Source organism: Paenibacillus sp. Soil787 (genome assembly GCF_001429545.1).
GTDB lineage: Bacteria > Bacillota > Bacilli > Paenibacillales > NBRC-103111 > Paenibacillus_E.
The window spans coordinates 362,116-419,786 of sequence record NZ_LMSP01000034.1; the positions used below are offsets into that span (position 1 = coordinate 362,116).

General features: G+C 43.2%; 41 protein-coding genes and 1 pseudogene (2 of these 42 only partly in view). 22 read left to right on the plus strand and 20 right to left on the minus strand.

Annotated features, from left to right (window positions below; genetic code table 11):
• Positions 1-1,066 carry the 5' portion of a single-stranded-DNA-specific exonuclease RecJ gene (recJ, locus tag ASG93_RS25370; RefSeq protein WP_056836486.1) on the minus strand. Its footprint begins 605 nt before the window's first position, so 1,066 of the gene's 1,671 nt are visible here — the first part of the coding sequence; it begins with the start codon at positions 1,064-1,066; the stop codon falls past the left edge of the window.
• A gap of 200 nt (positions 1,067-1,266) precedes the next feature.
• Here recJ and ASG93_RS25375 point away from each other — a divergent pair, with 200 nt between their 5' ends.
• Genes ASG93_RS25375 through ASG93_RS25385 form a run of 3 tightly spaced genes read left to right on the plus strand, consistent with a single transcriptional unit; the run spans position 1,267 to position 4,516 of the window.
• Positions 1,267-1,461 carry a hypothetical protein gene (locus ASG93_RS25375; protein ID WP_056836488.1) on the plus strand — a complete coding sequence of 65 codons (195 nt, stop codon included), beginning with the start codon at positions 1,267-1,269 and terminating at the stop codon, positions 1,459-1,461.
• Positions 1,458-2,939 carry a recombinase family protein gene (locus ASG93_RS25380; RefSeq protein WP_056836489.1) on the plus strand — a complete coding sequence of 494 codons (1,482 nt, stop codon included), beginning with the start codon at positions 1,458-1,460 and terminating at the stop codon, positions 2,937-2,939. The genes ASG93_RS25375 and ASG93_RS25380 overlap by 4 nt, the downstream gene beginning before the upstream one ends.
• Positions 2,939-4,516 carry a recombinase family protein gene (locus tag ASG93_RS25385; protein WP_056836491.1) on the plus strand — a complete coding sequence of 526 codons (1,578 nt, stop codon included), beginning with the start codon at positions 2,939-2,941 and terminating at the stop codon, positions 4,514-4,516. Before ASG93_RS25380 ends, ASG93_RS25385 begins: the two co-directional genes overlap by 1 nt.
• 385 nt (positions 4,517-4,901) lie before the next feature.
• Here ASG93_RS25385 and ASG93_RS25390 read toward each other — a convergent pair whose 3' ends face one another.
• Entirely contained in the window at positions 4,902-8,426 is a 3,525-nt protein-coding gene (locus tag ASG93_RS25390) for a tetratricopeptide repeat protein (protein WP_056836493.1), read from the minus strand.
• 230 nt (positions 8,427-8,656) lie between these two features.
• On the opposite strand from ASG93_RS25390, the gene ASG93_RS25395 reads away from it, so the two are divergent.
• Positions 8,657-9,019 (plus strand): hypothetical protein, encoded by a 363-nt coding sequence (locus tag ASG93_RS25395; protein WP_056836495.1) that lies wholly within the window; start codon positions 8,657-8,659, stop codon positions 9,017-9,019.
• 201 nt (positions 9,020-9,220) lie between these two features.
• Here ASG93_RS25395 and ASG93_RS25400 read toward each other — a convergent pair whose 3' ends face one another.
• The 3 genes from ASG93_RS25400 to ASG93_RS25410 are packed head-to-tail and all read right to left on the minus strand — an operon-like array spanning position 9,221 to position 12,806.
• Positions 9,221-11,083 (minus strand): DUF3732 domain-containing protein, encoded by a 1,863-nt coding sequence (locus ASG93_RS25400; RefSeq protein WP_056836497.1) that lies wholly within the window; start codon positions 11,081-11,083, stop codon positions 9,221-9,223.
• The gene (locus ASG93_RS25405; RefSeq protein ID WP_056836499.1) at positions 11,080-11,538 is read right to left on the minus strand and encodes a three component ABC system middle component; all 459 of its coding nucleotides are present in this window, start codon (positions 11,536-11,538) and stop codon (positions 11,080-11,082) included. The genes ASG93_RS25400 and ASG93_RS25405 overlap by 4 nt, the downstream gene beginning before the upstream one ends.
• A complete protein-coding gene (locus ASG93_RS25410) occupies positions 11,535-12,806 on the minus strand; it encodes a hypothetical protein (protein WP_056836500.1) in 1,272 nt (423 codons plus the stop codon). Before ASG93_RS25410 ends, ASG93_RS25405 begins: the two co-directional genes overlap by 4 nt.
• A gap of 223 nt (positions 12,807-13,029) precedes the next feature.
• Between ASG93_RS25410 and ASG93_RS34475 the strand changes: the two are divergent.
• Positions 13,030-13,119, plus strand: a pseudogene (locus tag ASG93_RS34475) (DNA-binding response regulator); the annotation flags it as partial.
• A gap of 1,605 nt (positions 13,120-14,724) precedes the next feature.
• Here ASG93_RS34475 and ASG93_RS33690 read toward each other — a convergent pair.
• Entirely contained in the window at positions 14,725-16,746 is a 2,022-nt protein-coding gene (locus ASG93_RS33690; protein WP_063891961.1) for an S-layer homology domain-containing protein, read from the minus strand.
• Between the two features lie 807 nt (positions 16,747-17,553).
• On the opposite strand from ASG93_RS33690, the gene ASG93_RS25425 reads away from it, so the two are divergent.
• The 9 genes from ASG93_RS25425 (at position 17,554) to ASG93_RS25465 (ending at position 35,271) form a co-directional block, all read left to right on the plus strand.
• The gene (locus tag ASG93_RS25425; protein ID WP_056836505.1) at positions 17,554-21,915 is read left to right on the plus strand and encodes a DEAD/DEAH box helicase; all 4,362 of its coding nucleotides are present in this window, start codon (positions 17,554-17,556) and stop codon (positions 21,913-21,915) included.
• 141 nt (positions 21,916-22,056) lie between these two features.
• The gene (locus tag ASG93_RS25430; RefSeq protein WP_156411035.1) at positions 22,057-24,357 is read left to right on the plus strand and encodes an AraC family transcriptional regulator; all 2,301 of its coding nucleotides are present in this window, start codon (positions 22,057-22,059) and stop codon (positions 24,355-24,357) included.
• 183 nt (positions 24,358-24,540) lie between these two features.
• The gene (locus ASG93_RS25435; RefSeq protein ID WP_056836507.1) at positions 24,541-27,171 is read left to right on the plus strand and encodes a hypothetical protein; all 2,631 of its coding nucleotides are present in this window, start codon (positions 24,541-24,543) and stop codon (positions 27,169-27,171) included.
• Positions 27,172-27,182: 11 nt separating this feature from the next.
• Positions 27,183-28,226, plus strand: coding sequence for a glycoside hydrolase family 88 protein (locus ASG93_RS25440; protein WP_056836676.1), 1,044 nt, complete (start codon positions 27,183-27,185; stop codon positions 28,224-28,226).
• Between the two features lie 184 nt (positions 28,227-28,410).
• Positions 28,411-29,379: an ABC transporter permease gene (locus ASG93_RS25445; protein WP_056836509.1), complete on the plus strand. Its 969-nt coding sequence runs from the start codon at positions 28,411-28,413 to the stop codon at positions 29,377-29,379.
• An 877-nt stretch (positions 29,380-30,256) separates the two neighbouring features.
• Positions 30,257-31,138 carry a carbohydrate ABC transporter permease gene (locus tag ASG93_RS25450; protein ID WP_056836511.1) on the plus strand — a complete coding sequence of 294 codons (882 nt, stop codon included), beginning with the start codon at positions 30,257-30,259 and terminating at the stop codon, positions 31,136-31,138.
• A 60-nt stretch (positions 31,139-31,198) separates the two neighbouring features.
• Entirely contained in the window at positions 31,199-32,755 is a 1,557-nt protein-coding gene (locus ASG93_RS25455; RefSeq protein ID WP_056836513.1) for an extracellular solute-binding protein, read from the plus strand.
• 194 nt (positions 32,756-32,949) lie between these two features.
• The gene (locus ASG93_RS25460) at positions 32,950-34,536 is read left to right on the plus strand and encodes a sulfatase (RefSeq protein WP_056836515.1); all 1,587 of its coding nucleotides are present in this window, start codon (positions 32,950-32,952) and stop codon (positions 34,534-34,536) included.
• Positions 34,537-34,569: 33 nt separating this feature from the next.
• The gene (locus tag ASG93_RS25465; protein ID WP_056836517.1) at positions 34,570-35,271 is read left to right on the plus strand and encodes a DUF1961 family protein; all 702 of its coding nucleotides are present in this window, start codon (positions 34,570-34,572) and stop codon (positions 35,269-35,271) included.
• A gap of 79 nt (positions 35,272-35,350) precedes the next feature.
• Here ASG93_RS25465 and ASG93_RS25470 read toward each other — a convergent pair whose 3' ends face one another.
• The 4 genes from ASG93_RS25470 to ASG93_RS25485 all read right to left on the minus strand — a co-directional run bounded on the left by ASG93_RS25470 (position 35,351) and on the right by ASG93_RS25485 (position 41,851).
• Positions 35,351-37,459: a molybdopterin oxidoreductase family protein gene (locus tag ASG93_RS25470; protein ID WP_056836519.1), complete on the minus strand. Its 2,109-nt coding sequence runs from the start codon at positions 37,457-37,459 to the stop codon at positions 35,351-35,353.
• A gap of 76 nt (positions 37,460-37,535) precedes the next feature.
• Positions 37,536-37,886: a nitrite reductase small subunit NirD gene (nirD, locus tag ASG93_RS25475; RefSeq protein WP_082615089.1), complete on the minus strand. Its 351-nt coding sequence runs from the start codon at positions 37,884-37,886 to the stop codon at positions 37,536-37,538.
• A gap of 32 nt (positions 37,887-37,918) precedes the next feature.
• Positions 37,919-40,342, minus strand: coding sequence for a nitrite reductase large subunit NirB (gene nirB, locus ASG93_RS25480; protein ID WP_056836521.1), 2,424 nt, complete (start codon positions 40,340-40,342; stop codon positions 37,919-37,921).
• A 267-nt stretch (positions 40,343-40,609) separates the two neighbouring features.
• Entirely contained in the window at positions 40,610-41,851 is a 1,242-nt protein-coding gene (locus tag ASG93_RS25485) for a nitrate/nitrite transporter (protein ID WP_056836523.1), read from the minus strand.
• Between the two features lie 475 nt (positions 41,852-42,326).
• On the opposite strand from ASG93_RS25485, the gene ASG93_RS25490 reads away from it, so the two are divergent.
• Both ASG93_RS25490 and ASG93_RS25495 read left to right on the plus strand, forming a co-directional pair.
• Positions 42,327-42,977 carry an ANTAR domain-containing response regulator gene (locus tag ASG93_RS25490; RefSeq protein ID WP_056836525.1) on the plus strand — a complete coding sequence of 217 codons (651 nt, stop codon included), beginning with the start codon at positions 42,327-42,329 and terminating at the stop codon, positions 42,975-42,977.
• Complete coding sequence (locus tag ASG93_RS25495; protein ID WP_056836527.1) at positions 42,974-44,005, plus strand: anthranilate phosphoribosyltransferase; 1,032 nt, start codon at positions 42,974-42,976, stop codon at positions 44,003-44,005. Before ASG93_RS25490 ends, ASG93_RS25495 begins: the two co-directional genes overlap by 4 nt.
• Before the next feature lie 1,015 nt (positions 44,006-45,020).
• On the opposite strand, the gene ASG93_RS25500 is transcribed toward ASG93_RS25495, so the two are convergent.
• Positions 45,021-45,782 carry a peptidoglycan-binding protein gene (locus tag ASG93_RS25500; RefSeq protein ID WP_056836529.1) on the minus strand — a complete coding sequence of 254 codons (762 nt, stop codon included), beginning with the start codon at positions 45,780-45,782 and terminating at the stop codon, positions 45,021-45,023.
• 267 nt (positions 45,783-46,049) lie between these two features.
• Here ASG93_RS25500 and ASG93_RS25505 point away from each other — a divergent pair, with 267 nt between their 5' ends.
• Positions 46,050-47,039 carry a ketoacyl-ACP synthase III gene (locus ASG93_RS25505; protein ID WP_056836531.1) on the plus strand — a complete coding sequence of 330 codons (990 nt, stop codon included), beginning with the start codon at positions 46,050-46,052 and terminating at the stop codon, positions 47,037-47,039.
• Here the strand turns inward: ASG93_RS25505 and ASG93_RS25510 are convergent.
• The 6 genes from ASG93_RS25510 to ASG93_RS25535 form a co-directional block, all read right to left on the minus strand.
• A complete protein-coding gene (locus ASG93_RS25510; RefSeq protein ID WP_056836533.1) occupies positions 47,019-47,303 on the minus strand; it encodes a hypothetical protein in 285 nt (94 codons plus the stop codon). The genes ASG93_RS25505 and ASG93_RS25510 overlap by 21 nt on opposite strands.
• On the minus strand, positions 47,303-47,650 hold the full coding sequence (locus tag ASG93_RS25515; protein ID WP_056836536.1) for a hypothetical protein: 348 nt from the start codon (positions 47,648-47,650) through the stop codon (positions 47,303-47,305). Before ASG93_RS25515 ends, ASG93_RS25510 begins: the two co-directional genes overlap by 1 nt.
• Positions 47,651-47,661: 11 nt before the next feature.
• Positions 47,662-47,952, minus strand: a complete 291-nt coding sequence (locus ASG93_RS25520; RefSeq protein WP_056836538.1) for a hypothetical protein — start codon at positions 47,950-47,952, stop codon at positions 47,662-47,664.
• Between the two features lie 84 nt (positions 47,953-48,036).
• Positions 48,037-48,765 carry a glycosyltransferase family 2 protein gene (locus tag ASG93_RS25525; protein ID WP_056836540.1) on the minus strand — a complete coding sequence of 243 codons (729 nt, stop codon included), beginning with the start codon at positions 48,763-48,765 and terminating at the stop codon, positions 48,037-48,039.
• Positions 48,766-48,771: 6 nt separating this feature from the next.
• Entirely contained in the window at positions 48,772-49,869 is a 1,098-nt protein-coding gene (locus ASG93_RS34480) for a glycosyltransferase family 2 protein (protein WP_082615090.1), read from the minus strand.
• Positions 49,870-49,873: 4 nt separating this feature from the next.
• Positions 49,874-50,668, minus strand: coding sequence for a glycosyltransferase family 2 protein (locus ASG93_RS25535; protein WP_235550963.1), 795 nt, complete (start codon positions 50,666-50,668; stop codon positions 49,874-49,876).
• A gap of 214 nt (positions 50,669-50,882) precedes the next feature.
• On the opposite strand from ASG93_RS25535, the gene ASG93_RS25540 reads away from it, so the two are divergent.
• The 3 genes from ASG93_RS25540 (at position 50,883) to ASG93_RS25550 (ending at position 53,399) form a co-directional block, all read left to right on the plus strand.
• A complete protein-coding gene (locus tag ASG93_RS25540; protein ID WP_056836542.1) occupies positions 50,883-51,830 on the plus strand; it encodes an NAD-dependent epimerase/dehydratase family protein in 948 nt (315 codons plus the stop codon).
• 169 nt (positions 51,831-51,999) lie between these two features.
• On the plus strand, positions 52,000-52,311 hold the full coding sequence (locus ASG93_RS25545) for a hypothetical protein (RefSeq protein ID WP_056836543.1): 312 nt from the start codon (positions 52,000-52,002) through the stop codon (positions 52,309-52,311).
• Between the two features lie 23 nt (positions 52,312-52,334).
• The gene (locus ASG93_RS25550; RefSeq protein ID WP_056836545.1) at positions 52,335-53,399 is read left to right on the plus strand and encodes a glycosyltransferase family 4 protein; all 1,065 of its coding nucleotides are present in this window, start codon (positions 52,335-52,337) and stop codon (positions 53,397-53,399) included.
• A gap of 52 nt (positions 53,400-53,451) precedes the next feature.
• Here ASG93_RS25550 and cysC read toward each other — a convergent pair whose 3' ends face one another.
• Complete coding sequence (gene cysC / locus ASG93_RS25555; RefSeq protein WP_056836547.1) at positions 53,452-54,051, minus strand: adenylyl-sulfate kinase; 600 nt, start codon at positions 54,049-54,051, stop codon at positions 53,452-53,454.
• 190 nt (positions 54,052-54,241) lie between these two features.
• Between cysC and ASG93_RS25560 the strand changes: the two genes are divergently transcribed.
• Together ASG93_RS25560 and ASG93_RS25565 are read left to right on the plus strand one after the other, a co-directional pair.
• Positions 54,242-55,015: a sulfotransferase family 2 domain-containing protein gene (locus ASG93_RS25560; protein WP_056836549.1), complete on the plus strand. Its 774-nt coding sequence runs from the start codon at positions 54,242-54,244 to the stop codon at positions 55,013-55,015.
• A gap of 181 nt (positions 55,016-55,196) precedes the next feature.
• The gene (locus tag ASG93_RS25565) at positions 55,197-55,865 is read left to right on the plus strand and encodes a DUF1796 family putative cysteine peptidase (RefSeq protein ID WP_056836551.1); all 669 of its coding nucleotides are present in this window, start codon (positions 55,197-55,199) and stop codon (positions 55,863-55,865) included.
• 184 nt (positions 55,866-56,049) lie between these two features.
• Here the strand turns inward: ASG93_RS25565 and ASG93_RS25570 are convergent, their stop codons facing one another.
• Together ASG93_RS25570 and ASG93_RS25575 are read right to left on the minus strand one after the other, a co-directional pair.
• Positions 56,050-56,673 carry an FkbM family methyltransferase gene (locus tag ASG93_RS25570; protein WP_200984525.1) on the minus strand — a complete coding sequence of 208 codons (624 nt, stop codon included), beginning with the start codon at positions 56,671-56,673 and terminating at the stop codon, positions 56,050-56,052.
• A gap of 97 nt (positions 56,674-56,770) precedes the next feature.
• On the minus strand, positions 56,771-57,671 hold the 3' portion of the coding sequence (locus ASG93_RS25575) for a glycosyltransferase family A protein (protein WP_056836553.1). It continues 566 nt past the right edge of the window; the window shows 901 of its 1,467 coding nt (coding positions 567-1,467); the start codon falls outside the window, past its right edge — the gene reads right to left on this strand; its stop codon occupies positions 56,771-56,773.

Genomic DNA, 57,671 nt, shown 5'->3' on the forward strand with positions numbered 1-57,671 from the left:
GGAAGCTCCCATGAATTGTAATTATCTTTCCATGTTGCAAACGATTATATAAAATGGTCTCCCTGAGCGTAGCATATTCAATTTTCTGCATATCTTTTCTGAGCAAATCTATATACACCATATTCCTAAAATCTTCTTGTCTCGGTTCATCTGAAATGAATGCGTGTAATGCTTTATTGGGGTCATCAATACGTCCACATGAATTCAAAATTGGAGCGATCTGAAACCCTACAGTTGTACTATCAATTTCTTTTATTTGCAAAACAGAAAAGAAACACTTGAGGACTTCACAGGGCGTAACATTCATTTTTTGCAAACCATAATAACAAATAGCTCTATTTTCATCTGTTAACGAAACCATATCAGCAATTGTGCCAAGTGCTGCAAACTCAATGAATTCCATAAGTTGCTTAGCCCACGGACCCTTAAAAACCATAAAAAAAGCCTGTACCACTTTTAAAGCAACCCCAGCGCCGCACAATTCCTTAAATGGATACGTTTCGTCTGCTCCCTTTGGATTTATAAAAGCAAAACAATCGGGATCTTCTTCTAAAATCTCGTGATGATCTGTAACGATAACATCTATGCCCATATGCTTAGCGGTTCTTAAAGCATCATGAGCATTGGAACCGTTATCCACGGTAATTATTAATGAAGTTTTCTCAGGGAAATTTTGAACTGCTTTGGAAGTTAAACCATAGCCCTCCTCTCGTAACGGAAGACGAACTTGAACTTCTGCCCCTAATTTCTTCAATGCCCTATATATAATTGCAGATGAAGTGATTCCATCTACATCGTAATCACCGAAAACCATAATTTCTTCTTTATGTACGATTGCTTTCACAATCCGCTTCAAAGCTTTACTCATATCCTTAAACAAAAATGGATTGTGTAGCTGACCCATGGAGGGAAACAAAAAAACCTCTATTTTAGAAGGCTGGTCGTATCCATGACAAAACAAATGATACATCACCAATGGATGAATGTTGTACTGACGACTGTAATAATGAATTAAATCTTTATGAGGATGAGCCTCAAGTGGAATATCCTGATGTCTCCAATTCATCCCTTTGATTCCTCCTCTTTTCATTGAAATGCATCTTGGATTTCAATAACTTAATATTGTAAATTATACCCATTATTAGCTGAATTCATTCAAATACATAATCGATCAATTATATGTTTGAATAATTATTCGAATTATTGTCAATATTTAACATAATAATGCGAGTATAAAAATCAAGATAACGTTAAAGGAGGATTTTAATGAAAAAGGTCGTTGAAGGTAAAAAATTAAAAGTCCGTTCATTGAGTTACGTAAATGATCCTGAAGCTGCTCAGAAGTGGTTCGAGTTATACGTTGAAATTCTCGCTGACCGCCTCGTAAGACAATCAGCAATAATAAAGGCGAACGAACATATAAATGAATTAAATTCTTATTTAGAGGGTGAACCCTTATGAGCCTAACAGTTGCCTATTACCGTAGTTCGTCAGAATTACAAGAAGACTCTGTTGGGACGCAGCAATTTTATGCCATGCAATACTGTTCCAATAATATGCTTCTCATTGATGATGAATTTACAGACGAGTTTGTATCCGCTAAACTCGTACCACTTAAAAAGCGTAATTTTCACAAAGTTATTGAAGGAATTAACAAGGGAGATATAAAAACACTAATTATTTATAAACGAGATCGTTTGGCGCGTGATGTTGTCGAGTACATGGAAATTTACTCTGTATTAAGAAGACATAATGTTCAAGTTCACTTCACAGCCTCTCATGAAGCTCCAATGAGATTTGATGAGATGGGGGAATTTTATGAACTCATTATGGCAGGTCTTTGTCAGCATGAAGGGGATCAGATTAAACTTCGCATCAGCGAAGCAAGAGCTGCCACTTTTCAAAAAGGCAAACACAAAGGGAATTTACCTTATGGTTACGTAATAAATGAAGAAACTGGGAAAATAATGGCTCCGCTAGAAGCTAAAGAAAATATCAAATTAATATTCTCTGAGCTTCTAAGTGAGAAATACAATTCGACAAACGAATTAAGATGGTACTTAAAACGTAACAATATTCAAAAATTGCGATTAAAGGAAACAAAAAAATTTAACCCCGAATGGAATAGCAAGGCTATTGAAGATCTCATCTCGAACCCCATGTATATGGGAATGAGACAAATGAACTTTAAAGGTGATCCTGTTAATTACAGCCACAAAGATTATGTGATTATTGATGTTGAAAATTGGCTCAGGGCTCAAGACATTTTGCAAAATATGAAATCAGGAAAATTACGATCTAAAAGACCAAAAGGGTCTTTTTTACTTGAGGAGATTATAACTTGTGGTGTCTGTAAGAGCCCATTAAAAACAATAATGCGACAACGAATGAAGAACTGGGTAGGCGTTTACGAATGTAAGGAGCATAAAATCAAATTACTCAGTGATGAAGCTGATTCTGAAATATTTGATATTTGTAGTAGTTACTTTTTCACAATTCTTACCGACTATGGTGAAAACTTATTTAAAGTGTTTTTCACAAAAAGAACAGACGTGATGAAACAGGAAATAAAACAATTGGAGCAAACCATTGATCGCTTGACTGGGAGAATCGTCTCAAGTGTAAAACGGTTGATTGGGATTAAAAATGTGATGGAAAGAGCGGGGTTAGAAAATAAACTTGTTGCATTGGAACTGAAACTTAAAGAAGTTCGAGAAAATAAAGAACAAATAGTTTTTCAAACTGAGAAGTTAAAGGAATTGCCCGCTCAAATAAAATCCTTCAAAGATAAAACAAAGTTTATGGAGGTTTTAAAAAATTTAGAACTCCATGAACGACTCGTACTATTAAAAGACATCATCATAATCGCTAATGTAACTGAAGAAGGGATGGAACTTAAATTGAAGCATCCGTACTTAAGCTCCTATGAGGTAGAATAATGATTTCGATTCATGAGGTACTGAAACCTGGTAGAAAGGGTCTCTTTTATGGTCGCCACTCGACCGATGATCAAACACTTGAAACACAACTCTTTGTCGCAAGAAATTTGGTCCAAGAATTTGGTTGTGAAATCATTAAGGAATTCAAGGATGAAAATGTTTCAGCAGTGAAACGAAATATGGATAAACGTCAAGGACTCGCTGACCTAATGGATTATATAGAGATCAATACGGTTGATTTTGTTGTGATTTATGACCATACTCGCCTTGCAAGAAACGCAATGGAACACCAAAAGATCAGAGCTATTATGAATGCAAAAAAAATACCAGTAGTAATGAGTTCCACCCGAGACTTGTACAATACAGGTGATCTTCTAGGTCAACTTCTTAAGGATGGATACAGTAAATATGAAGCTGACGCTATCAGGCAGCGAACTGAAGATAATCATTATAAGTTTATTAGACAGGGTGTCTATCGTGGGGGCAAGCTTCCATTCGGATATTTATATTCACATGAGAAATATAAATTTGTAGTATTGGAAGATCAAAAACAAATCGTTATAGACATTTTCAATAAATACCGCGAAGGGGAGGGACTTCTATCCATAGCAGCTTCGTTACCTGAAAAAAGCTTTCATGGTCGGGATTGGAAAAAGGACGATGTCAAAATGATAATTACAAACCCATTTTACGTAGGTTATTTAACCGCGAAACGCTTTCGGCGCGATTATCACAAGCAACTTACAGAAAAAGAGCAATGGATCATGGGGTTCTGTGATCGGATTGAAACCTTTATTCGATATGAGGAATGGGAACTCTGCTACGAAATGTATCGATCAAAGAGATCTGGCACAGTATCACCCAAAAAGTATAAGACACCTTTCTTTCTTAGGGATATCCTATTTTGCATGAAATGCCATAAGGCTCTAAAATCCAAAAATCAAATGTACAAATATCACAACGGGAAAGATCACGGTAACTCCATTTATTATTGCGAGAATAAAGCTTGCAAACTTAGATTAATTAGTACGGAAGTTCACGGGAAATTTATCGAAGAAGAATTAACAGCGATACTTCTAAAGTACCTATCTACCTCACATAAAGACCTTCATTCGGAAATTATGAGCAAGCTTCAGCAAGACATTTTAGCATTAACTCAACAAATTAGATTGCTTGAAGCACAAGTCGAAGAATATATTCTTCAGATACACCGAGCTGAGGTTGAATTTCAAACCTTAAGTTCCGATGAGGATAAACCGCAAGAATTAAAAAATAGTTTTTTACGGTATCGGATTCAACTGAAAGAAAAGATTACAAACATTAAGAAACTGATCGTCGAGAGAAAGCATAAGATCCAATATATTGAAAATGTTGAATCAGATATTTTTCTCATGAAAGACGTACTTCAGAAAACAATCTCATTAGAGTACAAAGGCGATGTAGACCCTCGACTTCGAAGGATTGTACTTTATGTTTATGAACGAATTGAAATTGATGAAAATCTGAACTATACCTACCAAGCTCGTATTGATTTGGAAAATATAGGACCTGTGGTACTAAGCGGCTTAATACTTTAAGCCGCTTTTTTCTGCGTATTTACAGGATTCTAGGTAATTGGGACAAGCATTCGAAAAACCTAGGTCAGAGGGTAAGGAAAGGGATCCCTTTCCTTACCCTCTGACCTAGGCGATATCCGCAAAAGGGCTTGTACACTAATGATTTGAGGGTTTGTCCTATAATTAAAAAACAATTGAAAAGCTTGTCTCGGTAATTAGGGTACGGCATATAACTTGAATTTTAGAATTCTAGGTAATTAGGTAGGTATGTGCTTCGGAGGAATATCTCATCAATGAATGTATAGCGCAAAAGCCACCGCCCTTTTATCTGAAAGGCAATGGCTTTTGTTTTGAATTGTTTAGCTTATTCGATCTTCAATTCATTATTTACAAAGTAGTTAAAACCTTAAATAATCCGTTGACTTTGTAACCAATTGTGGATTGTCTGTTCTAATTTAATATACTGGTGCTGAACTATTGTTGGGAAAATTGATTTAGTAACCGCGAGCAGCTGTTTAATCACTTCATTTTTGTTTTTCTGAAAAGTAATGACTCCACACACCGTATCTGTAATCAGGTGCCTTTGATTTGTTGGTATGCTTTCTAACCATACCCATTTTAAAACTTTTGAACTAATGCCAATTGCATATTCATGACTAAGGTCAGCTCTTTTCAAATATCCAAACAACTTCCTTATTTTATCTGAAATGAGGTAATTATTTACATGCAAATAATGAATTAAAGTCTCTGCATTTATTGGAAGCAGCGTATAACCCATATTAAGAAGTTCTCCGAATGAATCCAGAAATTTCTCGTGACTAATTTTCCCATTAATAGTCATGAGAAATAACCACTCATAAACATTAAATGATTCTAAGCCGTAATTATCTCTGGCATATTTTCTCACCACATAACTGTCAACCATCATGTTAATCCCATTTTCACAACAGCTCTCTATTGGAGAATGAAGGAAAGACATCCTCTCATCTTTTCCCTTATTACTTATTTTGTTACCCACTTTTTCACAATTTCCATTTATCCAATTAATAAATTCTTCGTGCTGACTTATATATGCATTCATTTGCTCCATAGAATTTTCAGTATGAATAATTTTTCCATCTCTATAGGCTAATGTTGAATGCCCTTTTTCACTTATTGCTTTTTTTTGTATGAATTCCTCAAACAATTCGTTGAAACTATCTTGATGAATATAAAGTGTGTAATTAAGGGCAAGTTCGTCAAGTAGGTTAAGGTGCCTTAAAGTTAGTAATATAGAAGGGTCGCATAAAATTCCTTTGGAATCCGCGGCAACCTGTAATCCCTTTTCAATTTCTTCTTCAATGTTATCTTGAAGTACCCAAAAATCTAAATCTGCACTATTAAAAAAATGCATCCATGTTTCGTAAGGACCCTTTCCAAGAAATTCAGCCATAAAACTTGGTGGCAATTTATTTTGTTGGACAACTTGAGTTGCTCGTCCAATTGATTCGCTTTGACCTTTTAGTTGATTTAGAAACTCTTCTGAAATAATGTTATCTTCATTCATAATTTTAAACTGAATAAATAGTGGGTCTTCACTTGGAAATTTATCTGTGAAGTTTTCACATACATATTGATACGCCTGAATCCATTCATCCAAGGGTTCATTGATATTCTGAGTGATTTGTAGAAATTTCATGAAATAAAAGCGCCAAACGTCAGGCTCGTCTTTTCCGAGTTCAAACGTCTTATATGCATAATCCATCGCCTTACTGAAATTGAGTGCGTTCATATAACTTACACACATCAATTGATAATTGCCGAGGGATGGTTTCTCTAATATTCTTTTCTCAATTGAATTCAGAATTTCTAGGCATTTTTCCGTAAACCCAGATCTGTAAAGGCAGTTTGCATACCTACATAAATATTCAATATCATTTGTTTTTTGAAACAACACCATATAATTATCTTTAGCAATATCAAACCAACCGAAGTCATAATAAATTGTTGTAACCGTTTCAATCAGCATTCGATTGTCTGTAGGAGATTCATGATATAGTTGAATTATTTTTTCATACTCACCGATTTCGTAAAGCCCTCTAACGTATCGATTAATTAAAGGCTCATGATGTCGCCAATATGGGATTCTAACAATAAGCTCCGTTACTTTTACAAAATCGTTTATCGATCCTCTATTGACATATGCTTGGGATAAATTAGTTGCTGCTTCCGCAAATACCTCGCCGTCCAAATGATTAATACATGACTCCCATTCAATAACAGCTTCGTTCCAGTCATGAACAATCGTAGCATAATAAGCCTTTAAACATTTAATCCCCACTTCAAAAAAAATTTCTGCTTCTAGTGTTTGAATAAAAGTCTCAATTTGAGAATGATTCAACGATTGCATCAGGCTATCTAAATAAACAAAATAATATTTCAAGTCTGACTGAGTTTGCATATTCAGTAAAGAACGCTTTTCTTCAAGCAATGACTTGGCGAGTTCTGGCTCACCTGAATTTACATAGACCCTAGCCAAAGTGGTGATATCATCAATTTCGAATACATTCGCATCTATTTTACCAATAAGTAGCTCAATCGCTTTGCCCCAGTCTTGATCACATAAACAGCAGGAAAGAAAATTTCTAAAAGTAAACTCTCTATTTTCCTGTTTATGATTATAAACCCATTCAAAAATAACTTTGGCTTCTGCAAAATGTTGGTTTCTAAACGCAATCGCTGCCTTTAGTTCCTTGATACGCATATTGACATTGTCATTTTGCTTATCTATTCTCTCCAATTTATTCAATATAGGCATAATCGTTTTATACACTTCGTCAGTATTAACAATTTGATCATGTATCACCTGACTATCCAGCATGTGTGTCAGGATCTCGCACTTCATTAGCAACCAAGTAAAGTTATCAGGGTCCGTTATTAATTCGTTGTTGGTAAGGTCTAATGCTTGATCGTATTGTTTGTCATTTATTAATAAGAAAGCATTTAATTCTCTCAGATCCACATCGGAATGTACTTCAATTAGTTCAATTGCGATTCTATATTGACCTTGCCTACTATAGATATTAATTAAATGCTCAAGATTCCTTTGAGTATAGCCTTCTTTATCAATTGCTAAATTCACGTATCTTAGCGCTTCCTCATATTGTTGCTCAAAAAGATAAATTAAGGAGGTAATCCGATTCTTTCTCGCAATATCCTGGCAATAAACGATCGCTGCATGGAGGTAAGGTATAGCCTCTTTTTCTTGACCATTTAAAAAATAACATGAACCAATAACCGCGTTAAGTTCCATAAGTTCATTTTGACTCAAGGGCTTCTTATTCAATCTTTCTAAAGCTCGTTCACGGGCAGTCTTTACCTCACCTGATTTTATTAAATCATTCAGATCGCTAATCGATACGGGTTCAAAATAGGCGTTAATAACGTCAAATTTTTCTAGAATTTGGCTTTGTGATGTTTGTATGCTTGTAAAACCTTCTTTAATCTCTTGTTCTAACGAACTTAAGCCTGATAAAATTTGTAAAAATTCTGGGTCCCATTTTGAATCCTTGAAATCGTGAATTTTGCTATTAAATGTTATAAAAAACGCTAAGAGCATGTCTTGATGTCGAGGATACAATTCCATATAGGGCAGTAAGTTGAGTTTCTCAGGTTCAATATGTTCTGCCGTAACACCTTCGACAATCCATCGGAATATTTCTTCTCGATTAACTTTATCTTCTAATAAATCATTCAACAGCTCATCAGGAAGATCATACAAAGCTTTAGTATCATCATATGCCGCAGTAAACATTGCTTTGACTTTTGGTGAATAGTTGTCTTGGGTCCACTTAGTGTGTAAATCACGAATGAGCTTACTATTTTTTATTCGTGGTATTACAAATCCTAAAAATAATGGTGCAATTTTCGCTAGAATTGTTATTGCAGCCAAGCTTACTCACTCCAACCCTGTTGTATAATATTTACAATAAGTGTACCACTACAGACGTTATTAAGACTAGCGAATAAAGTTGATTTTGAATTAAAAGTTTATGTCATTTTGAATTAGGTAATCTTTATGAAAAAACAACAGATCCGAAATATTTTGTCCTACTAAAACGGGGATATCCTCATATGCTAATGTTGAGGACAACTCATTTGGAGAGGAGGTGGAGTAGCATTATGAAATTTATCTTGCAGATATCGGGTACAATTGCATCAATAATTCTAAGCTTCATTGCTTTACATGCATACAGCGATCAACATGATATGGGCACTACATATAGTTCAGCACATTGGTTAATATTTGCTTCCGTTATCCTTACGGTCATTACGGGTATTAGTTATTTCCAGTCAAAGGTCGAGCATGAGGGATTACATTATTTCTTATATGCCGCTCTCGGAATAACTCATGCCATTGTTGTGCCGCTGGCAATTACAATAGCTGGCTTAAAGATAGACTTTGGACAGTATTGGTGGGTTGCACTGCTTGGCATTATAGGATTAATTTGGTGGGGCAATACAAATAAAAGTGTTCGAACCTAAGTCAATACAGTCTAACAGAGAACGATAGTTCAATTAACCGCCTTATCCCTGAGGCGGTTTTTTCTTTTGGTTGAAAATCAACAATGTTGAATAACAGAGCCTATTTAATAAAACTCAAGGTAATCCTACACATCATTCTCAATAATCAAGAAAGAGACTGTATAATCTACAGTCCCTGGTTATGTAACATTAAAGTAGTGATTAACGCATTATGTCCTCATCTCTAATTAGTTTATTACCATCAAAGAATTCTTCGACAAGATGTACGTTTGTCATATCATTTTCTTCCCAGATATCCTTCGGTATGTGTTCAACAACTATAAACTGAAATTCACGTTGAAGACCTTTTTCATTATTTGCCCTCGTAATGAAATCATTTAACAATCGAATTGCAATCGTAATTTTAGCACGATCTGTATCACTCTTAGCTTCATTACGTTTGTTATCAAAGTATGGTCTACTTGGTTGATCCAAGAATAAGAACGGAGGTATATATGGCACATCTTGTCTCATAATGAGCTCATGAAGCCCTAGAAATAAGCAAAGATGTAAGAATAAATGATTTGAACTACTACCAATTAGTTCAACAATAGTTGAATACGGTCGTTGAAGACGTAGTTTTTTAGTCTTATAATCAAAAGCTGCTTTATACCCAGCGTAATTCCCAAGCGCATCTGATGCTTCGTTAAGGTAATACTGCACAAGTTCATTCAACAATCGAATTACTGCTTCCTTACGTTCATCAAGATTAACAATTTCTTTCTTTAACTTCTCAATTTGATCTTCTAATGATTTTATTTGCTTCTCATAATTTGCGTCATCCCATTTTCGCTCATAAAACTCCAACTTCGTTTTAATTTCCCCAATAAGTATATACTTTTCTTGGAAGTTTTCGAAATCTCTATGGAGAGTTGGGAACTCTTGAAGCTTTTCTTTAATTTTAGTTAATTCTTTCTCAAGTGATCTAATTTTTGCTTTAACTTCAATCTGAACAGGTGCGTTCTTACTGATCTTCCTTTTTATTTGTCCGAGTTCTTCCTTAAGTTGAAGGACAAATTGTGAGACTAATGGCGATTCAATTATCTCAGAGAAATTATCATGTATATATTCAATTGGCAATAAGCTGTCATAATTCTTTTTCAATATATTTTTATACTCGTTATATTCCCTATCAAATCGTCTAAGCTTCCTTATATTTGTTAAAACATCTAATCGTTCTTTTTCATATTTCTCATATTCATTATTTTGTGTCGAGATATTTATATATGAATGCTCATAAATAACCTCTTTTAATTCTTGGATTTCCTCGTCAAAGTTTCTCTCTCGATCATCCAGTAACAAATATTCTTTTGCTTCTAGAATTATATCCTTCATATTCTGCTCAAATAATTGCCCTTCTTTTTCGAATGCATCACTTTTACGCTGAAGTCGTTTTTTTTCGGCTTCAAGTTTATTTATTCTTTCATCAATAGCTGTAGCAGCAATAGTGCTTATCCCCGTCGATAAGTTAAAGATCCTTTCCAAAGCATCCTTATATCGTTGATTTGTTTGTTTGTCAAAGAAGACATCACTATTTGTTATCGTGTTTTCATCTTGACTATTGAATAACATAAAATATCGCAGTGATATTTTGGAACCAAGTGGAATTTGATGTCCGCCATAGGGCATTACAACTTCATCTGTTATCTGAAACTCTGCTTCCATTTGAGTTTTAATATCATCATCTTTGTTATTTGTTACGGGCACTTCTGGTATCTCACCTACACCAGAGAAAAAGTAATTACTTGAAGGTGCCATAAAATCATCTAGTCGCTGACGAGCTATTGTATACAACGATTCATTAATATTAAAATTGATACCATACCATTCTACATTTTCATTAATAAACTCATAAGGAATTTTCGGCTCGCTTGAAAAAAGACAATAATCAATAACCGCCCATATAACGGTTTTCCCCGTCTGACTGTCACCCGTTATAATGTTAACTTTATTGGGTAGAAACTCCAATTCCCGTTTACTTCCATTTCTCATCCATAGAATAAGTTTATTTATGTGGAATTTCATAATAGCACCCTCAATTGCAGATATAATTCCGACTCATCTTTCTGAAGCAAATTAGCAATTTTCTTTGAAGCTTTTACAACATCTTTAACTCTTGCACCCAATTTAATATCTGATTCATTGAATTGGCTACTTTTGTTGAATTTAATCTGCTGATCCTTAATTAAGATAACTTTCATTTCATGCAAGATATGCAACGAATTCAGGGAAATCGGTAGTAGGTTAAGAAATCGTTTATTAAAATTAGTTATTAAGTTAGCTTTTTTTGCTATTAGCTGCTCAATGCTTTTTACATCACTACGTTGCAACTTAAGGTAGTCAAGCGTTTCTTTGTGAGTGACGAATGGCAATATCAACATTGTTTTAGAATAGCTTGTATTTTCCATATGCTTAAGTACCGACGCCATTGCACTTATTCCAAAAGCTTCATTGTTATAAATATATTTAGACCCGCTCATTTTTTATATTTTCCCTTCCAATCAAAGGTCCAACCGATTCTTGGTTGATCAGATAGCCAATAAAATTCTCCATTACTAAATTTCAGGTCAAGTTCATCTTTATCAATTGTCAACTTAGTTTTCTTTATCGCAATCAAACACTTCTTTGCATTTGTTCTTAAAATTCTTTGTTGGTCTTGTGAACTTAATGATGGATCAAGATCTTCACTAGACAAATGTGATTCCTGAAAACAGGCTTCCCAATACAGAACACTCTGATCATGAAAATCTTCACGTTCATCTTCAGTAATCTCACCTGATTGAACCCACATATCCAAATGTTTGTTGATATTAATTTTGAAAGTAGTTAGATCAGCCATTTTGGGCAAGTCACCTGGTGTCACTTCACCAATTTCAATTAATTGTTTTATAAATGTTTGGTCTTCAAAGTTATCAGGCAGTACCTCATCGAAGTTCCTTCTAGGCAATTTGTCAGTCCTTCTTGCATTAAAAAAACACTTTGAGAGCTTCTTCTCAACATCATCATAGGAGATCTCGATTCTCTCATCCCTTTTAACTTGGTCATATCTCCAACAAGATAAGTTGCTAATTATACAATCAAATGCCATATCCAGCCTAAATTCATTAATTTCATATACCCTTACTTTAATATCATTTCGAATTAGCTCAAGAAGCTCGTCCTGATTGTAACGAATTTCTACCTTCTTCAGAAATGCTGAGAGCCATTGATCCTTTTGATTTATTAGTGCTTTCATATACGACTCAAGCTTAGTATCCTTTTCTTTTGGTTTACTAGCATCAATAAGACCTTGGATAATTGAACGTAACTCCACTATGCTTATTTTCTTATTTTGAAAATCACTTAATTTATCAAGGAATTTATTCTGTGCACTTTCATTCTTATTTGTAACAAGAATGAACCGTGCGTTTTTAATAAAGTCAAGTTGTTTGCCTACAGCAGTTCTCCCCAGAGCCTTATCATTAATCATCTTAGACCAAGTGAATAAAGTCTTCCATAAGTCATTATCACGCTCTGTTAAGTTTTTTGTGGAGTTGTCAGCCTTTTTCTGAAGCGAATGCTTTGCTTGGATCAATATGAGTGCTCCGTTAGGTAATTCAATATGAATGTCATCTTTAACTTCAAACCCTATAACCTCGTTAGGCTTAAGCTGAAGTAATAAATAAATAAAATAAAAGAATTGATAACCAAAACCTACTTCTTTCTTAGACGCACTCGTCTGATCCTCATACGATCTTTCTTGTTGCACTTTATTCACCTCATTGAGACAAGCATATGAAACATAGGTAAATTGTATCATATTCCCAAAATTAAACATATACTAGTGAACTACTCTGACCTTAAACTACCTAAGCAAAATAATGATTTTATACTTGGTTTTGCGAATTACTGAAGGCTAATTAACAAGTGTTATTTGACTTAAGTAACTGCATTGCTTAGTTTCAAACCATTTCATTAACTGTTATTCAAAACACATTGCGAACGTCATGCAAAAGCTGAACGTAAAGGGTCGTTCACAAGCGGTTGTAGAACTGATCAAGCTTGGGGAATTAAAGATCTGATTCCGTCAGCAGAGGGATCCATGTAAGCCTTTGAGCCTCCTTGTGGAGGATTCAAGGGCTTTTATGTGTGGCAGGCTGGTTAGAAATCATAGTTAGTACTAAATATTGAAAGTTTTGTTAACCCGATGATTCGACAACAAGTGACTTGGGGCATGTACTATGATACTTATACAATTCTTCTTCATTCTAAGGAGGTAATTATGTTAAATGGTTGACGCAACCAATGATCATAAAAACATTTTTTCACTTTCAATGCTTCTGAATATAGAACCCAAAATTCTGCTTAGACTCTGTCATTATATTGAATCTAGAGGATATTTCTTTACGAAATCAGAAGAGGGCAACATGCAATTCAATGATAGAGATATCGCTGTTATCCTAGCCCATTACTGAAGGGCTTTTTTTGTGTGTTTCCGCAAACACGAGCCGAAGCTCACCCATTAAGTCTGGGAAGTCGGAAATCGACTTCTCAGCAGCAGCATCTCGCGCATCCATACTGATTAAGCGCGAAAAACGCGCTTACAGCGAGAGCTCTGCGAGCCGAAGCTCGCCAATTGAGTCCGAGAAGTCGGAAATTGCTCTTAGCAACAGTATCTCGCGCATCCATACTGATTAAGCGCGTTTTTCGCGCTTAATCTGGAGTGCTCGAACAAATAAGCGCGAAAAACGCGCTTACAGCGAGAGCTCTCCGAGCCGAAGCTCGCCAATTGAGTCCGAGAAGTCGGAAATCGACTTCTCGGCAGCCTGTCCCGCGCATCCATACAAATTTTGCATGGAAAACGCGCTTAATCTGCAGCGGATTAAGAAAAACCGTCACCCTGACGGTCTTTTTCGTGTTAACCCATACGTTTCGAGCAGGGGGAGAGAGGGATGTGGGGTTCCAACATTTCTTGAAATCGTGTTTTTTTAAATTTATTTAGCGGTTATAACACGATTTCAAATACGGACACCACAAAGCGCCGCTTTTCCACCCCCTTTTTGTTCTACTTTGTGCTGCCTTCTACTTTTTCTACCTTGCTGCGGTGGAGCGAACTTCTCTTTGCTACCAGTCGCTCGGATTGATTCCAATTCGTCATCTTCTCGTCTGTAAAGATGAAATAGGGGCTGTCGATTAATTGTGGACAGTTTTAACGTGAACGGACACATGCAGAGAATGTATATGATTTTTCGGATACATATACAGAATCAGGGCTCAAATCACGTTTTATATATGAAATTTCGAATAGAATCGACTGATTCTTTGTGTGTGCCGCTCATTATGTATGATTCTTCGCATACATTTTGTGGTCTCCCGCAGAATTTCCGAAGTTATGAACAGTTAATCGACAGGCTCAAAAATATCGTTACAGACACGATTCCACTTCCCCTCGCATCTGTAACGATGAAAAATATCTTTACAGCTTGTGCATTGGCTGTGCGCGCTTTGCAACAATATGAATCTGATTTGGCTACATCCACTACCATTGGAAAATGTACAGTTCTAAGGGACGGTAGCTGAAAAGAAGAGTTCATCTGTACGTTTTCCAGTACTCTCATGCCTCAGAAAACTTATACTTTCAAAAAAGAAGCCCATGAATCATAAATTCACGGGCTTCTTTTCGCATATTATTTGATTGTAATGTTGGTTACGAGCCTATTAACACCATTTAGCTGTATAAGATTCCCTTCCTTAAATAAGGCCAAGTTGCCGGAAAGCGTGACACCAGAGGATACCTGATAGATCGTTGTTTGTTCCCTGCCACTAATGGTTTGCGTGATAGAAATCGTTGCAAGTTCACCTTGGGCATTGAGGGTAGTTCCTTTTAATTTTCCTAAAAGCTCAAATGGTAGATTCGCATCAATCATTTTGGTGACTTCAATATAAATGACTTTATTATCCGAAGTGCGAATATCGACTTCATCGCCTACTTTTAAATCAACAGCTCTGACCTTCACGCCATTGCGATAGACAACGACATCCGGATGAAGTGTGAATGCAGTTGTAACTCCCGACTTCGTAAGCTTCAGCTCATTATTGCTCACCACGGAACTTACTGTACCGTTGTTTGTAATAGGTTGAACCATTTTGGTCACTTCAATATAAATGACTTTATTTTCGGAAGTGCGAATATTGACCTCGTCACCAACTTTCAGATCGGAAGGATTGACTTTCAACCCATTGCGATAGACGATAACATCCGAGTGAAGTATTAATTCAAATGTAACACCTGACTTCTGAAGCTTAAGTACGTTATTACTAACGACTGCGCTGACTTTACCGCTATTCGTAATGGCTTGTGCCGTTTGTGTTACTTCAATGAAAATAACTTTATTGTCGGATGTGCGAACATTCACCTCATCGCCAACCAGCAGGGAGGAAGCATTGACTTTCACGCCATTCCGATAAATCACCACATCTGGATGCAGGGTGTATGAAGTGGTAACTCCGGATTTCGTAAGCTTCAGTATATTGTTACTAACAGTCGCGCTAACTGTCCCGCTGCTTGAAATAGGTACAATCGATTTGGTGACTTCGATGTAGATGACTTTATTATCCGAGGTGCGAATGTTAATTTCATCACCAACTTTTAGGTCATACGCACTCACTTTAATGCCGTTTCGGTAAACGACAACATCCGGATGTAGAGGTAGTGTGGAGGTAGCTCCAGCCTTCGTTAACGTTAATGTATTATTCGTAACTGCTGCACTTACAGTGCCGCTGTAGATTATCGATTGCACGGCATTGGTCACTTCGATGAATACAATTTGACTATTAAATGTGCGTACTTTCACTACGTCCCCTACCTGCAAAGCAGAAGCGTTTACTTTGGCTCCGTTCCGATAAATGAAAACGTCTGGATGCAGCGGATAGGTAGATGTTGTACCTGAACTCGTGATACTGAGTGTGTTGTTGGTAACAACCCTGCTTACCGTTCCATTCAGCGTGTTATTCCCTTGGTCTGGCAGTTGACCGCCCGTACGATCGAGCAAAGCTGCAAGCTGAGCCCGTGTTACCGGTTGATTAGGCCTAAACGTGTTATCTTCGAACCCATCAATCAAACCTTTCTCGATGGCAACAGCTACATAACCCACAGCGCCTGCAGGAATTTGTTTCGCATCTTTGAATGGCAGCGTTGTGTTCATTTTCGCTTTCGCCTGAGCATCCAGCTTCAACGCTTTGACTAAAAGTGTCGTCGCCCAGAGGCGGTCACCTTCCTTTTGAGGCTGAACCATATCGTCATTTTCCGAAAATAAATCATTTTCTAAAGCTACAGCTACATAACCGACAGCCCAAGAAGGAACTTTATCCGCATCTTTAAAATTCAAATGAGTGCTCATTTCTGCTGCTGATTCCGCTTGGCTGCGAAGTCCCATCAAACGAACGGCAGCTGTAATCGCTTCAATGCGTGAAACCGTATTGTGCGGTTTAAAGGTACCATCCTCATAGCCTTCAAACACACGCTTCGATGCTAAGCTCGCAATATAGCGTATCGCCCATTCTGCCGATTGCAAATCGTCAAAGGTGAGATGTATCTCAACCTTACTATCCTCTTTTTTGCTGCCATTCTCTTTGGCTAGGACGGCTGTGCCGCTTCCCATGATCATAACGAAAGCAAGTCCTGTCGCGATTACTTTTTTGAACGTCACGCTTAACACACTCTCCTTCTTCATTTGAATTCCACATGTATCAGAAGAATTCGTTTGATTGGTTATTTTTAGGAGGGTATCCTTTTATTTTCCATGGGTAAATTTTCTCCATGACCTAAGCAATTTGATCCATTTCCTGGTAAAACAGCCGTAATTAACGATAATATAAGATCATATACCTGTAATTGACTAGTTGCTAAGACGTTGATCATATCATCTGGAATTCTCCAGTTAATTCCGAGCAGTATTTTCTTCGGAATCACAAAAAAGGTTGTTACTGCAGTAGGTTTTCCATCAAAAAAGTGCTTTTAATGGAAAGAGCCAGATCCGGTGGCAAATTTTTTCCGTTTAAATATGTTTAACGGACACCAAAGACCTTATTTGCTGATTAACCACTGTTTCTCGATTCTTACGGACACAGTGGACCTTATTTCATGAAAATCCATCCAATTGGACGCAACTACGGGCAAATAAGCGCTACTGTGTCCGTTAGAAAGCGATTTACTCCTGAAATTCACGAATAAAGGTTTCTGTGTCCGTTAGGATGAAGCACTAAGCATCTCAAGAACTAGAATACCCATTCAGATCATGGATACCGAACTTCCAGTGGCTCCTTGCAGGGATATTTACAGAAATTCACTTCAACTGCATAGGTCATGTTTTCTCTTCATTCATCCAATAGCATGCAAGTTTGCTTTAACCAATTTAGCATATGAGCTGTAAATAAACTGTCATATTCTGTACCGCTGGCGATGACCCTCACAATATGCTATGTTGGAAGAAATTGTGAGCAAAGGAGCGAAGGTAATGACGGAAATTGCGCTGGATCTATCTCATTTTCATCCCGTTCTAAGGGCTTGGTTTGCTTCTCGTTTCGGTGAACCTACAGATGTTCAGAAGCAGGCGTGGAAACAAATACGTTCCGGCACGCACACGCTCATCTCTTCCCCAACAGGCTCAGGTAAAACTCTGGCAGCTTTATTGCCTTGTTTGGACGGAGTTATCAAAAAGAAGCAGGCTCACGAAGATTACACAGCCGGTGTTCGCGTGCTTGTCGTGACACCGCTCAAAGCGCTGAATAACGATATTCATGATCATTTGATTCATTTTATGGCAGAAATTGAGGAGACCGCTTCCTCTTTCGAAAAGGAAAAGGAAAAGGAAACCGCCTGGAGGGGACTCACGATTGGGGTTCGTACCGGCGATACCAAACAAAGCACTCGGGCATCGATGCTGAAGCAGCCGCCAGATCTGCTGGTGACCACGCCAGAATCGTTATATTTGCTGCTTACTTCCCCGCGGGCGAGAGAAATGCTAAAGAGCGTGGAACAGATCGTCGTCGACGAAATCCACGATCTGGCAGCGGACAAGCGCGGTATGCACTTATCGCTCACGCTGGAACGGCTGAACGCGTGGTGCGGGCGATCCGTCCAGCGGATCGGCGTGTCTGCCACGCAAAAGCCTATCGAGCGGGTCGCTCGTTATCTTGGCGGCTGGGAAGCTGACCAGCCGCGGCATGTAGCTATTATCGAGAGCAAAGCCGAGAAGCAGTACGCCATTCAGGTGACGATGCCGGAACCTGCGCGGGCTGGAGCTGATAAAGAGGCGATATGGACGCCTCTTGTCGAGCGCCTGCTGCAGCTCATGGAAGGCTGCAGCACCGCGCTTATCTTCGCCAATAGCCGCAGGCTTTGCGAACGCTTGACCTTGCGGCTCAATGACCATGTCGGTCATGAGATCGCGAGCAGCCACCACGGCAGCGTCGCCCGCGAGAAGCGGCTCGAGGTCGAGCGCTTGCTCAAGGCCGGCGAGCTCCGCTGCCTGATTGCCACGTCGTCGCTGGAGCTCGGCATCGACGTCGGCCATGTCGATCTGGTGATCCAGATCGACTCGCCTTTCACCGCTGCCGCAGGCATCCAGCGGATCGGCCGGGCCGGCCACGCCGTCGGCAGCGTCAGCCGCGGCGTGCTGCTTGCGCGCAGCCGCAGTCTGCTGCCGGAGCTGGCCGTGCTCAGCCGGCGGATCGCGGCGCGCGACATCGAGGCCATCCGCATCCCGCGGGGCAGCCTCGATGTCCTCGCGCAGCAGCTCGTCGCCATGATAGCCATGGGCGACGAGCTGGATGTGCCGCGCCTAGAGCGCCTGCTCTCGCAGAGCGACTCCTTCCGCGAGCTGCCGCGCGAGCGCTGGCTCGCGATGCTAGAGGTGCTCGCAGGACTGTATCCCTTCGTGCGTCCGCTCATCGCATGGGATCGTGAAACCGGCCGCTTAGAACGGTTGGCGGCCACACAGATGGCCGCAATCACCGGTGCGGGCACAATCCCTCAGAGCACGGCATATCCCGTGCATCACAATGAAACCGGACTTCACCTCGGTGAGCTGGATGAAGAATTCATCCACGAATCATCTGTCGGCGACGTGTTTCAACTGGGTACAGCTTCGTGGCGTATCGTTCGCAAGCGTCCCGAGCGTATCTATGTCCAGGAAGCCGAGAACCGTTACAGTGAAGTCCCCTTCTGGCGCGGGGAAACCGGTGGAAAGTCGTTTGAGCTCGGCGTTCAAACGGGTCAATTATGGCGTGAGCTGCGTGATCGTTTGCAGTCGCTTCCTCATACACAAGCTGATCTCGACGTTCAAGACTGGCTCATGGATCAATTTCACTTTGATTCGGAGGCGAGCCATGCTCTCATTGGAATCGTTCGCAATCAAATCGCTGTAAATACAGTTCCAACAGATACAACGGTTGTCATAGAAACCTTTGCTGATGAAAACAATCAAACACATTATATTTTGCACAGCCTATTCGGTCGCAAGCTGAACCGTACTTGGTTAATGGCTATCGATAGGCATCTCAAACAAAAAGGTCAAACCGCCCTTTATACGAATGCGAAAGATAACGGCATTGAGCTTATTTTTCCTAGCTTTCAAGAGTCGATTTTGCATGCCATCATGTCCATCTCTTCTATAGAAGCGGAACAGTTCATCATTGAAGCTGTAGCCGAATCTGGGATGTTTGGTGCAGCTTTCCAACGGCTGGCGGAAACGTCCTTGCTTCTTTCCCGCAGCTTTACACGTATCCCCGCTTGGATTAAACGAATGCGTGGACAAGAACTCATGAAGGAAGCTCTGCCCTTCAAAGAACGGTTTCCCTTGTTTCAGGAAGCTATGCGAGAATGCCTGGAAGAGCATGTCGATATTCAGCATCTTCAGGGCATCTTAGAAGCTATTCATACAGGAAATATTCAATTTGCCGTTCATCGCAACCATTTCCCGTCGCCGCTCGCTGGGCAGTTCAAGTTCGATTACGTGTCTCAGAAATTATATGAATCCGATGCATTAACGCAGGATTTACAGGTTGAATTACTTGGCTTTAGCCGTCAAATGGCAGCCGATATTTTCGGATCTGAGGCGATCCGCAGCGCCGTTAGTCCTCAAGTCATCGAGGCAGAGGAACATAAACTCGCACTGACGGATGAACCTTTAGCCTCTTCTCAAGAGGTGTTTCGTTATTTGAAAGAACGCGGCGATTCCTCTTTGGCCGAACTCATTAAGGCTAGTTCAGCATCCCATACAATCGTTATAGCATGGATCAATGTTCTTCTTGAGCAAGGCAAGACAGCAACAGCCTCCTTTACGAAAGAGACCCGCTATATCTGCAGTGATGAATTAGAGTTCTATTCTTCACTCTCGGATTCAATGGTTGCCAAATCGTTCGTGTTTCAAAGATTTGCCGACGGGAAGCTCTCTTTCACAACGGCAGAACTGGCAGCTCGGTTTGAGGTAGAACTTGCAATCGCAGCAGACTGGGTTCAGAACGCTGTTCAAAATGGTACATTATCGGTTGCACCCTTTGCCGATCCAGCAATCGAAGAGCTGTGGACGAGCAGCAAGGTAGCTTCACGATTAATTCGTTTGTCCCTTCAGTCCTATCGACGTGGCGGCGAGGCCGTATCCCCATTCACCTATATGACGCATATGCCGCTTAGGCGCAAACTCGTTGATAGAACTGACGTTCCTGGCATGGAGCATCTTCGCGAAATGATTGAAGATTTGCAAGGCTTCTTCCTGCCTGTCTCACTTTGGGAGTCTGTCTTATTTCCGACTCGCCAGCTTTCGTATCGCAAACAGGACCTAGACACCCTATGCTCTTCAGGTCAAATTGTCTGGATAGGCCGCAAAGAGCCGGACGAAAAGGAAGGCCGCATCGCCTTTTTTCTGGCAGAAAGCAGCTCTCTGTATGAGCCCTGCCTCACTGCAGCCAACCAAAGGCCAGCCTCACACCCTGAGCTCCTTAGCCTTTTGCAGGAAAAAGGGGCGATCTTTCTGAGCAAACTAGGTATTGAAACCGGGCGAGCTCCATCTTCTTTGTTGGAGGAGTTACTACAATTAGTGTGGGATGGACAGGCCGCTAACGACCAATTCGCTCCGCTGCGATTACATGCCGCAGGAGCTTCTAAGAAACCGGATAAATTCCAGTCAGGACTTGGTCGTTGGTACCCTCTCGATTCGCTGCTTAGCCCTGCCTTCGATAAACAATCGTCCGCCATGCAGTGGACGCATCATCTGCTGGAGCGTTTTGGCATCATCACCAAAGATCTCGTCGCTGCTCTGTGTCCGTTCCCATGGGAAGCCATTCAGACAGCACTCCGTCAGTTGGAAGAGTGGGGTCTTGTTGTCCGCGGGCTATTCATTACCGATTTACATGCTCTGCAATTCGCATCCAAAGAATTTATCACTCTCCTGTACCAACAAACAGATAACGCTTCTGCGGTTCAACATAAATTCACGCTATTAAGTGCTGTTGATCCGGCAAATCCCTTTGGACTCATTGTCCCATGGCCTGAGGTTTCGAACATTTCATTTTCACGCAAAAGCGGCAATTACTTAGCCCTCAAAGGCAGTGAGTGGTTATATTGGATCGAAAATAATGGCAAACGGATTTATCATATCGCACCTAAGGCGAACCAAAACGACGATCAGACGACCGTTGTCAACGAGTTAAAAAGTATGTTTCGCCAGTTCCTTAAGCAACATCAACTACGTAAAATCGTTATCGAAACCTGGAACGGTGTGCGTATCACAGAAGCGCCCGAACAGGAATATTTAAAGCTTCTAGGCGCAGAAAAAGACCGCGCCAACTTAGTTCTTTGGCCAAGCCAACTAAGCTGAGTGCGGTCTGCACGCTAACATTCTAATTCTCGATTGACTATTCACATGGTATTATATAGAGGAACCTTTTAGAGGGTGGAGTAGTTACTAATGCAATTTTCCATACAGGTTTAAAAAGAAGAAACCAGGGGGAATTAAATCGTGTTCAGAAGTAAGCGCTTCCGAGACAATTGGATTTTAATTCTGATCATCACCAGTATTCCCGGACTTATCTTCGGCGGCGTGATTTATTGGCTTGGCGGTGAGCGTCTTGAGAACGAGCTGCTTCAGATGCATAATAAACAGATTCAGCTGAGAGCAGCCAATATTGATGAGCAGTTCACTTACTTGGAGACGTCGGTCATGCATTGGTCATTCGATCCAAATCTCAGTTACCCATTGGCGAGTTTAAGTCTATCGCGCGATTTCGAGATTGCTCGTGACATCACACAAACGCTAGCCAATATGAAAGGTGCCAATCCACTGGTTAAAGAAGCAGAACTGTTCTTGGAAGGGCCTGCCCCCGTGCGATTTCATCCGCAATACGAGGCATTAACGGATGCAGCGCAGATCGATGGATACAGGAAGCTGCTCTCGCATGATAAGAACGTGTTCTGGTCGCAGCATACGTCCGAATCAGGTTCCCCGAGTGATAATTCATTATCTTTTATGATAAAAATACCTGAAACCCAAGATAACCCTTTCGGTGTCATTGCGGTTCGGATGGACACGACGAAGATCGCTAGACTGCTGCAAACATTAGCTCCTTATGACGACGGGAGTACGTTCCTGTTGGAGGAAAATGGCGATCAACTGCTGTCTAGCTCAGGGAAGGTGCCGGCATCACAGCTTGATGAAGCTATCAAAAGTGAGGTTCTTGCCGGCAAGACCAAATCAGGCTCATTCCTATTCGATTGGAACCACACCAGATACACCGTATCCTACGGCACAATGTCACGTATCGGCAGTACCGATTGGACGTACGTTTCTGCATCGCCGATCAGTGCGATTACTAAACCTGTCGTATTTATTTCTCAACTGATTTTGACGTTAAGCATCGCGATGCTGCTGCTCGCGTTCATTTTATCTTGGGTGGCTTCGCGACGTATTTATTCGCCTATTGCCCAGTTAGTCAGCTTGCTGGCGGGAAATACGTCTTTAGCGGCGCTCAGGAAAGAACAAAATGATGATTTTAAGATCATTGAGAAAGAATGGCTGCATCTGACTAGGGAGAGCATGACGCTTCAGAATAAGCTGGAGCAGCAGCTTCCACACCTTAAGGAGGGCTTCCTGCTTCAGCTTGTCCAAGGGTATCTCTATTCCTACTCCGAGCAAGCTCTCCTTGAGCGGATGCGAAATTTCGGCTGGTCTGTGGACAATCGTCAATACGCCGTATTGTACATCCAATTGAGCGGATTTGAAAACTTAAAAGGACGATTCTCGTCTGGCGATGAAGGTCTCGTTACTTTCGTTGCTGCTAATATAACGAAGGAGCTCGCATCGAGCCATTTTGAGCAAGCAGAAGTTATCAATTTCCACGATTTCACTGTCGGTCTCTTCATCATCGTTTCGGAAGAATCCGAGCAGAAGAATGCAATCAGAACCTATTGTCAAGAACTGACGCAGGGAATTCATCACGTGCTTAACATGTACGTATCGGTCACGATCGGCAGTCTTGCTTTGTCCGTCGTTCATGTGCCCTCCCGATTCGAGGAAGTAATGCAGGCATCAAGCAGACGCCGATTCGAAAGCCGGAACCAAATTATCGACTTGGAATTTCTAGATGAGTACGATAAAGAGAAGCATGAGATTCATTATCCTTTCGCGCTCGAACGAGAAATCATTCAAGCGATTCGAACGGGCCAGATCGAAGAAGCAAAACAGCTCATCCAGGCTTTCTTGGATGAACTGCTCGAACGCGGAGCCAAGGTGATTGACATTCAGCAAGGAATGCTCCAATTGCTCGGCAGCATCCTGCATGCCATTCGGCTTACGGGTATGGATCCAAACCGCATTTTCAAATCGGCAAATTTATACGAGCAATTGATGCAGTTCGGTGAGCCTCAGAAAATGATCGCTTGGTTCCACGACAAAGTAGTGAGACCCTTCATGCAGGAACTGGAGTCACGTTCCGACGTGGAAGTGAAAAGGACTGTGGAAACTGCCATGATTTACCTGCAGAACAATTACATGAAGGAAATATCTCTGGACAGCTGCGCCGACTACGCGGGCACGAATACGGTTGCGTTAAGCAAAGCGTTCAAGCAGGTTAGCGGTAAAAATTTCATTGACTATTTAACCGAGCTGCGCATTGAAAAAGCGAAGGAGCTTTTGCGAGAAACGGATATGAAAATTAATGACATTGCCGAAAAGGCTGGATATCAACCCAGCTATTTTAACCGGATCTTTAAGAAACAAGAAGGCATAACACCTAGCCAATACCGGGAATTCAATCGAAATTAATAGCATCATCTCCCGAACCGCCCTCAATGGCGGTTTATTTTTTTGCAATTGAAAAAAAGTCTTATTCCTAGAAAAAAGTGAAATCTTCCGTCCTATATGGAATTTAAAAGTGTGGTTGAAGGAAATTCCCAAAGAACCTAATCTTAAACCAAGCACGAAACAATTCGAGAGGGGTAAGGAAACATGGGAGAGAAAAAGCAGCTCCGCGTGCATTGGATGGAGGAAACTCTTCCAAACTCTTGCGGTGTTACATGGGGAGTTCCTTGGCACATAGGTGAATTGAATCGGTCGCAAGTCGGTGCTTTCACCCTTATTGATCCGTCAGGAAACCCAATCGCGCTTCAAAGCTGGCCAACCGCTTATTGGCCTGACAGCAGCGTGAAATGGACAGCGCACGCCGCATCGTTCGATAAGCCTGAAAGTGAAGGCTATTCACTACAAGCCGCCGATGAACAGTCTTTAGAGATCCATACGAGATCCCGTTTGAAGGTTACACAATCGACTGATGAAGTGACCGTCGATACCGGAGTCATCCGGTGTATTGTTGGAAAACAAGGAAAGTCATTCATCCGTGCTCTATATCACGGGGAGAAACTAATCAGCTCGAATGGTTCGCTCGTCTGTATTCGCGAAGAACGACGGACGACATCGAGCGGCCGTCTTTATCAGGAAGAACTGTTTTGTGACGAGGTCATATCCGTAACGATCGAACAGGAAGGTCCATTACGGGTCGTGCTCATGGTGGAGGGCGAGCATATTTCCAAGGAAGGCGAACGTTCTTGGATCCCCTTCCGGCTGCGCCTGTATTTCTATGCCAACCAAGCATCGATTCGGATTGTCCACACCTCATTGTTCAACGTTGATCCGCAGGAGGACTTCGTGAAAGGGCTTGGCATCTCTTTTGCTTTGCCGCTGCAAGCCCCCCTTTATAACAGGTACGTTCGTTTTGCGGGCGATACCGGCTTTTTCAGCGAATCGCCCCGGCATTTGTCGACATGGCGGACGAAAGGCGTCTACATGGACATGTTCTATCGCCAGCAATCAGGAGAAGCGATTGCATTCGATGATGAGAAGGATGCGAACTTCAAGGCCCTGCTGGATGATTCCGCTGCGTGGGACAGCTATAAGTTAACGCAGCTTTCCGCCGACTCCTATTCTGTTGTCAAGCAAACAAATGGAGAATGCAGCTGGGTTAAGGCAGTCAGCGGTAACCGTGCGAATGGACTCGTTTATGCCGGAGACACTCACGGAGGGCTTGCAGCAGGGCTGCGCAATTTCTGGCAGAAGCATCCTTCGTCTTTGGAAGTAACGGGTATGACGACAGATGAAGCCAAGCTAATACTCTGGTTCTGGTCGCCGGATGCTGCAGCTATGGATATGCGTCACTACGATACGACAACGTATGTTGAATCTGCCTATGAAGGATCGGAAGAGCTGCGAAGTACACCTTATGGAATCGGAAATACGAACGAGCTTATGCTGTGGTGCTGCGATGGGACACCCGCTGCTGCCGACCTTGCGAACATGACCAAACATGTTCAAGCCCCGCCGCAGCTCTTATGCGAACCTGAACGTTATCATGATACGAACGTATTCGGTATCTGGAGCTTGCCCGACCGCAGCACGTCTGCCAAAGTCTGGATCGAAGATCAACTCGACGCTTGTTTGAGCATCTACAAGCAAGAGGTTGAGCAGCGGCGATGGTACGGTTTCTGGGACTATGGAGATTTCATGCATACGTACGATCCCGTACGGCACGAATGGCGATACGACGTAGGCGGTTTTGCCTGGCAGAACACCGAGCTTGTGCCGAACATCTGGCTGTGGCTCTCGTTCTTGCGATCGGGACGAGCAGATTTATTCCGCATAGCTGAGGCAATGACGCGTCATACGAGTGAAGTGGATGTCTATCATCTCGGAGAATATGCAGGACTCGGTTCTCGGCATAACGTCGTTCACTGGGGTTGCGGATGCAAGGAAGCGCGTATCGCAATGGCGGGTTTGCACCGTTATTATTACTTCTTAACTGCAGATGAACGTATTGGAGATATTTTGGAGGAAGTGGCCGATGCTGATTTCGCAACCGTCGGAATTGACCCGATGCGAGCCTATTTCCCGAAGGATGAGCATCCTACACACGTGAGGAGCGGTCCAGACTGGGCAGCCTTTAGCTCGAATTGGATGTCGCAATGGGAACGCTTTGAGAATTCGAAATACCGGGAGAAGATCCTGCAAGGGATTAAGGACTTGAAGGCTGCACCGTTTCGGCTCTTATCAGGCACTACATTCGGATACGATCCGAACACCGGGATTCTTACTCATATCAGCGACGGCAATTATGGCTATCATATGGTCATATCCTTTGGCGCTCCGCAAGTGTGGATAGAGCTTTCGCAGCTGCTCTCCGATCCTGAATGGGATGACATGCTCGTAGAATTTGGGGAATTCTATTACCTGGAACCCGAGGAAAAGTTAGCCCGCACGAATGGGGTTATCCATCCTAATCAATTCAGCTGGCCAATGTTTGCAGCATCGATGGCGGCCTACGCAGCTAACCGGCGCAATAATGCCGGTTTGGCTGCGAAAACATGGCGCATTATGCTGGAGAATCGTCTGCCGGGAGGCAACGAGGACTCGACGCGAACCTATCAAGTGCCGGAGCTCGCATACGTCCGACCTATTCAAGAGCTGCCGAGCATCACGACAAACGTAACGTCACAATGGTCATTGAATGCGATTATGTGCTTGGAGCTGATCGGAAACGAGCTGCCAACCGAGCTGAATGATAAAATGCAAGGGGAGGAACTTTTTTGAAATACGTAACGATGAATGAAACGGAAATTAAACAAGCGGTCGACAGGCTCGTAACCAGAACGTTTCAGATGGATATGACATGGGATTGGCCCGCCGGAGTCGCTTTCTACGGCGTAGGCCAAGCTTATCTGGCTACCGGTGAATCTAAGTATTTGGATCAATTGCAAGCGTGGATCGATGAGCAGTTGGAGGACGGTATTCCTACGTTAACCGTCAACGCTGTATCCATCGGTCATACATTGCTTACACTGCACGAACAAACCAAATCTGAACGGTATCTGGACGCAGCCGTTCAGATGGCGGAATTTTTGAGGACGGATGCGGTTCGATTCGCTGATGGCGTATTCCAGCACACCGTATCGCAAAATTACGATTTCCCGCAGCAGGCTTGGGTAGATACGATGTTTATGGCCGGATATTTTCTCATCCGCATTGGTACTTTACTTGATAGAAACGATTGGCTGGAAGATGGCTTACTGCAGTACCATGCACACGAGCGTTTCTTGCAGGATCGTGAAACGAATCTGTATGTTCACGGTTGGGACCATATCGCCCAGAACAACATGTCCGCTGTCTATTGGGCGCGCGGCAATTCGTGGGCAGCTTATACGATGTCCGAAGCGCTTCATATCGTAGAAGTCACACATCCGTCCTATATGAAAATGTACGATTCGCTGCGTGATCAACTTAGCAGCATCGTCCGGCTCCAATCCGATCAAGGGCTCTGGCGCACCGTGCTGAACGATCCGACCGCTTATGAGGAAACATCGGGCTCTGCGGGTCTTGCTGCCGGATTGATTCGATATAACGAAGCTATCGGCGCCCCTATGTACAATAAATATATTCAGAAGGCCGTACCTGCCGTATTATCGAAAATTTCGAATAACGGTACCGTATTGGACGTATCGGCTGGAACCGCTGTTATGAAAGACGCAGACGGCTATAAAGGGGTCGCTCATGAACGGATTCAAGGCTGGGGACAGGGGCTGGCATTGGTATTCCTCTCTTCACTTCTAACGTACAAATGGGTAAAAGACATTTCACAGGACGAGTAATGGAATTGTTCAACTCATTCACAGCTTTGGGAGCTGCTGGATCTTGTTTTGCTAGTCATACTTTTTTTCTCGGTTCATACTTTTTTGGAGAAAGCGGTTTCAAAATAGTGTTATTGTCAGAAATATTTGAATCTTATAGTGTTTAACTTACAAAGCCGCAAGCTAAAAGTGAAGGAGTGAGAACATGATCAAAGCATCAGGTGCTGAACAACACACAGTGCCTGTCCCAGCAGTAGTAACTTCCAAGCGCAACACACTAATTCGCAAAGTATTAAGAGATAAATATTTGCTGCTTCTGCTGCTGCCGGGATTGGCCTATTTTATTATTTTTAAATATGTTCCCATGTGGGGGGTTCTGCTTGCCTTCAAAAATTATCAGCCTTACGTCGGTTTTTTTAAAAGCGAGTGGGTTGGATTCGATAACTTTAAGCAATTCTTTCAAGATCCCGTATTTTTCAGATTGATACGCAACACGCTTTTGCTTGGCTTATACGATATGGTGTTTTTCTTCCCGGCACCGATCATACTGGCTATCTTGTTAAACGAAGTCCGTAAATCTTTTTACAAACGCTTTATTCAATCGCTGATTTATATCCCGCATTTTATTTCGATGGTTATCGTTGCAAGTATTTCCTATCTGCTTTTGACGACAGAAGGTGGAGTCATTAATGAAGTGATGCTTAAGCTATTTGGGTATAAAATCGACTTTCTTACCAGTGAAAATTGGTTTCGTCCCATGATCATCACACAGAGTATTTGGAAAGAGATGGGTTGGGGAACGATCATCTTCCTCGCGGCGCTTGCGGGGGTGGATCAAGAGCAGTATGAAGCGGCCATCGTTGATGGAGCAAACCGATTTCGCCAACTTTGGCACATTACGCTTCCAGCCATTCAGGGAACGATCATTGTCGTACTGATTCTGCGAATGGGTCACTTTATGGACCGTGGATTTGAACAAGTTTTATTAATGATCAACCCGCTTAACAGGCCTGTGGCCGATGTGTTTGACACGTATGTTTACACGGCGGGAATTGTACAGGGCGCTTTCAGCTATAGTGCGGCAGTAGGGTTATTTAAAGCCATCATCGGTGTCATTCTCGTTTTTTCAACTAATTATTTAGCCAAAAGGGCTGGGCATTCCGGCATATTTTAACTTTAAGCTGATGCTTACCAAGTCAGTTTTGCTATCGTTGAAAACTCAGCACATTAAATAAGAGTCTCTGGAGACTCCTATTATCCATCATTAGCCACTTTTTGTTGAAATAAAAGCTTTTGGAGGCTCTTATTTCCACGGAATGCTCCGTATGCGCTATGTTCGGCATCAAATAAGAGTCTCTGGAGACTCTTATTATCCATCATTAGCACTTTTTGTTGAAATAAAAGCTTCTGGAGGCTCTAATTTCCACGGAATGCTCCCTATGCGCTGTGTTCGGCATCAAATAAGAGTCTTTGGAGACTCCTATTGCCCATCATTAGCCACTTTTTGTTGAAATAGAAGCTTTTGGAGGCTCTTATTTCCACGGAATGCTCTGTATGTGCGCTGTGTTCGGCACAAGGATAAACGACTCCGTCGTCCTTCAGGGACGAGCGCGTTTGTCAAGGTAAACCTCTACCCTCGGCCATTCAAAGATGAGCGACCGCATTTACCGAGGAGAGACTTTGGTCTACGACCAAAGATCCCTATATGCTCGCTGAGGTTGCTGGATGAATGAATCCCTATTTGCGGTAGAATAATGTTGTAAAAAATGCAACAATTGCTGCCTAAATCTCGCCTATCTCCCTTCGATGTTGCATAATGTACAACAATTTGGCCCAATATAGACCATTACGCAACAAATTTGCTCAAAATGTTGTACGAAATGCAACTTCAAGTTGCAAAATAGCCTTTTGGCGTGTGAATTGTTGTAGAAAATACAACATTGTTATCCACGAAAGCTGAATGACTCTAAAATCGCATTTTGGAGTTATGAATTCCAAATTATATGCTGAAGAAAGTTTTGCCATCGCAAAACTCTTAGGAGGAGAGCACGATGAACACGCGTCACTCGTCAGTAGGTGAAAAATTGTTTGATATCGCCAATTACCTGTTTCTTGCTATTGTTGCCCTCACTATGATCCTTCCGGTCATGTATATCGTGGCAGGGTCGTTCGCAAGCGATCTCGAAATTGGAAGCAGATCCTTTTTCCTTATTCCCAAACACATCACATTCGATGCTTACAAGTTCGTTTTTAAAGATAACACTTTACCGCGAAGTTTATTCGTATCGGTATTCATAACCGTTGGGGGAACTCTTGTCAATCTATTCTTTACCTTTACGATGGCCTATGCTTTATCGCGGAGGCACATGATCGGCCGGAATGTTGTTTTGAACATCATCATCTTCACGATGGTATTTAGCGGCGGGATTATTCCTACTTATCTAGTTGTTAAAGGCTTAGGACTGTTGAACTCCTACTGGGCCGTCATGCTGCCTGTAGCTATCAACGCCTTTAACTTGATTGTCGTGAAATCATTTTTCCAAGAAATCCCTAACGAACTGATTGAATCGGCCCGAATTGACGGGAGTAACGATATAGGCGTGCTGTGGCGAATTGTTTTACCGCTCTCCAAACCGGTTATTGCAACATTCGCTCTCTTCTACGCCGTTGCCCATTGGAACGATTTCTTTAATTCCCTGATCTATTTATCAGACGCCAAAAAGTGGCCGATGCAGGTTCTCCTGCGGCAAATTGTACTTCTAGCAACTGGCTCGCTAGAAATGGGAACGTACGATCCCACCTATGTGAAGCCACCGGATCAATCGATTAAAATGGCGATCATCGTCGTCGGTACATTACCGATATTGATGGTTTACCCGTTTATTCAAAAGTATTTTGCCAAAGGGGTTTTAATTGGTGCTGTAAAAGGGTGAATGCTTTATACCCATCATATACAGGTACATTTTCGAAATGACAAAGGGAGGAAAAAGAATATGAATTGGGATAAAAAGAAAAAATCATTGTTTGCCGCAACCAGCATCTTATTGGCAGTTACAGCAATAACGGGGTGCAGCTCGGGTACTAATGGATCTAAAGCGACAGACACCCCTAAGACGACAGCAGGAGCGACGACCGCTTCAAAAGAAAAGCCATTCCCCATCAGTGTCATGTTAAAAAGCTACAACAATGACATCGCGACAGCAGAAAGTAAAGTTTGGAAAAAAATCGAAGAATACACGAACACAAAATTGGATCTACAATTCACTCCAGATACAAGTTACAGCGATAAGCTGAATATTGCACTTGCTTCCGGATCCCTGCCTACTCTAGTATTCGTGAATAATGCCAAAATATCCGCTGTTGCCAACGCCATCAATGGAGGCGCGTTCTGGGAGATAGGTCCTTATCTCAAAGATTATCCGAATCTCAGTAAGGCGAATCCCACCGTTCTTAACAATACGTCGGTAAACGGTAAATACTATGGTCTCTACGTATCCAGACCGATCGGCCGGATGGGGATAAACTACCGTAAAGACTGGCTGGACAATTTAGGTATGCAGGAACCGAAAACTATCGGTGATTTTTACAATATGTTAAAGGCATTCGCTACTAAGGATCCCGATAAAAACGGTAAAGACGACACCTATGGCATGGTCGTAACCAAATTCGGGGGGCCATGGGATATTATGCAAACATGGTTCGGCGCTCCGAATAAATGGGGTGAGAAAGACGGTAAGCTTGTTCCCGCTCATTTGACGCCGGAGTACTTGGAAGCACTCAAATTCTTCAAAAAATTGTATGATGAGAAGTTAGTGAATCAAGATTTTGCGGTATACGATTCGGCGAAATGGAATGATCCGATTATTAACAGCCAAGCAGGTGTGGCGATTGACGTTACGGAACGTTCTTATCAAATCGATGAGAAAATGAAACAAATCAATCCGAAGGGCAGTATTGATATTATTGGTGCTGTAAGCGGCCCTACCGGTCTTCATAATTTGCCGACTGCCGGACACAACGGCATGTTCTTAGTCTCCAAATCAGCTGTTAAAACAGAGGCCGATCTCAAAAAGGTGCTTACCTTCCTAGATAAGACCAACGATAAAGAAATGCAAGCTTTAATCAATTATGGTCTCGAAGGCACTCATTATAAAGTGGAAGACGGTAAACTGGTTACGCTTATCCTTCAAACTGATCCTATGGCCCCTGATATCAATAACAAGGGTATCAACCAAATTTTATCTTCAATTCCATACATTGTGCCTGATATGTTTAAACCGTCTACACCGCTTCGCGCTAAGGCGGTCGATGTGCAAAAAGCAAATGAAAAAATCATTATTGTAAATCCAGGAGAACCCTTTACTACCGCTACCTATACACAAAAAGGGGCGCAGTTAGATCAAATTGTTGAAGACGCAAGAACGAAATTCATTGTCGGTAAAATCGATGAAGCCGGCTATAAAGCAGACATGGAATTATGGAAAAAAAGCGGTGGCGATGCCTATACCAAAGAAATGAGCGATGCCTACGCCGCCAGCAAGGCTAAGTAAGTAAGCGAACAAAAATACGCTTCGTAGATAAGGTCCAGTCGTTCAATATGACTGGACTTTATCTCGAAAGGAGCAGAAACGATGACAATGGCAATAACCAGAGGCGGCAAAGGAACGGTTTGGCCTTCGGGATACGGTAACTTGTACATGGTCGATATGCCGGCATTCGAATCATTGCCAGAGATGCCAGAGACATGAATACAAAACCGAATCTACTTCTCATCTTTACGGACCAGCAGCGATGGGATACGTTAGGGGTTTATGGAAATAAAACGATTCAAACGCCACATTTGGATCGTTTGGCGCAGGAAGGCGCAGTATTCGAAAACGCGATTACCCCCTACCCTCTCTGTGCTCCTGCTAGAGCCTGCACGATGACGGGACTTGCTGCGGGAAAGACGCGTGTGTTCAATAACGAATCCGCCCCTGCTATTGCTGCGGATGAGTCGATTGCTGCTTATTTGTCCAAAGCGGGATATCATAGTCAGGCGATCGGAAAGATGCATTTTACACCGGATGAGCAAACGTATGGCATGGATCATCTCATTTTATCGGAAGAAATGAGGGGCGTACGTACGGCTGAACGTTTACAGGATATTCGTTTTGATGATTATGACCAATACCTGATGGAGCATGGTGCCTGGGGTTGGGAGAAACCTCCGGAGATCGGTTACAACGAACTAAAGCCGCTTGTTAACGGCCTGCCGAAAGAGCTTCATATCACACAATGGTGCGGAGATCGAACGGTAAACTGGCTTAAAACTGAAAGACCCTCTAATAAACCTTTTTTCTTATGGACGTCGTTCGTCAAACCTCATGCTCCTTTCGATTGTCCTTCCCACTTGACGGATTTGTATAAGCCTGAAGACATGCCGAAGCCATGGGTGTCAATAAAGGATGGAACGTCGAAAAACCCTTATTTGGATTCGCATCGTCAAGCCATGGAAGCCGATCTGTACTCGGAGCATGCTGCGCTTACAAACAGGGCTTATTATTATGCCAATATTACGTTTATCGATGAACAAATAGGGCGGATCATGCAAACGTTGGAGGAAGAGGGGCTGGCGGATAATACGCTCGTTATTTTCACATCAGATCATGGCGAACTGCTGGGCGACCACCGATTATGGTTTAAAAACTTAGGGCACGAGGGTAGTTTGCACATTCCGATGCTAGCATGGTGGCCCAGCGTCATTCATCCGGGTACCCGCTGTGATGAATTGACTACCCTGCTTGATATTTTCCCTACTCTCGTCAATCGGACAAGTGAGAATCGCAAGTACGACGGAAGGCCCGGTTTGGATCTATTGGAGCTGCTCACAGAACCTTCCTCCGTTCGCCGGGATGCAGTCTGTTCCGAATTCTATGTGGCACCCAACTATATGCTTCATGTCCGCAGCAAAGAATGGAAATATCTCTTTTACCAGAACGGCGGATACGAAGAACTGTATCATCTCCTGAGCGATCCGCATGAGCTTGTTGATTTGGCAGATGATCCTGACTTTCAGCATGTTAAAAAAGAGCATCAAGAGGCAGCCATTCGTTGGATCATCAACTATGGAAATCCTGAAATCGCACTCGATGAAACAGGCAGCAAGCTAAAAGTGATCTCTTTTCAGCCTCAAGAAGCCAAATCTAACCCAAGGCCTTTCTCGCGAATGCCTTGGGATTCCAGAGTTCCGCCTACACTGCTCACTGAACAGCAGCGTTCTTGGTTTTGGAAGGAATTGGGCGGAGACTGGAGCAGCCTTATCACCTTGTTTGGAGCAAAAGATAAGTAATTCACCAATTAATGAGTGAGGGGGTTGTACAACATGGATTGGAATGAAATATTCCTGCTAAATGAGCTTATATATCAAAATCCTTTTGCAAATGAAAATGATGTGAGGGATTTCAAGATGGAAGGACAGGCCGCTGCCAGCTTTCCGCTGAATCGAATGCGGCTGGAAAATAAGCTTGACCCAAAGCTGGGGCAAAAGTCAAATTTCGTTTATTGGTGTCCAGTTGAATTTCCGGACAACATCGCGATCACTTGGGATTTTTGGCCGGTTCATGAGCCGGGGCTTTGCATCTTGTTTTTTGCCGTAAAAGGAATCCATGGTGAAGATTTGTTTGACAGCCGGCTTTCTGTAAGATCAGGTGCGTATGATCAATATCACCATGGAGATATCGATGCTTTCCATGTATCCTACTTCAGACGCAAGGAAGAAGAGGAGCGGAGTTTTCAAACGTGCAATCTGCGTAAAAGCTATGGCTTTCATCTAGTTTCGCAGGGCGGAGATCCAATCCCTTCCGTTATCGATGCTAAAGGTCCATACCGGATGAAATTGTTTAAATGGGGAGGTGAAATTGTATTTGTCATCAATGATCTGACTGTTTTGCACTGGACCGATGACGGAAAAACATTCGGGAAGCCCCTTACCGGAGGAAAAATCGGCTTTCGCCAGATGGCTCCTCTAATCGCCGAATACGCCAATCTTCATGTATATTCGCTTTCAAAAAAGCAATCTTTGTAATATCTCATCCAACTCTATCTACAAAAAAAAGACCTCACCAGTTTAGTTCCTTGGCTAAGCCAACTAAGCTGAGTGCGGTCTACTCGACACGTTCCACTTTAACTGCGCATATTTTAAACTCGGGCATCCGACTTGTAGGATCCAGCGCATCATTCGTTAATACATTAATCGAATGCTCATCGCCCCAATGAAAGGGCACAAAAACCGTACGAGGTTGAATACCTTCTGTCACTTTGACTTCAAAAATCAAGGAGCCACGACGGCTTGTAAGGCGGATCTTGTTATCCATACTCAGTCCGATTCTCTTAGCAAGCCACGGATGAATCTCAGCAACCGGAACGGGAGCCTTCTTGTTCAACGCTTCCGTTCGACGTGTTTGAGCGCCGCTTAAATAATGATTCGCCAGTCTCCCCGTTGTCAGCACGAAGGGATAATCCGAATCGATGGGTTCTGCCGGCATTTTCGGCTGAATACCGAACAATCTGGCTTTGCCATCGGAATGATTGAAATGATTCTCGAATAATAGCGGTGTACCCGGATGGTCAACAGCTGGACAAGGCCAGAATATGCCTTTCTCCTCCTGAAGCCGCTCATACGTAATGCCGCTGTAATCGGCTTTCCCTCCAGCCGTTGCAGCTGCTAGCTCACGAAACACATCTTCAATACCCGCATATTGAAAATAGGCTCCCCGGCCCAGCGCATCCGCTAGCTGACAAATAATGTGGAAATCAAGTCTGCTGTTTCCCGGAAGCTCCATCGCCTTCTGACGGTGAAACACGCGTCCTTCCAGATTGGTCATCGTACCTTCTGCTTCCGCAAAGGATGACCCTGGCAGCAAATAATGGGCATAACGAGCCGTTTCTGTTTCAAACATGTCAACGACAACGAGCAATTCCAGCTTCTGCAGCGCCCGTTCCACCATTCGGTTATTCGGACTGGATACAAGCGGATTAGATCCGAGGACGATTAAGGCTTTGATCTCGCCTTCATCTATCTTTTGCAGCAGCTCATAGGCTGAAACTCCTTTGCCCGGCAGTTCATTTGGATCGATTCCCCATACCTTGGCAACATGCTCACGCGCAGCTGGGTCTTCGATTAACCGATAGCCCGGCAGTTGGTCCGCCTTTTGCCCATGCTCTCGTCCGCCTTGCCCGTTCGCTTGGCCTGTTACGGCGCCATAGCCGCAGCCCTTGCGCCCTATTTTGCCCGTGATCAAGGCTAAATTAATGTAATTTAGCGTGTTCTCTACCCCATTCACTTGCTGTTCCAAGCCTCGTGCTGTGAGCACAATCCCTGTCTCCGCCTTCGCGAATCCGCGAGCAATCGTACGGGTTACAGCTTCTAGAATGCCGGTTAGCTCCTCCACTCTCGCTGGGGTGAAAGGCTTAACAGCCTCCTTCAATTGCTCAAATCCAACCGTACGTTCTTCGATGAAACGATTGTGAACGAGTTTCTCCTCCACCATGACATGTAGGAGTCCGTTTATAAATACAGAGTCGAATCCCGGTTGAAGACGAACATGGATATCCGCTACCTTCGAAGTCATGGTATTACGCGGATCAATCGTAACGATCACAGCGCCTTTCTTCTTCGCTTCAAGTAAATAAGGCATCATCGTTGGCTGGCATTCCGCAATATTCGTTCCTGCGAGAATGATATATTTCGCATTTGGAATTTCCGTTAACGGCATTGTCATCCCGCGATCGATCCCGAAAGCTTGATTACTGGCTGCTGCCGCTGAGGACATACAGTATCTACCGTTATAATCAATGTATTTGGACCTGAGTGCTACTCGGGTAAACTTACCAAGTAAATAACTAACTTCATTCGTAAGCGAGCCTCCACCATAAACGCCAATGGCATCAGGGCCATATGTCGCTTGCAGTCCTTGAATCCGCTCAGCAATGTCTGCAAACGCATGATCCCAAGAGACGGTTCGCCACCGCCGTGGCTCCCCAATCTCCTTAGAGAGTGGCTCAAGAATTCGATCGGTATGAAGCACATGATCCAGTGCATTCAACCCTTTCTGACAAAGACGGCTAGTCGCCACAGGAAAGTTCGGGCTTGGTTTAATCGTGAGACCTGACGTCTTCTCACTTGGCATAATCTCCAATCCGCACTGCATGCTGCAAAAGCAGCAATGGGAGGAGGGCTGTTCTTTAGGTAAAGTCAATAGTGCTGATTTCAACGCACCCCACCCCCGATGGTAAAGCTCTCTATGAAATCTCAATGCATCTGAATGTGCCTATGCGGTCAACAAAGCGTTAGCAGGCTAATTCTTTGTTGATCTGAAATCCAATAAACACCATTCCTTCATGAACCTTCGTTGAATACGTTTGTACACAACCCGTATCCGGAGCTTGAACAAGACCGGAAGGGAGATGAATCTTGCGGTCATGCATCGGACAGAAGACGTGGTCATCACATACAATTCCTTCTGCAAGGACACCCTCTTTATGAGGACAGCGGTTCTGAATGGCTTGAAGCTTGCCGCTTTTCAATTTGAAAAGTGCTACCTCTTCGCCTTGATAACGAATCGTTTTCCCTGTGTTTACAGCTAAATCCTCATAGGATACTGCCTGCACCCATACCATTTGCTCTTCTTGTGTTTTCATTGGTTTGCTCCTCCCGGGCTTATCTTCTTTGTCTAATTAAGCTCTACGACTTCATATAGGTCACGCTGAATTTTTTTGCTATCAATCGCTTGTTTCCAAGGGTCCTTCGTCACAGATAGTGCTTGATCCATCCGAGCACACAATTGTTTGCGCTCTTCTTCATTTTCTACGACTTCGCGAATATGCTCGATACCAAGTCGGTGTACCCACTCACTTGTGCGCTCACCATACTTGCCGGATTCACGATAGTACTGCAGATAAGCTTCCGTATATTCGATAATTTCTTGTTCCGTTTTGACAGTGGTCAAGAGGTCACCAACACGTACCTTGACACCGCCGTTTCCTCCGGCGTAAAGCTCCCAACCGCCATCAACTGAAACGACGCCTAAATCTTTGATCCCTGATTCCGCACAATTCCGAGGACATCCAGATACAGCCAGCTTCACTTTGGCAGGTGTGTTCAAGCGTTCAAAACGTTTCTCCAACTCGATACCTACGCCCATCGCGTCGCCCGTGCCGAATCGGCAGAAGGTTTCTCCCACACATGTTTTTACAGTACGCAAGGCTTTACCGTAAGCATAACCGGAAGGCATATCCAAGGCTTCCCACATCGCGGTAAGATCTTCTTTCTTCACACCTAGCAAGTCTAGACGTTGTCCGCCTGTAAACTTCACAGTAGGGACATTAAATTTCTCGGCTACTTCTGCAATCCGTTTCAATTCAGTAGGATTCGTTACACCGCCATAAATCCGTGGAACAACCGAATACGTACCATCCTTCTGAATATTAGCGTGCATACGCTCATTAACAAAACGTGAGGTACTATCATCCCTATAAGTCTCAGGGCTTACCATGCCTAAGTAATAGTTGAGTGCTGGGCGGCATTTCGAGCAGCCTTCTTCATTTTTCCAACCAAGCACGTTCATTACTTCACGTACATGGGATAACCCTTTTTCACGAATCGCTGTAACAACTTCATCCCTTGTTTGGTCTGTACATGCGCAAATCGTCTCTTTCGCAGCGTTCTTATCATAAGAAGCACCTAGAGTAAATGCCAACAAATCACTAACCAGTGGTTTACAACCGCCGCAAGAACGAGAAGCTGTCGTACAATTTTTCACTTCATCAACTGTCGTTAATCCTTGATCCTTAATCGCTGAACAAATCGTTCCTTTGGTAACACCGTTACAACCGCATATAATAGCATCGTCTTTCATATCAGCAACACCTGATGACGCTCCGCCGTTTCCACCCGAAGCATCCGTCAATATCGCCGTTTTCCCCATGCTGCTAATATCTGTTTCTTCCCGAATCATTTGCATAAGTCGCGTACCATCCGCTGTATCTCCGAAGAGAACTGCACCGATGATTTTATTGTCTTTAATCACAACTTTCTTATAAACACCAGTGAACTCATCATGAATACGGATGGCTTTCGATCCTTCCTCATCGCCAAACTGTCCGCCTGAGAATACGTCAACACCAGATACTTTAAGCTTCGTATAAAGGATCGATCCTTCATAAGGATTCGTTTCCACACCTGCCAAATGTTTAGCAAGCACAGCCCCTTGCTCGTAGAGCGGCGCTACCAATCCGTAAGCAATCCCTCGGTGCATGGCGCATTCCCCAACCGCATAAACATTCGGAACACTCGTTTGCAAATAATCATTCACGATAATACCGGGATTACACTCAACTCCGGACTTCTTCGCAAGCTCTACATTGGGACGAATACCTACAGCCATAACAATAAGATCTGCCTCAGCAACGGTACCATCTTTGAATTTCAAGCCAGTTACGCGCTTGTCGCCCACGATCTCAGCGGATTGCTTCTCGAGCAAGAAGTTGATGCCTTGTTCTTCAAGTGCCGCTTGCAGCAATTTGGAAGCCGTACGATCGAGTTGACGCTCCATAATTGTATCTAAGATGTGAACAACATCGACCTTCATCCCTAAATTGAGGAAGCCCCTAGCTGCTTCTAATCCAAGCAAACCGCCACCGATCACGATTGCTTTTTTATACTTTTTAGCGGACTCTATCATAATCTCACAATCACGAATGGTTCTGTACGCCATGACCCCTTCTTTATCAGCTCCAGGTAAAGGAATCATGAAAGGATTGGACCCTGTAGCCAAAATTAATTTATCGTAGGAAACCGTTAACCCTTTATCGCTCGTTACCGTCTGAGCGGCCGTATTGATGTCAGTAACCGTTTGGTTTGTGTGCAAGGTAATATGGTTATTCGCATACCACTCATAAGGATGAATGACGATATCCTCTACTTTGGAATCTCCGGCAAGTACATAGGACAACAAGATTCTGTTATAGTTTGGATGCGGTTCACTTCCAAAAATCGTAACCTCATATTTATCAGGTGCAAGTTTAAGCAAATGTTCAACAGCGTTAACACCCGCCATTCCATTTCCTACTAATACCAATTTTTCTTTTTGAGTCATTGCCATCTTCCTCTCTAATATATCTATCTCTATATCCCATTTTTCTTATCCATATCCGTTAAAAAAGGGCCATCCGGGAGCTACGAATAAACATGTGCCCCCAAATGACAAAATTGGGATATGGAGCTTGAGAAGTTCGATTTGAACTTCCAAAGACGGTAAGTCGTAAACGTCTTTGCTCATGCAGCCTGGACACTCAAGCTGCATGAGCAAAGGCTTTACTTATATGCCGCTGGCCATATACGACCAGCGGCTTCAGCCTATTACTTATGCGTGAACACTGTCCAAAGAGGTTGATGCTGCCTTCACTTTACCGCCTTCACCAATCCAAGATTTTTTCCATTTGCCTTGCACAACAACAATAATCAGGATACAGGCAATAGCAATGGCACTTAGAATTAGGAAACCAGGGGTAAATGATCCTGTTGAAAGCTTCAAGTTACCAAGAATTTTCGGCAAGAAGTATCCGCCTAGACCTCCGGCTGCTCCAACGATCCCTGTAATCATACCAACCTCATTCGAGAAACGTTGTGGAACAAGCTGGAACACCGCTCCATTTCCCATCCCCATGCACATCATACCGATGAAGAGAAGGCTAGTTGTTATCCATAAGCTTGGAAGTGACGATACAATGGCAAGCATGATCCCAATCACACCGTATAGGGTCATTAACATACGTATACCGCCCATTTTATCTGACAGCCATCCGCCTACTGGTCTGAAAAAACTTCCAGCAATAATACAAATCGTTGCAAAGTCAGCAGCCATAACCGGACTTAGCTTATATTGTGTGTTGAAGAAAATCGTTAAATAGTTGGCCATACCGGAAAAACCGCCGAATGTGACCATATATAGGAGACAGAACACCCAGGTATCTTTTTGTTTAAGAACACGCCCATAATCGGCAAGTTTAGCCGGTGCTGGCTGAGTTGGACTGTCTTTAGCTGTAAAAATAAAGATAAGGAATACCAGAATAAGTGGTACTAATGCTAATCCGAAGACCACATGCCAGTTCCCATAGTGCTGTGCCAAGCGGTTTGCGAATAATGTTGCAAAGATCGTTCCACTGTTCCCTGCACCAGCGATGCCAAGCGCTAATCCTTGATACTCAGGTGGATACCAGCGACTTGCCAATGGTAATGCGGCAGCGAAGCTGGCCCCAGCAATACCTAGCATGAGTGCTACGAAATACATATCACTAAGCGAGTTAGCAAATTTCCAAGCGAAAACTAGAGGAACTACCGTTAATATCATACCGATAATAGCTGTTTTTTTGGGACCAATTCGATCTGTAAGATAGCCAAGTACGAGTCTTAGAACAGCGCCCCCAAGTGCTGGCAGAGCTACCAGATTCGCCTTTTGAGCAGCATCTAAAGAGAAATCCTTCGCAATAAGCACAGACAGCGGTCCAAGCATAACCCAAATCATAAAGCTCATGTCAAAATACAAGAAAGCACTAAATAATGAACCTTTGTGACCGCTTTGCAAAAAACTCTTCCGATCGACCATGATACCCTCTCCTTTTATGAGGCTTTTAGCGCCTTCTTCTGTTTCTTTCTTCCCATCCTTTAATCGCTGATGCCTGTTCTTTGACAGAAAAAGCCGACAAACATACCCCAACATGTGCGGGATGTTTATCGGCCTCTTTGCCACTGCTGCCACATCATCGTGAACAGCATGTTAGTTGATTCTCAGTAAATAGAACATAAATAGCCTATCCAGTTACGTATTTGTAAGGGGATAGGCGCCATTGCCTTCGTTAGTGGCACATCATTGTGCCGATTTCTAACTTGATTATAGTATGACTTTCCCTTCGTGTCAATAAACATAACACAAAAACTTTTTCATGTGAGATTTTGCTGATTATATCGACAAATTTCAGAAAAATATGCTATAGTATTGCCGTATAATAAATCATACCAACGAATAAACCTCACATGAAGTTGCCACAAGAAAAAAAGTAAATCACGATGGAGGTATTCAAATGTTACAATCATTTATACTGATCGACGAGTTTAAACAAACTCGCTCAGCTACCTCCTCCTCGTCGTCGACTACCGAGCTGAATGTTACGAATAATGAAAAGGAATCCTTGCCTGAAGCGACGCTGAAGGATTTGGGATTTCGCATATATGTAGCATCTAATGAAAAAGAAATTTCATTTATGATCCCCAAGGTCGATGCAGTATTATTATCAGTAGGTCCTGATCAAGTGGAACAATGGCGCTCGCGTGTACTTGCTCATCGCAGCCTTCCCCTGTTCTGGTGGTGTGATGCTCAAACTTTCCCATCTAATGAATGTAGAATGGACGCGGGTATTGATGGCTTGATCGGTTCTGCGATGAGTCCGCTTGAAATTCACTGTGCGCTGCTCCTTGGTGTGAATCATTACTTCCAAAGAACCGAGTGGCAGCAAGAGCGCGAACAGCTTCTCTCCAAACTAGAGGAGCGCAAATGGGTTGATCAGGCTAAACGGATCTTATGTGAAATCAAGGGTATTTCCGAAGCGGAGGCTTACGATTTCTTGCGTAAACAAGCCATGAATGAACGTAAACGTATGGTAGACGTTGCTACCTCCATCGTCAAGGTGTATCAAATACTAAAGGATCAGAAACAAGGAGGCCGCAAACGATGATATCCTTATTAAAAGAAGTGGGCCGCGGAAAGCGCGGAGCAAGAGACCTTTCTTATGAAGAGGCTTCCCATGCAGCGGAGCTCATTCTAACCGGAGCCGCTACACAGGCTCAAATAGGTGCTTTTCTCGTTGCAGAACGTATCAAAATGGAATCCCCCGAAGAGTTGAAGGCCTTCATCGATGCCTTACGCCAACGCGTCCATACTTATCCAATACCCGGCAGCATGGATTGCGCCGGACCTTATGATGGACGGACCCGCTCGTTCATCGCGACTTTACCGACCGCGTTCGTTCTCGCGGCCTGCGGACTTCCTACTACGCTGCACGGCAGCCCGAGCATGCCGCCCAAGTGGGGCATCACGCTGTCCGATGTGCTAGCGGCACTTGATGTACCTGCGCTTGACGCTTCACGTGAAGCGCTCATATCAGCTGCAGCGCGAACCGGCTTCCTGTTCGCACCAACGGAGAGCTGGTGTGCACCGCTCGGCGAGCTGCGCGAGCTTCGCAAGGAACTCGGTCTGCGGACCGTGTTCAACACAGCAGAGAAACTGCTGCGCTTTACGGAAGCACCCTTCATGGCTGTCGGTGTGTTTCACGGTACTGTGTTCGAGAAAGTCACCAATTTATTAATGGAATTGGGCGTCTCTCGCGGTATTGTTGTGCAGGGCATGGAAGGCTCCGAAGACCTTTCCGTAGACAAGCGCACACGGACATACCTAATTCAAGAGGGCGCCAGTGAATTATTCATTGTTGATCCTGAGATTTACGAATTAATGGTCGAGGTGCCGGAGATGGAATGGACCGCTCAGCTGCAAGGTGAGACTGCCTTATCCGTTCTTCGTGGAGAAGCCGAGCTCCCCTACTTGAATATGGTTTTACTGAACAGTGCTGTGCGACTATGGGTTTCCCAAAAGGCAGGGTCCATTGAAGAAGGTATTTATTTGGCCCGGCATGCGATTGAACAAGGGGCTGCCTTACAAAAATTCACCGAGTGGACGGAAGCGATTAAGCCGGTATCCGCAACTTAATTTTTACTTATGAAAAAGGACCGTCAGGGAAGATCTGACGGTCCTTTTTCGTGTAAACCCATCATTTGAGCAAGGGGAGGGATGGATGTGGGGCCCACGCAAAGCGCCTTTCCACCCTCACACCCACCCCTCTTCTGTTCTACAAGATGGCTCCATTATTGGCAACTTCGATTTCGATGAGCTATCGTGATTACCAATGTTGTAGATTCTGCAACAATTCACATGCCAAAAGGCCATTTTGCTAGTAAAAGTTGTAGTTTGTACCACTTTATACAACATCATTCGACCAAGAATGCGGATTCTACAAAAATACAGCAATTCTAACCAAAAGTAGCTCTACCTCCTCTAAAAAGGCTAAATTGCTCCAAAATGAGGTATTTATGTTCGTGAGCATAGTGGATATAAGCTGCTAATCTTGGTTGACGGGGAACGAGGATCCTCTATTTCTGTGATTATGCCGTTACAGGGCCTGTAAGCGGAACGTGAGTGCGCTATTTTGACGTTTTACCAGTTTTTACTTCAGAATGCGGGAAATAGAGGATCCTCGTTCCGCCAAAACGTGAAATACGNCGGAACGTGAGTGCGCTATTTTGACGTTTTACCAGTTTTTACTTCAGAATGCGGGAAATAGAGGATCCTCGTTCCGCCAAAACGTGAAATACGAGTTTTTGAGCGATATAAGGCATCTATGTTCCGCGAGCATAGTGTAGTGCCGGGTAGAACAGATAACTACAATTGATACACCGAAATAAAGCCAGCAGCTACGTTTCCCAAAAAAATTAGAAAGGGTATAACTCTAGATCTACCTCAAAACTATACTTTCTATTATCTCAAGGATAAACGACTCCGTCATCCTTTTGGGACGAGCGCGTTTTTCAAGACTGATGACGCGAAGTATACTAATACTTATACTTTCTGCCCTGAAAATAAAAAATTTTCATCCATCAGTGGTGCCGCAACGCGGCATGGAAGTCTTTCTACTGTAAAAAGAGCCCCATGGGCTCTTTTTTCATTTTCATTTTCCAATAAACTGCTGGGTAAACATTTTACCGCACGGACCGCCGTTTACGATGCCGATCCCAATGTGGGTGTAATCTTTGCTGAGTATATTCGCTTTGTGTCCTGGAGAATTCATCAGCGCCTCATGAGCCGCTTGGACACTTTGATTGCAAGCGATATTTTCTCCTGCCGCGTTATACGTAATACCGAATTTCTCCATCATATCGAATGGCGAACCATACGTCGGTGAATCGTGGGAGAAATAATTGTTATCGACCATATCTTGGCTTTTTAGTCTAGCCGTTTTGGTAAGCGCAGGGTCGACAGCTAATGGAGAAAGCCCCACAGCAGCACGCTCCTTGTTGACCAACTCCAGCATTTGCTTCTCCTCCACCGTTAATTCCGTAGTCGAAGGAACTTGCGGTTTAGGTGTAGGCTTAGGTGCAGCTGGTGGAGGAGCTGGTGGTGTCGGCTTCTTGGCAATTTTTAAATTACCGTAAGCCCACAAGATGGATTGCAGCGTTTGATCATCTACATTCCCAGTCGCAGGAAGGCCATATCTGGTTTGAAACGCTTTAACACCCTGTTGCGTTTGATTACCATAGTAACCCGTAATAGGTCCGTTATAGTAGCCAAGTGACTTCAGCATCCCTTGCACCGCATAGACATCGGGTCCCTTAGCCCCTTTGCCATAGGCAAAAGCGGTGGTTGTGGATGAGCAGAACAATGCGATACAGATTAGAATAATCCAGACATGCTTTTTTTTACCCTGTAACATGCGTTTTCGTTCACTCCCCGTCGGCTTCAGTATCATTCGTCGCACAGTGGACGATAGCATTAGAATGACCAATTTCACGACTATTATCCATAATAATGAAATATGGGTTGAATGTCGTTTCAAGGTAGGGGAGAACCATCTCAAAGCCGGGAAATCCTACGTGGTAATGTCTTTTTATTCATTGACTTTCCCCTCAGTATCCGATAAAGTATATTTATATTTAGTACCTAGTACTAATATCAGATACTAATAAGGAGTGAATCTTTGATGTCCATCTCTCCCCCCTTGCAAGCTCGAATCACAGCAATCGGCAGCTACGTGCCCGATCGCATACTAAGCAACGCGGATCTTCAGGGAATGGTCGATACGAATGATGAATGGATCGTTCAACGCACAGGGATTCGGGAACGTAGAATTGCAGCAGCGAATGAATTCACAAGCCATTTATGTATAGCCGCCGTACAAAATATGCTCACTAGATATCCGACATCATTGAGCGATGTTGAATTAATCATTGTCGCTACCCATACACCGGATCTGCCTTCCACCCCAGTGGCTTGCCAGATTCAAGCTCATTTCGGCATCCCTGAAACTGGCGCCTACGACCTCAATGCCACCTGCTCCGGATTCGCTTATGCCTTGCATACAGCAAGCGGGCTCGTTGCTGCAGGGGTACACCGCAAGGTTCTCGTCGTCGGCGGGGACTCCGTATCCAAAATCACGGACTACACGGACCGCTCCACCTGCATTCTTTTCGGTGATGGCGCCGGAGCCGTGATGGTTGAAAGAGAGGAAGAGCATCCTGCTTTCCTTGCTCACCATCTTGGGTCGGACGGTACAGGCGGCAAGCATGTATACCGAACCGGACTTGCCTCTGAATTGAATGGAACACCATTAACGGGTGAAGGCAAGCTCGTCCAGAACGGCCGCGAGGTGTATAAATATGCCGTGACGACTGTCCCGCAAGGGATCGAGAAGCTGCTCGCAAAAAGCCGGTTACCTCATACGGCCATTGATTGGTTCATTCCTCATAGCGCTAATCTTCGGATTATTGAGTCCATCTGTGAAAAGAGCGGAATTCCATTCGAAAAAGCGCTGTACAGCCTTGAATACTACGGCAATACTTCCGCGGCTTCCATTCCTCTTGCTCTGGATCTAGGTATACAAGAGGGTAAGGTCACGGCCGGCGATACGCTGCTGCTTTTTGGTTTTGGCGGAGGGCTTACTCACGCTGGATTAATCTTGCGTTGGGGATGATCCGCGAGCGACATTCTTGCTAATCCATGGCTTGCCGGGCGTTCCTAACCGGCGAGAACGTGGACGTTGTTTCGTTATTTTCTGAATCATCGAACGTTGGTATTCACTTATCGTCTTGAGATTCTCAGCCATATGGACAGCAAGCTGTTCTGAAAATGCTACTTGATCCGCGATCGTCTCTATGATTCGGCATAAGGCTCGCTGGCTTCTAGCCAGCGAGGTTAGCATATGCAATTCAATTCTTTCACGATTCGATGCTTTCATTACTTATCATCCTCACCAAACGAAAATAAGTTACCCATTCCGTTCGAACCGCCTGCCCCCTCGCCTGATCCCGATTCATTTTGTCCAAGAAGAGCCTGCATATGTCGGTTTAAGGAGTTTTCCATCTTCGTCAAGCCATTGATGAGCTCAATCACATACTCATGAATCTCTCCAGATTGTTTCATCTGATGTTCATGCCCCTCTAAATTCCTTGAGTTAATATGATTGCAAATCCAGTTGCGTGATTTCTCCGCTTCTACAACTCTTGCTTCCAACATCAAAGCTATTTCGTGCTGCAGCTTTGCCGTAGCATCCAACATATGCAAATACAATTCATTTCTATTCAAGGCGTATCCCTCTATTCTTCATCTTCAGGGTCTTTCATTTCTTTCATGACAATTTCCGTTTGCTGCGCGATTGCCTCTTCCAAATTAGCTAAGCTATTTAAATATGCCGTTATATTCTTGGTTAGTTGTAATGCTTGTTCCTGCAGCATGCCTACGCCATCGAAATGAGGATGCGAGTCAGGTATGTCGCTGGCAATTGTGGCCATTTGCGACGAAACACTTCGGTGCGTCTCCAAAATTCTAGACATCTCACGATGAGAGGCTGCAATGTGAGAAATAATTGTTGTCACACGCTGTTCCAATCCCTTCGCCTCCATTTCCGCTTTTTCACTCTAAGTTATGCAGCAACGCAGAGAACGGTGACTTTAGAAACTTCACATCAGCCCTTAAATGAAGCTGTGCGGATCAACGCCCCATTTATCTATGAACTTCTGGCGATTTATCTGCAGCAGCCCTTGCACAGCCTCTTGACCCTTTTTGTTAAAGCTCGCACTGCCATGATGGAAGATGAAGCAATCCCCTGTGATAAGCAATCGATATCCTGCTTGCCGAGCCCGATAGCATAAATCATCGTCTTCAAAGTGCCCCGGGGAAAATCTTTCGTCCATAAAGCCAACTTTATCTAACATTTCCCTTTTGAAAAGTAAGCAGATCCCGACCAAGCGTTCTGTTTCCTGCCACAAAGAAGTATCCACGTTGTTATATTTCGCAACCATGTCGTCTATGTTCGTAAATGGTTCCTGAATCTGCTGTTTACCGCTCGCATAATTCGTCACAGGACCTACCATGCCTATGTCCTCACTGCTGTATAAACAGCGCAGCAAGTTATCCAACCAATTCGGAGTCACGATGGTATCATTATTGAGCAGCATCAAAGCATTTCCAGTCGCAATGTGAAGGCCATAATTACAGGCAGCAGGGAAGCCGCGATTCATTGGAATTGAAACCAGCTTCAATCGTTCTCTATAGCAGTATTCCAGGGTGCCATCCTGTGATCCATTATCAACTACGATAATTTCAAAAGGAACAGAAGTATGTTTTCGAATGGATGCTACACACTCTTTCAGTAAAGGAAGGCCATTATAGTTTGGAATCACGATACTGGTTACCTGCATGCTCCTTCACCTCTTTAGATATTCCCTTTTTCTTATGATATCCGGAAACACGATTCGCTCGCCTTTCAATTGCATCGCAAGCTGCAGCGCCTCCACATGATCTCCAATAATCAAGCGGGCAACGGTATTGTTCTTCCCTTTATTGTGACTTCGGACTTTGTTCACAGATACGACGTTAACACTTGTTGGCGCAGTAATCCGTAATCCATTCAGAATCGCGTTTACCTGTGCTTTGGGCGGAACCATTAACTCGGCACATCCGATGCGCTCCAGCGCTTTCCTAGATAGTGCATGTGGAACTGCCGTAAGCGAGTTCGCATTCAATTCCGGTCTTTTCAACGTTGTATTAAGAAACCTCTTCATCACGGTTACGGAATCCCAGCGTGAAAATAGAGGTAAATACGGTGTTATGTTGTTTAGCGCAAGATCTGAGCCACGTTCAACATCATAGATAAAAGGAATAAGTTTCTCGGCCTGCACGACAAAATCTCCATCCAAAAAGAGCAAAATATCCGAATGCGACAGTTTAGCACCTATCGATCTCCCAACATCATGGCCCAATGGATCGGGGTAATGAACGATGAGAGCATGCGAGTGCGCTCTTACTTTCTCTAAGGTGCGATCACTCGACCCATTTACGATAATGATAATTTCATCCAATGGTAATCGATTTAACTGCTTCATGACCTTCACGATTGTAAGCTCTTCATTCATGACACTCACAATCGCGCAAACGGAACGCGCTGTAGGGATGAGTATCCAATCGGGGACATGCAATTTAGCAGCTTTACAGTAACCTTTCACATACCCTTTTGACGCTGCTTCATAGCTTTGTTCGTTGGCAGCAAGTAACTGGGAATTAGCCCGCTCCACCCAAAGGTTATTGAGTGCTTTCTTTTGGTAAGGCTCCTTAGTAATATCGTGCGCGAGCGCATCTTGTTGACCGGCTCGTTTCCCCCAGTTTCTCCAGTATTCCTGGTTTCTTGAAAGGGAATGGGTATGCTTAGAACGAGAACGAAACGAAGATTTCTTAAGCCGGATTCGCTTTTTTTTATTTACTGCGGATGTAGGTCGAGGCTTTGGTTTCTTGATGCTCCGCTTCATGTCATCACCTCATCATTTCTCTAACCCGCAATTGGTCATCCATACTCGCTCTTTCATTAGAAGCTTGGATCAGCCAACCAATGGCTTCCAAATGATCGCCGATAATGAGATCACCTACTGGGTCCACATCTTTTGCCCTTCTTCGGATGCGATTTCTGAGCCCGACTTGGATAAGCTGCGCTGCCTTTATTTGAAGTCCGCGTTGTGCAGCTATGGCTTGAGCCAAAGGTGGTACTGCTAAATTCTCAGCTCCAATAATGTTAAGCGCTTTGCGACTAATTGCGTGTGGGATCGTCGTCATAGAGGCGCCTTGTAAGTCTGATCGGCCTAATATCGCATTAAGTGCGTGTTTGGCTAGAACAACCCTATGCACATTCGCTTTCCTTACGATTCCGTTATATTTATTTAATGCTACATCCACGCCTTGCTGCACAGCTCGGATCAGTGGGATTGTTTCCTTCGCAGATACAACAAAATCGGCATCAAGGAATAATAGGATATCCCCTTTAGCTTGCATCGCACCTATACTTCTCCCAACATCATGTCCTAGCCGTTGACTAAACGAGATAACCCTAGCCCCTAATCGCGCCGCTACACGTTTACTACCATCCGTAGAACCATTTTCAACGACAATAACTTCGGTTTGAGGATGCACACGGAAAGCTTCCCGAATGACTTTGGCCAAGGTGCGAGCTTCGTTGCAAACCGGAATGATGACCGATACTTTTGGCTGATGCTGATGCAAGGTGACGCAGGAGATTGGCTGCTTCCGTTTCCGCTGAATACGCTGATTACTCAATTCGTTCTCAACTCCTGTCCATGGCGGAATACCTGCTTTATATATTCTATGATTGCAACAGAAAGTGGACAGGGCAGAAGCCGTCCTAGTCGAAAACAGGCCTTTGTACAGCCTATCCTGTTACATTAAACATGGATCTGGACATTTGTCTTGTACCGCTTTCTCCTCCTCTACGTAAGATAACGAAGATCCATGCAGAAGAGAGGAAAACAGGATGAAAGCTGTCGTAACCGGAGGAGCAGGCTTTATCGGCTCGCACCTTGTGGAAGAGCTCCTTGCGGAGCAATTTGAGGTCCATATCATAGATAATCTGGTTTCAGGTAAACAGAAACATGTAAATCCCCAAGCTATATTCCATCTGGCAGACATCAGCAGCGAACAAATAAAACCCCTCATCGTAGATATCCGTCCTGATGTTGTTTTCCACCTTGCGGCTCAGGCAGATGTCCAGCGCTCCATTCAAAATCCTGGGTACGATGCCATGGTGAATCTAGTGGCAACGATCTATCTGCTTGAGGCATGCCGTGACGCAGCTGTTAGCAAATTCATCTTCGCCTCCACTTCCGCCGTATATGGAAACTTGCAGAAAGAGCAGATCGTCGAAACAGACCCGACCTGTCCTATTTCCTACTACGGCATTTCGAAATATTCCGCCGAATCCTACATCCGTGTGTTCCACCAACTATACGGACTGCCCTACACTATTCTTCGTTATGGAAATGTATATGGCCCCAGACAAACGCCCAAAGGAGAGGGCGGCGTCGTTGCCGTCTTTATGGAACGCATTCAAAAAGGAACACCGCTGACGATTCATGGCGACGGTGAGCAAACCCGCGATTTCGTCTATGTCAAGGACGTAGTGCGTGCAAACGTAGCTGCAATGAAACGCGGCGAACAGGAGATCATTCATGTCAGCACTGCGAATCGAACATCCATCAATGATTTGGCGCGGCTGCTGACGGAATTTCACGAGGCAGATCTACCCATTATTCATTCCTTGGCTAGAGAAGGAGATATTAAACACAGCAATCTAGACAATCGAAAAGGGCTCGAATGCCTGGGGTGGCAGCCAAAGTATGAGATTCGCGCAGGTTTGGAAGAAACTTACCAATCCTATATTAACGAAATGTACGAATCGAAAAGAGACGCAAAGGGAACATGATAACAGGGCTGCTGATTCGGCAGCCCTGTTATCATGCACCGTTCTTTTCAATAATCAGTAGACAACTGTCTTGTACCGATTTACGCAGTCAAACGTAATATAGAAAAGAAAACGAAAGAAGGTGGAGGCTATTTCCATTTTTCAATTTATATCTCATGAGGGTGCCGCTGTGGATTCACGCTATATTCAAGCTTTCGATTTAATCGTTGAAAATCAAGGAGAAGAAGAGTTTGAAATTTTGATACAAGGGGAAAGCGAACGCGGGGCGCGTACGCTGGCGCTGCACCATCTATCCGCTGCATCCATAGGAGTTGGCTCGAAGGTCATGTTCAGCGATGTTCCTACTAATTTCGGGCCGTTTTCCCTTCAACTTGTTTCGAATATTAATGATGCCAGTAGAACAGCGCTTACGATTCTAGCCAAGCAACATGGGTCCGTTATCGCTATTTTCACGCAACAGCATTTCTCCATCCAGGATTAGGAGGGAATTCGGAGGGGATTCGGATGAACGTCTTATTCGTGTATTACATTGCCAGCGGAGGCATGGACACGCTGAATCGACAACGGTGTCTAGCGCTTCGCCGTCACGGTATTTACGGACATTGCCTTTATTACAAGTGGGGCTCCGGCTTGCAAAACGTGAGCGATATACCGACATTCGTCACCATTGACGATCTTGAGATCAAGATGATCATCGATCAAGGACATTATGATGCCGTGATCGTGACGACCGACTATTATTCGTTGCTGCGTTTCCGTAGTCTCGGTTACAACGGCAAAATGATACTAGAAATACAAGGTCTCGGCTCTAAAGATACAGCTAGAATAGAGCTGCTTAACGCTCAGCAATACGTACATGCCTTCGGAAACGGCCTGTTGAACCCGAATACTCCGCATATTACTGCTTTGTTCCACGAGTTGTTTGCTCATACTCCGAAATTCTTTTACAACAATTGCTTTGATTCCAGCCGGTTTCATTATCACGTTTGGCCTAAACATCCATGCCGGATTATGGCATGGATGGGGCGCATAGAGGAGAACAAGAACTGGCGAGAATTTCTGCACATCGGATCTCATTTGATCCGAAACTATGACCCTGACTTGGTTCTGTGGATGTTCGAAGACGCCAATTTAGCACGACCTGAGGATAAGCAAGCTTTTCACGAACTCGTACAGCAATTGGAACTCGGAAAACATCTTCAGCTATTCTCCAACGTACCTCATGCGGAAATGGAAAACTTTCTTTCCATTATCGGCGACTCAGGCGGCCTTCTCTGCTCAACTTCCATCGTGGAAGGGCAGCCCTATTCGATATTAGAAGCGATGAGCTGCCGCTGCCCCGTGTTGACAACAAATTCAGACGGTGTTACAAACTCGATCTATCACAACGAAACCGGAAAATACTATGCACTAGGTGATATAAACCATGCCGTAGATGAGGCCGTAGATCTGATGGGGAATACTCCTCTCAGAGAATATATCCGCTCAACCGCAGTTCATCATGTTCAGACGTATTTCAATCCGGATCTGTACTGCGTCCAATTTATTAATATGCTAAATTCGCTTTAACGTCATAAAAGCAATAGTCCTTAAAATTAATAAGGGCTATTGCTTTTTGAGCTTAGATATATCCGTAATCGGACAAAAGCTGTATGACTTGTCGTGCGCATGCTTCTGGTGAATAAAATTCGGTATCAAGAACAAGATCCGGGTTTTGTGGAGGATCATAAGGGGCAGAAATACCTGTGAATTCACGTATTTCTCCTTTTCTCGCTTTCATGTAGAGCCCTTTGGGGTCTCTTTGCTCACACTTTTCAAGCGAGCATTGCACATATATTTCTATAAACTCTTCTTTCTCCACGCTCTTTCGAATGGCTTCCCGACTTTTACCGGAAGGGGAAATAAAGGTCGCCAGCACGAGGATACCGCTTTCCATCAGCAGCTTGGCTGCTTCTCCTGCCCGGCGTATATGTTCCTCCCGATCTTGTTCCGAGAATCCAAGGCCCCGTGTAAGTCCATTTCGAAGATGATCTCCGTCCAGAATAAAAGTCGAAATACCTTTATTATACAAAATGGTTTCAACTTCATTGGCGATTGTGGATTTACCTGAACCGGACAAGCCGGTAAACCAAAGGATACAGCTTTTATGACCATGTAAAGTTTGCCTGTCCAACTTCGTTACTGCAAAAGTGTATGGAAAGATTTGCTGCCCAGAATCCATTTAACTGACCTCGATTCTATTTCGTTATTTAAACTATCTTATGAGTTTGCAAACGAGTTGGTCTCTGGAATTTGTCTATTTTTGGTTAGATCATTTCTATATTTTCCTAATCTAAATATCCACACAACTTCTTTCAAATTTGCATAATCTATTAAGGAAAAAACAATAGAATGAAAAAGAGGGAGACATAATGAAAATCATTAATTTGGAACAATGGAGAAAAAATGAGCCATCTCCTTATAGTCACATGAATTTCCCGATTATATTGTACTGGAGTCCGAAAGCAGGATGCACAACCTTGTTGAAATGGTTTCTATATCAAGCTGATCTGCTTGATGTAGCGTTGGAATACCACCCGTGGGTCCACCAATACGAAGTCTTCATAAAATCGAAACCGGAATATATAGATGAATTGCTGTCTAGTCTTCCCTACAAGGATTCCTACAAGCTCGTACGTAACCCATATACAAGAGCGGTCAGCGGGTTCTTGATGCTTTTTACTTACATGGATACTATACTCCAATCCGTGAAGGAGCATTTGTATAACGATCCGCACAGTCCCAAAGGCTTATCCTTTAAGCAGTTTTTATACTACTTAAAAGATTTAGGCGTAGGTCATGGCCACATAGAATTCCATTTCGCTATGCAGTATAGGGAAGGCGAGGAGCATTATATCGACCAGTATATATATCTGGAAAATCTAAGTGATGAACTAGCAAAACTTGAAAGAAAGTATTCGCTGAAAAAAAGCAATCTCTCTGATCTATCAAATTCGCATCATCATTTCAGTTCATTAATGACTCATAGAGGCAATTTTGCAAATGTCAGCTTCACCGATCCGGCTTTCCCGAAGCTCCCGACATATAGTAGTTTCTATGACTACGAGGCCATACAACTGGTCAGAGAACTTTATAAGAAAGATTTTGAGAAATATGGATATTCCAAAAATATAAAACATTTATAACCCTACCGGGTCACAGATTGTGATGGTGAGATGTGACAAACAAATCCAGTTAAGTTAACGGGCCCTTCAATAGATGCACCCGCAATTTGACCATATATTTACCTGAACCGGACAAACGTCCAATCAAGTTCTATCATTATCTCATCTAATATAGTAAATAATTGGAAGGATAGTGATAAATATGCATTTATTGGAAATAAAGAAATCATATGATGTCGTTGTTAGTTTAGGCTGTAATTGTGCAACCGCATATCATTTAAAACGGCACAACTTGAGGCGTTTTTCAAGCCCGTTGGATTGGATGAAAAGCCCAACTCTCTCAGACGTAACCAGAATGTTAATGAATCAATTTAACGGTTTTATGGAAATTGAAAATTTGTGTTTAATGGGAAACGCTTCGCATGTCGTTGAAGGCTTCGAAAACGATGAAGTTCGTCCAAACCATATAGCAACATACGAGGTAAAGGATGTTTATTACAACATTAACTCCTATCACGACTTTATTGCAGTTCAAAATCAGGATTGGTCTATTACGTATCCCGCTGTTAAAGAAAAATTTAACAGGCGAGTTAATAGATTTCAAGAAAAGATTATACAAGACAATTCGATATTGTTCGTTAGACTAGGGGCAACTATTGATGAAACGATAGAATTACAATCTGTTTTATCTAAGCTCACCAAAGGCCAATTTCACATACTTATCGTAAACCTTGGGCAGCAATCCGTTGTTATAGAAAAAGATTGGGAAATAGACAAAGTCTGTTCCGTCCAAATTCCAAATTTCAATGGGGAAGACGGCGTCTATTCAGCATGGGATACTATTCTGGACGGAATAACGATTAAGGAATAAAGGAGCTGCCGCGGCAGCTCCTTTTCCTTGTGACCTATTTCTAAATCGTTTGCGAAATGCATACAACAAAAGGCGGTTCGGATAAATCGGTAATTAGTTGTTGCAAAAATGCCGAGATCAATAAAAGTTAAGAAAATCTCAACACCTGCCGTCAAAGTGGATTCGCCCCCTTTCAGTTAAACTGTTATTTTAGGTAAAATGCGTCTCCCCAGGTTGGATGATCTGGAGTGTTTAAGGCAACACGGTGAAAGCCTTGAAGTTCCAAGAATATGTCGATTTCATCCAGTAAAGCGCAGCCTTCATACAATTCCTCCAAGTTAACCTCAGTCACGATGCCCGAAATATGGTTTAAAGTCGAGACAGCCCCTTGAAATGCCAGAAGCTCAGCTCCCTGGATGTCAATTGTTAACAAATTGTAGTCTCCGGGATTCAATTGAAGCTCATTTAATAGAGTATCTAACGTTTTACTAGGGACAATAACTTGATGCGTTTCCACAACATTAGCGTACAAATTCAAATGTTGCTTGAGTGGTAAAATGGAGCTACTCTGATCAAGCGAGGTAACGCGAAGTGGAATATATCCATTGCGATCGCATATGGCGCATTGGTATATCTGAACATGGGGGTAAGTCCGCACTTTTTTCTCTAACCTTTTAAAAACTTCGGGATTTGCTTCGATCAATAAAATGTTTTCTATCCCCATGGATTCATAAATTGGCAGTTCCTGTCCATCATGCGCTCCGATATGGATAACACCTTTTGGAGTGATTTCATACTCTTTACACAGCAAAGGCAAATCAAGCATCATCGTTCATCACATCCCTTCCAGGCATGGTCATAACCAGCTTTATCAAACAAATTCTCCGTAGGAGAAAGCATCTCTTGTACTTTTTCCCATTGCGTAATCAGCCGTTCGGGTACAATTTCGGATGATTAGTATGAATATGCTTGACGATTTGATTATGCTTCTTGCCCGATTCGGTTGACATGTTGTTGCCGTGGCGACGGTAAAACAACAATATTTCCTGAATGCTGTACCCAAGCCAGCCTTTTTCGGCCAGAGAGATCCAGAAGTCCCAATCTTCATAACCATCCAACATGCTCTCGTTATACCCTCCCACTTCGCTCCATGCTTTTTTTCTAAAGAGCGATGCGACGCAAACGGTATTGTATGCAAGCAATTCATTGAAATTAAATGGCGGAGGCAGCCATTCCCAGTATTGATCGCCGAAGTATTGCAGTCCCGATGTCACGAAGCCGACCTCCGGCTTGCTTTCCAACACTCTATACATTTTTTCAATCATGGTACTGTGAATCATATCGTCCGCATCTAAGGGCAAGATGTATTTCCCTTTGGCTTCGTGGATACCCACATTTCGTCCATGCGGCAGGCTTTTGTTTTTCTTGACTCGAACCAGGCGGGTTTTCGACTTATTCATCCGGTTTAAAACCTTTATCGTATGCAAATCGGTTGACCCGTTATCGACCACAATGATTTCGATATCCTGAAAAGTCGACTTCAAGCAAGAATCGACGGCTTCTTCTACAAATTTCCCGTAATTGTAGCAAGGGATCACCACGCTGACTATCGGGTCCATCTGAATATCGTTTCCCAAAACTTCCCGCATTTTGCCTCTTACTAGCAACTCATCCTTCAGCCACGTGAACAGAAGATCATGCAGCTGATTTTGCGAGTATTTCTGATAATATTTTTTGAGAATATATGTTCTAAACGTTTCAAATTTGTTCAACTCTTCTTGCGAGTAAGAACGATCATAGGCTCTGTAATAAAAAAGCGGTTCGGAA

Bases quoted from the DNA above. Each gene is read 5' to 3' on its own strand.
- ASG93_RS25435 (WP_056836507.1), top strand. From the start codon at position 24,541: ATGGGAGAGAAAAAGCAGCTCCGCGTGCATTGGATGGAGGAAACTCTT.
- ASG93_RS25455 (WP_056836513.1), top strand. From the start codon at position 31,199: ATGAATTGGGATAAAAAGAAAAAATCATTGTTTGCCGCAACCAGCATC.
- ASG93_RS25565 (WP_056836551.1), top strand. From the start codon at position 55,197: ATGCATTTATTGGAAATAAAGAAATCATATGATGTCGTTGTTAGTTTA.
- ASG93_RS25445 (WP_056836509.1), top strand. From the start codon at position 28,411: ATGATCAAAGCATCAGGTGCTGAACAACACACAGTGCCTGTCCCAGCA.
- ASG93_RS25550 (WP_056836545.1), top strand. From the start codon at position 52,335: ATGAACGTCTTATTCGTGTATTACATTGCCAGCGGAGGCATGGACACG.
- ASG93_RS25385 (WP_056836491.1), top strand. From the start codon at position 2,939: ATGATTTCGATTCATGAGGTACTGAAACCTGGTAGAAAGGGTCTCTTT.
- ASG93_RS25525 (WP_056836540.1), bottom strand. From the start codon at position 48,765: ATGCAGGTAACCAGTATCGTGATTCCAAACTATAATGGCCTTCCTTTA.
- ASG93_RS25540 (WP_056836542.1), top strand. From the start codon at position 50,883: ATGAAAGCTGTCGTAACCGGAGGAGCAGGCTTTATCGGCTCGCACCTT.
- ASG93_RS25500 (WP_056836529.1), bottom strand. From the start codon at position 45,782: ATGTTACAGGGTAAAAAAAAGCATGTCTGGATTATTCTAATCTGTATC.
- ASG93_RS25375 (WP_056836488.1), top strand. From the start codon at position 1,267: ATGAAAAAGGTCGTTGAAGGTAAAAAATTAAAAGTCCGTTCATTGAGT.
- ASG93_RS25560 (WP_056836549.1), top strand. From the start codon at position 54,242: ATGAAAATCATTAATTTGGAACAATGGAGAAAAAATGAGCCATCTCCT.
- ASG93_RS25490 (WP_056836525.1), top strand. From the start codon at position 42,327: ATGTTACAATCATTTATACTGATCGACGAGTTTAAACAAACTCGCTCA.
- ASG93_RS25485 (WP_056836523.1), bottom strand. From the start codon at position 41,851: ATGGTCGATCGGAAGAGTTTTTTGCAAAGCGGTCACAAAGGTTCATTA.
- ASG93_RS25505 (WP_056836531.1), top strand. From the start codon at position 46,050: ATGTCCATCTCTCCCCCCTTGCAAGCTCGAATCACAGCAATCGGCAGC.
- ASG93_RS25395 (WP_056836495.1), top strand. From the start codon at position 8,657: ATGAAATTTATCTTGCAGATATCGGGTACAATTGCATCAATAATTCTA.
- ASG93_RS25425 (WP_056836505.1), top strand. From the start codon at position 17,554: ATGACGGAAATTGCGCTGGATCTATCTCATTTTCATCCCGTTCTAAGG.
- ASG93_RS25510 (WP_056836533.1), bottom strand. From the start codon at position 47,303: ATGAAAGCATCGAATCGTGAAAGAATTGAATTGCATATGCTAACCTCG.
- ASG93_RS25495 (WP_056836527.1), top strand. From the start codon at position 42,974: ATGATATCCTTATTAAAAGAAGTGGGCCGCGGAAAGCGCGGAGCAAGA.
- ASG93_RS25465 (WP_056836517.1), top strand. From the start codon at position 34,570: ATGGATTGGAATGAAATATTCCTGCTAAATGAGCTTATATATCAAAAT.
- nirB (WP_056836521.1), bottom strand. From the start codon at position 40,342: ATGACTCAAAAAGAAAAATTGGTATTAGTAGGAAATGGAATGGCGGGT.
- cysC (WP_056836547.1), bottom strand. From the start codon at position 54,051: ATGGATTCTGGGCAGCAAATCTTTCCATACACTTTTGCAGTAACGAAG.
- ASG93_RS34480 (WP_082615090.1), bottom strand. From the start codon at position 49,869: ATGAAGCGGAGCATCAAGAAACCAAAGCCTCGACCTACATCCGCAGTA.
- ASG93_RS25570 (WP_200984525.1), bottom strand. From the start codon at position 56,673: ATGATGCTTGATTTGCCTTTGCTGTGTAAAGAGTATGAAATCACTCCA.
- nirD (WP_082615089.1), bottom strand. From the start codon at position 37,886: ATGAAAACACAAGAAGAGCAAATGGTATGGGTGCAGGCAGTATCCTAT.
- ASG93_RS25400 (WP_056836497.1), bottom strand. From the start codon at position 11,083: ATGAAATTCCACATAAATAAACTTATTCTATGGATGAGAAATGGAAGT.
- ASG93_RS25405 (WP_056836499.1), bottom strand. From the start codon at position 11,538: ATGAGCGGGTCTAAATATATTTATAACAATGAAGCTTTTGGAATAAGT.
- ASG93_RS25460 (WP_056836515.1), top strand. From the start codon at position 32,950: ATGAATACAAAACCGAATCTACTTCTCATCTTTACGGACCAGCAGCGA.
- ASG93_RS25450 (WP_056836511.1), top strand. From the start codon at position 30,257: ATGAACACGCGTCACTCGTCAGTAGGTGAAAAATTGTTTGATATCGCC.
- ASG93_RS25440 (WP_056836676.1), top strand. From the start codon at position 27,183: ATGAATGAAACGGAAATTAAACAAGCGGTCGACAGGCTCGTAACCAGA.
- ASG93_RS25380 (WP_056836489.1), top strand. From the start codon at position 1,458: ATGAGCCTAACAGTTGCCTATTACCGTAGTTCGTCAGAATTACAAGAA.